This is a genomic window from Roseovarius carneus, assembly GCF_020141465.1.
Classification (GTDB): Bacteria; Pseudomonadota; Alphaproteobacteria; order Rhodobacterales; family Rhodobacteraceae; genus Roseovarius; species Roseovarius carneus.
Genome location: NZ_JAHSPD010000001.1, coordinates 2,852,473 through 2,910,143 on the forward strand (window position 1 = coordinate 2,852,473; position 57,671 = coordinate 2,910,143).

Below are 57,671 nucleotides of genomic sequence, written 5' to 3' on the forward strand. Positions count from 1 at the left end.
CCACACAAGCGCGAAGGCAGGGAGTGACAAGACAACCATACCAAAGCCCAGAAGGACCGGCATCAGGTCCTCGCGCACCTCCTCGCGGCCGCCATTGGCCAGAACGTAGACCTCGTTGATGACCCGCTGAAAGATCAACAGCGCGGCCAGAAGCAGCAGCGACAGGACCGAAGGCAAAAGCAGCGACTCGGCAGCCGTGAAATAGCCGACCCCGCCAAGGAACGGCGCGACCAACGCCAGCAGGAAGAGGGCCTTGGCCAAGAGCCGCGTGAGGCGGTTGCGGTATGTGTCGAACGCCTCATCCTCAGAGGCCGCGCGCGCGTGTTTGGTCAAAAGACGCGACAGCCGGATCAGAATCAGCCCAGCCAACACCATGACCGGGAAGAGGACAACAACATCGGCCTCATTGGACCACGCCATCTCCTGGCTGGTTTCGCGCACGAAATAGAAGATCGAGATCACAAGCCCTAATGCGCCGCCATAAAGCCGCCCAGAGCGCCTGTCCTCAGGGCCTAGAACCAGTGGTGGGTGGGCTATCTCTCCGCGTGGAAAACAGCGCAGCGCAAGCCAGCGCGCGACGAGGAAAATCAGCACCGCAGGTGTCAGCGCCGTCAGGATCAGATCGCCCCGGATACCCACAAGACCTGTATTGTAGACTGCACCATTGATCAGCAGATATCCGATGAAGGGCACCACGATTTCGCCCATGGACATGATCCAGCCCAGCACCCATTGCACCGATGCCGTGCTTTTGGGCATGACGAGCCGCAAAGCCAGCGTGGCCCAGAAACGCCCGCGCAAAAGCAAGACAAACCCAATCAGGGTGAGGACGATACTGAGCGGCAGTGCGCCATAGAATTCGGCGCGCCGTACTTCACCGCGCAGGGATTTACTTACTTCGGCACGTATATCCGCGATGGTTTCGCGGAACGCACTCACAGCATCGGGCCAGTTCTGCGGGTTTACAGGTGAAGGACCCAGTTCCATCAGCTTTTCGGTCTGGCGCTCGCGGATGATCCGGTCGATGGATTTGATCAGCCCGTCCGCGCGGCTATAGGCAACCTGCGCGCGCTGGATCGGCTCGCGCAAATTTATCAGCTCGGAGTTAAGCGCGACACGCTGCGCCGCGATCTGTGACCCTTCTGCGGCGGCTTCGGCGGGGGCCGGACCCAGCGCGCGAAGCTGTGCTTCGGCGGTGGCAATTGCATTTGCGTTGACATTTTGCGCGGCGTTGAAGCGATCGCGCCACTCAAACAGAAGGGTCCGCAGATCCTCCAGCGCGCCGGTAGAAGCGCGTGCAGCCTCCACCGCCTCGGAGGCGCGGCTCGCAATCAGGGCCCATCGGTCGTAATCGGGGGCCTCGTCGGTTTGCTGCGCGTGAACAGACCCTGCATTAAACCCCGGCGCAAACCCGCTTCCCATAGGCAACGATAGCAGCGCAAGGGCGAGCATCAAAGTCTTGAAAACCCTTATCATTCTTCGAAAACTCCCGGAATGGATCGTGGGGCCGCGCCCATCCAATCCGGCACAGGCAGGCCTTTTTCACGCAAAAACTCAGGGTTAAACAGTTTGGACTGATATCTGGTTCCATAATCACAAAGAATGGTCACGATCGTATGCCCCGGCCCCATCTCGCGCGCCATGCGAATAGCCCCCGCGATGTTCACCCCCGAAGATGCGCCCATGCACAGCCCCTCATCGCGCAGAAGGTCGAAAACGATTGGCAGCGCTTCCTCATCGGGAATCTGGCAGGCAAAATCGGGTTTTAGCCCTTCAAGGTTGCGGGTGATGCGCACCTGCCCGATGCCTTCGGCGATGGAGCCGCCCTCGGATGCCAGTTCCCCGGTTGTGTAATAGGAATAGAGCTTCGCGCCCATCGGGTCCGCGAGACCGATCTTCACGCCCTTGGATTGCAGCGCCATGCCAACGCCCGTCAGCGTGCCGCCCGACCCACACGCACAGATGAAGCCATCGACCCTGCCCCCGGTCTGTTCCCATATCTCGGGGCCTGTGCCCTCCACATGGGCCTGCCGGTTGGCCGTGTTGTCGAACTGATTGGCCCAGATGGCGCCGTTGGGCTCGGTCTGCGCAAGCTGGGCGGCCAGACGTTCGGAATAGCGCACGAAATTGTTGGGGTTGGAATAGGGTGCTGCGGGAACCTGCACGAGGTCCGCCCCGGCGAGCCGCAGCATGTCTTTTTTCTCTTCGCTTTGCGTCTCGGGGATGACGATCACGGTCTTGAACCCCATCGACGCCCCAACAAGTGCGAGGCCAATGCCCGTGTTTCCCGCCGTACCTTCGACAATCGTACCGCCGGGCTTCAGCGCGCCGCGCGACACTGCATCGCGGATGATGTAGAGCGCCGCGCGGTCCTTGACCGACTGGCCGGGGTTCATGAACTCGGCCTTGCCAAGGATTGTGCAGCCGGTCTCTTCGCTCGCACGGCGCAGCTTGATAAGGGGTGTGTTCCCGACCGCCTCGGCCAGATCCTGAGCTATTCGCATGTCGGTGGTCCTCCGCGCCTGATTTAGACTTGGTGTAGGCCCCAAAGGGGCGAAACTCAAGCGACTGCGCGCAGGCGGGCGCGTTCGCGCGCGAGCCACATCAGCGCGAGGATCAACGGGCCGTTATCAGCCTCGCCTGTCTCGATCAGAGCGTGCGCACGCTCAAACGGCATAAGATGCAGCCGGATGTCCTCAGCCTCGGTCTCCAGCCCGCCCAAGCGCGGCAGATCGTCGGGGATATCGGCAAGACCGAGATAGGTGTGGAAATACTCGGTCACTGCGCCGGGCGAGGGGTAGTAGGATGCAATCTGCTCCAGCCCCGTGAGGGTCAGCCCGGCTTCCTCGGCACATTCGCGGTAGGCGGCCGCCTCAGGCGTCTCACCGGGGTCAACACGGCCTGCAACAGGCTCCAGCATCCAAGGGTGCGGATCGCCTCGCCCAAAAGGCCCCATGCGGAACTGCTCGATCAACAGCACCCGGTCACGCACCGGATCATAGGGCAGCACGATGGCCGCATCGGTGGAGACAAATACCTCACGTCGCAGAGGCTCCGTCAGCGTGCCGTCGAATTTGGGGTGACGCAGGGTGAGCGCCTTGGTCACGAAAAACCCGGCATGGGGGCTTTCCTCCGCGATCACCTCGACGGCGCTGGCGGGGGTGCTGCTGCGGATCGCGTGTGAGACGCCACCCGCCAAAAGCTGGGCCGCGGCACGGGCGCGGATCATCGGCATCTTCACGGCCAACTCCGCCCCGCTGAAACGGCCAAAATATCCCATCGCCTCGCGCGCGGCATGACGGCTGAGCGGGCCATATGTGGCCTGCCAATCGCCCAGCACAAAGGGCGCGCCCGCAGTCCAGAGTCCGGGCCGGGGAAAATATACCTCGGCTGGCCGCATACCGCCCGCCAAGACCTCAACCGCGCGCAGGTCATAGCCAAACCCACCCTCAAAGAAATCAAGCCGCGTAATATCCGTGGCGGTCAGCCCGCTGAGCAAAAGCCCCTCGGCAGAGACGCCCGGCGCGCCTTCGATATAGGGGAAAACCTGCCCCTCGGCCCAGCTGACCCGGTGATCCGGCAAGGTGCCTGCGCAAACCTGCGCGCCGGCATGGCCCAACACGATCTCCAGAAGCGCCCGGTCGCGCAGCGAGCCATAGACAAAGAGCGCGGACAAAGCTCGTCAGCTCCAGCGACGCGCAGCGATTTCGGTGATAAGCCCGCAGGCTATCGCGCCAACCGTGAGCGTCGCAATCAGCATCGGATCGACCAGATATTCGGCATATTCGGCGGCATTCCTAAACATCCCCAGAATCGCCTCCATCGGCCCATCATAGCGATTTTCCAGAGATTGCTTGAGCATGAGATTAAAGCTCTGGGCAAAGAAGCCCCAGAAAACCAGTGCGAAGAGCCCCGTCAGCCCGTTGCTGATCGCCTCGCCCCAACCGCGCCCCGCGCGACTGCCCATGACAAACCAGCCGCACAGGATGCCCAGCACCAGATTAACATAGTTGAACCAGCCAAAGGCGGTGTGATCGGGCATCAAAGGCCGCACCATGTCCGAGCCAAGCCAGCCCAGCGCGCCAAGCGACACCGCCCCCACAAGGCGTGCTGCGGTGGGCATGTAGCGCGTCTTGATCATGGGCCCTCGTCTTTTTTGCGGCCAGCCGGGCTATTTGACCGGGCGGGCAATGGTGATTTGTATCACGTCGCAGTTTCCTCCCTCAAACGCGCCCGCGCAAGAGGTGAGGTAGAAATTCCACATCCGACGAAACCGGTCGTCAAACCCGAGGGCTGCCACCTCATCCCATTTGTCGTTGAACGTATCGTGCCAGCGGCGCAGCGTTTGGCTATAGCTTTTGCCAAACTCCAGAGACCGCTCGATGGTGAGCCCGGCCTTCTCCACCTCGCCATGAAGCGCGGAGGGGCTGGGCAGCATCCCACCGGGAAAAATGTATTTCTGAATGAAATCAATTCCCTTGCGGTAGGCCTCAAAGCGATGATCCTCAACGGTGATGATTTGAAGCGTGGCCTGCGCGCCGGGGCGGAGCCGTTCGCGGACCGTCTCGAAATAGACAGGCCAATATTGCTCGCCCACGGCCTCGAACATCTCAATGGAGGCGATGCCGTCATATGTGCCGCGCTCATCGCGGTAATCTTGCAACTTAAGCTCGACCATATCAGACAGGCCCGCGCGCTCCATCCGGGCCTGCGCATAGGCCAATTGCTCGCGGCTGATCGTGAGGCCGGTGACTTTCAGCCCCCGCTCCTTGGCCGCATATTCCGCGAAACCGCCCCACCCGCAACCGATCTCCAGCACGTGATCGCCGGGTTTCACGCCCATCTGATCCACCATGGAGGCATATTTGGCGGTCTGCGCCTTCTCCAGATCCTCTTGGCCTGAGGTGAAAAGCGCGGAGGAATAGGTCATCGTCTCGTCAAGCCAGAGCCCATAGAACTGATTGCCCAGATCATAGTGATAGCTGATATTCTTCAGGGCTTGCGTGCGCGAGTTGCGGCGCAGCCAGTGGCGCAGCCGCTCATAGGCGCGCAAAAGGCCCATGGCGGGAAACCCGTCATAGACTTCCCAATTATCCGCGTGGGCGAAATCCATCAGCGCCATCAGGTCCGGCGTGCTCCACCAGCCATCAAGATAGGCCTCGGAAAATCCCATATCGCCTTCGCGTACCAGCCGCGCAAAACAGTCGTCATTATGCACCTCGACCACGCCCACCGGCCCTGCCCCCGGACCCTCGGCGCGGAAGATGCGCCCGTCGGGCATGACGAAATCCACCTTCCCGTTGCGCACAGAGGTTTTGAGCTTTGAGAACACCGAAGAAAAGTATCGCGGCAGGCCGGGCTGGCCATGCGTGTCAGTGAGGATCATGAAAGGGTATTTCCTGTCTTTTTCGCCAAGGTATTGGCCCGGCCCAGAGGCGGCAAGAGGATAATGTGCACCACACCGCGCCTCTTCAAAAGCTGCGGCTTTCATAAGCGGCCAGAGCGCGGTTTCGCCCCTCCGACAGGCTCACGCGCGGGTCGGGATAGGGCGCATCGGGCGCAAGGCCCCAACTGCGCGGGATGGCGTCGAAATAGCTCAGCGCCGTCTCCGAGGGCTGGTGCGCCGTCTCCGCGATCCAGCGGGCGGGGTAGTGGCCTTTGGGATCGAACTTCTCCAGCTGCGTCTCGGGGTTGAAGATGCGGAAATAAGGTGCCGCGTCCGGGCCCGAGCCTGCGGCCCATTGCCAACCCATCGCGTTGCTCGCGGGGTCCCAATCGGTGAGGCACTCATCGAACCACTCCATCCCGATGCGCCAATGGGTCATCAGATGCTTGGTCAGGTATGAGGCCACGATCATCCGGCCCCGGTTGTGCATCCGACCTGTCACATACATCTCGCGCATGGCCGCATCCACGAAGGGCACGCCCGTGCGCCCCTGTTTCCAGCGCAGCACGGCCTCAGAGCCTGCATCCTCAGACCAAGGGAAGGCGTCCCAATCCTCGCGCCAGTTGCGGTGGGTGATCTGCGGTGTGTGGTAGATGAGATGATAGGCAAACTCGCGCCACACAACCTCCTTAACCCAATGCTCGGCACCATTCGCACCCTCTTCACGGGCGCGCATCCCCGCATGCCAGCATTGCGCGGGGCTGATCTCGCCCACGGCAAGGTTTTCCGACAGGTTGGAGGTGCCATCGCGACCCGGCAGATTGCGGTCATCCTTGTAGGGATCAATCGGCCCGTCCAGAAACCACGCCAATCGGTCCTGTGCAGCGGCCTCGCCCACACATTGATAGGGGCGGCAGATCGCGGCCCCCCGATTCATCGCCGCATCCATGCGCCAATCGCTGAGAGTGTCCGAGGCGGGCCACGCGTCTGGTGCGGGGATCTTGGCGGGCGCTTTGAGGGGCTGCGGCACATCGCGGTCTTTCACGGCGCGCCACATGGGTGAATAGACCCGGTAAAAGCCGCCGGTCTTGGTCTCCACCGTCCATGGCTCAAAGAGCAGATGCCCCCGATGGCTTTCCGCCGCGATGCCGTCCTCTTTCAGCCCGGCCTTCACGGCCTTGTCGCGGGCAATGGCGCAGGGATCATAGAGCCGCGACCAATGCACCGCCCGCGCGCCTGTCTCTTTGATCAGCGCGCGCAGCACCTCCAGCGGATCGCCCTGCCGCAGGATCAGGCGACTGCCCATCACCTCAAGGGTTTCGCTGAACTTCTCCACCGCGAGGCCAAGCCGCCATTTGGGAGCCGCGCCCAGCCGCTCCACCTCCGTGTCATGGATAAAGACGGGGATCACCGGCCCACCCGCCTCGATGGCGGTGGCTAAAGCAGGGTGATCGGTCAGCCGGAAATCACGGCGCAACCAAAGGATTGTCGGGGAAATATCAGTCATATCGGGCCTTTTATCTTCTTTGGCCCTGACATAGCGCGCTTAGAGCTGCGTCAAAGACATATATCCAGCGCCGCGCGCAGGCGGTCCACCTCATCGCGGCTGGTATAATGCACAAAGCTGAGCCGAAGCACGCCCTTATTAGTATCCACCCCCAGTGCACCCAAGGCCCGGACCGCGTAGAAATCACCGCCCCCCGCCATGATGCCATGCCCTGCCAGTTCGCGGGCGACATCCTCGCCCGGGCGCGCCAGAGCCACGGCCACGGTAGGCGCGCGGTTTGCAGCCTCCGCTGGGCCGATCAGGCGGACGGAATTGCGCGCGCCCAGATCATCGAGAAGCGGCTGCAAGAGCGCCTCCTCATGGGCGCGCATCAGGTCATGCACGCCGCTCGCCCGCGCGGCCGGATCGCCCGTGATCCCATGATGCGCGGCGAGCGCGTCCATGTAATCGGCCATACCCGCACAGGCCGCGACCTGCGCGTGATCAGGGCCTGCGGGGGTAAAGCGTTTGTCGAGATGGCCCGCGTTGAAATAATGCCCCTGATTGGGCAGCTGCATCCCCAGGGCGCGCCGGATCACCATGATCCCCTGATGCGGGCCATATGTCTTGTAGGCCGAAAAGAGGTAAATATCCGCGCCCAGCAGGTCCACATTCACAAAACCATGCGGCGCATAGCTCACCCCATCAACGCAGACGAAGGCACCAGCGGCATGGGCAAGTGCTGTGATCTCGGCCACCGGATTGACCGCCCCCACCACGTTCGAGCAATGCGGGAAACACACAAGGCGCACACGCTCATCCAGCAGGTCCACGAGGTGTTCTGGATTCAAAAGGCCGGTCTCGGGGTCGATCTTCCACTCGCGCACCTCAAAGCCCTCATCGGCGAGGCGGCGCCATGGGCCGGTATTGGCCTCATGATCTTGATTGGTGACGACGATGGCATCACCAGGTGACATAAACTGCGCAAAGGCGCGGGCGAGGATATAGGTGTTCTGCGTGGTCGAGGGGCCAAAGCTCAGCTCATCTGTCTGCACGCCCATCATGGCGGCAAGGCGGGTCTGGGCCTCGTCCATCTCCTCGCCGCCCAAGCGGCTGGCGGCATAGGGCGCATAGGGCTGCACCTTGCGCTGGCGATGGAAGCGCTCCAGCCGCTCGATCACCGGGCGGCACATGTAGCTGCCACCAGCATTTTCAAAGAAGGCCTGACCTTGGAGGGTGGGCTCTTCAAAGGCGGGAAACTGGGCGCGGACGAAGTCTATATCTAAGGTCATGGCGCGCAGAAAAGCCGCCTTTCTCGCCATGGTCAAGCGCGGGTTTGAAACATAGGCCGGGAAGTCCCCGAAAAACCCGAAGCAACCAGCGCTCCGGGCGCTACAAAAATGCGCCCATGCCCGACACCCCGCCACAGGACAAAATCCACGCCGCATTCAAGCAACGTCCGCCCCAAACACACCCGTGGTGGTTGCGGACGCGGTTGAAGCCAACACCGTCGCTGCCGTTGAAGCCGGGTATCGCTAGACATTCCTGCATTACAGGTTTCACGCATGGGCCATCTATGTGGTTATAGGGCTGAGCCTTGCCTACCACGCCCAGACCCACAACATGCCCCTCACGATCCGCTCGGCGCTAACACCACTTTTCGGGCGCTGTGTGATCGGCACGCTGATCCTTGCAGCGGGTGGGAACAATCCGATGGATGCGCTGCGCAATGCGATGATCATCGGGGCTTTGCCGTTCACCATGGTCATGGGCCTGATGTGTATCGCGCTGATCAAGGCGCTTTACCGTGACGGGCTGCGCGAGAAGCGCGGCCTGCTTGAGCAGCCCGCCGAATTGGTTGGTCCCGCCCTGGGCCCACGGCCCTTGGCGCTATGACTGAGCGGTGCCCCTTGAGAGGGGCGCCGTTTTTTGTCATCCCATGTAAAAAGCCCCGCCCGGTATGACACCGGACGGGGCTTTTTCGTCTTTGCGGGAGCGCGGCGTGGCTTATTCAGCCGCCTCCTCGACAGACAGAGCCACAAAGCGTGGCTCCCCTGCCCGCCGCACCAAAAGCAGAACCGACTTGCGGCCCGCCTCCTCTGCGGTGGCGATGCTGTCCTCAAACTCTGAGATTGAGGTCAGCACTTCCTGACCGGCCTCCACGATCACATCGCCCGCGCGCAGGCCCTTCTCATGGGCGTCAGACAGCGGATCAACATCCGTGACAGCGAGGCCTTGCGCCGACGCCTCCACCTCAAGCTGCTCGCGCAGCTCATCTGTGAGCGGGCTGACCGTGAGGCCAAGGATCAACTTCTCTGCGGGCTCGTCCGCTTCGTCCTGATCGCCCGGCTGGGCTACGGGTACAACGCCTTCGGCCTCTTCGCGGCGGCCAAGTGTGATACTCAAGGTCTGCGTGCCACCATCGCGGAAGACCACGACGCGGACTTCCTTGCCCACAGCCGTGTTGCCAACCGTGCGCACCAGACCGCGCGTGTCGTCCACTTCGGTACCATCAAAGCTGAGGATCACATCGCCCGCCTGCATCCCGCTGTCGGCGGCGGGGCCTTCGGGCACGTCGGTCACAAGAGCGCCTGATGCAACGTCCAGACCCATGGCCTCGGCCACATCATCAGTGACGTCCTGAATACGCACGCCGAGCCATCCACGGCGGGTCTCGCCGAACTCCTGAAGCTGATCCACCACTTGCGTGACCACGTTCGATGCCATCGAGAACCCGATGCCGATGGAGCCGCCATTGGGGCTGAGGATCGCGGTGTTCACGCCGACAACCATGCCGTCCATGTTGAAGAGCGGCCCGCCCGAGTTGCCCCGGTTGATGGCGGCGTCGGTCTGGATGTAATCGTCATAGGTGCCGCTCAGAGCGCGGTTGCGGGCCGAGACGATCCCGGCGCTGACCGAGAAGCCCTGACCGAGCGGGTTGCCCATCGCCATGACCCAATCGCCCACGCGGGCGGTGTCGCTGTCGCCGAAGCTGACGAAGGGCAGCGGCACATCGGTCTCGACTTTCAGAAGGGCGATGTCGGTCTTGGGGTCGGTGCCGATCACGGTCGCCTCAAGCTCTCCACCCTCGAAAAACTCGATGATGATCTCGTCGGCGCTTTCGATCACGTGGTTGTTGGTGACGATATAGCCATCCTCGGAAATCACGAAGCCCGAGCCAAGCGCGGAGCTGCGCCGGGGGCGATCGCCGTTGCCGCTCCGATCGCGGAATTCGCGGAAGAAATCCTCGAACGGGCTGCCTTCGGGGACCACGGGGGAAGGCCCCGTGCCTGTGGCGACCACCGTGGATGTTGTGATGTTGACCACCGAGGGGCTGATCTTTTCCGCAAGATCGGCAAAACTGTCGGGGCGGGCGTTTGCAAACGTGGCTTGTGCGACCACCAGAAGGGTGGTCAGCGCGCCCAGCACGAAGATGCGCAGCGCGCTGCGCGGCTCAGGGGCTGATGTGGCTTTGATTTGGGTTGCGAGTGTCAACTCCAAGACTCCTTTGTTGAAAAAAGGCACGGCACAGCTGAAACCCTCTGCACCGCAATATGAATGTAATGTAGGCGGGTTTTACCCATTCGCAAAGAATGCAACATCTCGTCACGCTATGGTGATCTGATCCAGGCGCGTATTATACGCCAAGAAGTATGGCAATCCAGACAAGGCAGAGCCCTGAAACGATAGACAAAAAGCCCAAGATACGGCGCGCTTCAGGCGGCATGGCACGCAACGCAAAAAGCATCTTTTCAACAAGCGAAGGGGCCAGCGCATAGACCAGCCCCTCCACAATAAGCACAAGCCCGAGGGCGAGCGCGACAATGCCAAGCATTAGTCAACCGTTGGCGAGTTGAAATAATCGAAGAAATCGCTGTCAGGCGACATCACGATGGTCGAGGTATCACCGCGCAGCGCAATCCGGTAGGCATTAAGCGAGCGGTAGAACGCGAAGAACTCCTCATTCGCGCCAAACGCTTCGTTAAAGACCGCGTTGCGGCGCGCATCCGCCTCGCCTCGGGTGATCTCCGCCTGACGGCGCGCATCCGAGACAAGCTCAACCTGTGTCCGGTCGGCTTGGGCCCGCACACGCTGAGCTGCCTCGTTACCGCGTGCGATCTCGTCCGCCGCCTCGCGCTCACGCTCGGCCCGCATACGGGCGAAGGTGGCGTCAAGGTTTTGGGGCGGCAGATCTGTGCGCTTGAGACGCACATCGACGATCTCGATCCCCAATTCGACCCCCTCAGGGATCGCACTGTTGCGGATGCGCAGCATAAGCGCCGCACGGTCCGAGCTCAGGATATCATTCGAGCTTACCGAGCCGAGAATTTCCCGTGTCCGCGAGCGCAGGATCGAATCGAGCCGGTTTTCAGCCGCCGGGATGCCCCCGGTGCCGACCGCTTGGCGGAACCGCTCCACATCGGTGATGCGGTAGCGCGCAAAGGCGTCGACCACGAGGCGGCGGTCATCCAAGGGCGTGACTTCCAAAGGCTCGATATCGCGGCTCAAGATGCGGTTGTCATAACGGACAACTTCCTGAACCAACGGCAGCTTGAAGCCGAGACCTGGCTCATCAACAACCTTGACGACCTTACCGAATTGCAAAACGAGCACGTTCTCACGTTCGTCCACAATAAAGACCGACGACAGGGCCGTGATGGCCGCAACGGCAATGACGGGCAGAATAAGAGCTGTTTTCCGCATGTTACTGGACTCCTGTGTTACGGCGCAGGTCATTGAGTGGCAGGTATGGCACGATGCCAGAGCCGCCGCCCGTTTGGTTCTCGTCGAGGATGATCTTATCCATCCCGCCCAGAACCTCTTCCATCGCCTCAAGATAGAGGCGCTGACGCGTCACTGTGGGGGCCTTGGTGTATTCCTCAAGAACGGCGGTGAAGCGGCTTGCCTCACCCTCGGCCTCGTTGACCACACGGGCGCGATACCCTTCGGCCTCTTCCAACGTCTGAGCGGCCTGACCACGAGCCTCGGCGAGGATACGCGCGGCATAGGCGTCGGCCTCTTTCTCAAGACGGTCACGCTGCTGCTCGGCGGCCTGCACTTCGCGGAAGGCGTCGATCACCTGTTGGGGTGGGTCAGCCTTGTCGAAGTTGACACGGATAACATTGACGCCGCTGTCATAGCTGTCGAGCGTGCTTTGGATCAGCTCCTCAAGGTTCGCGGCAATGATGCCCCGGTCCCGGTTGAGCACGGGCGCGAGCAGAGATTGCGCGATGATCTCACGCATAGCCGATTCTGACACAGCGCGGATCGTGGCCTGCGGATCACGCAGGTTGAAGAGGAACATGTCCGGATCGCTGATATTCCAAACCACCTGAAAGTCGATATCGACCACGTTTTCGTCCGCCGTCAGCATGAGGCCAGCCTCGCTGCCGCGTGCGCCGACGCCGATATCTTCGTTTTGCTCGCGGGTCGTGACGAGCTTTTCATACGTGATGAGCGGCCATGGCGCGAGATGCGGACCCGGTGAGGTCGTCCGGTAATACTCGCCGAGGAAAAGCTCCACGGCGCGTTCTTCGGGCTTCACGGTGTAGAAGCTCGCGAACAGCCACAGACCGATCAGTGCGACAATGCCGAGACCAACTGTGCCTTTGGTCAAGACCGGGCCGCCATCGCCGCCGCCTGCACCATTGCTGCCACTGCCACCCCCACGCCCGCCCATGAGCACGCGCAACTGGTCTTGGCCCTTTTTCATCAGCTCGTCGATTTCGGGCATTGGGGGCTTGCCCCCTCCCTCATTCGGGCGGCGTCCGCCGCGGTCGCGGCCATCGCCACCGCTTCCGCCATTCCCCGAGTTGCCGCCGCCGCCCCACGGGCCGCCAGATGGTCCTGCCATGAACGTCTTTCCCTTCTTGAAGTCCTCCGCGACAGCCTGTGCGCCGCAGTTCTGCTTAAACTGTATAGTCCGCGGCAAAAATCAAGCCGTGCGCACCGGGGTTTTCATCGTAACAATTTCTTCGGAGATCGTCGGGTGCACTGCGCAGGTCCGGTCAAAATCCTCTTTGGTTGCGCCCATTTTGACCGCCACGCCTGCCAATTGGATGATCTCACCCGCGTTTGGCGCGACAATATGACAGCCCAAAACCTTGCGGGTGGCTTGGCTGACCACGAGTTTCATCAACACCCGGCTAGAGCGGCCGGCAAAGGCGCCCTGCATCGGCTTGAAAGACGTGCAATAGACCTCGATGGGCTCTTGGTCGCGGGCGTCTTCCTCGCTCAGGCCGACCGTGCCAACCTCAGGTTGGGTGAAAATCGCGGTCGGGATCAACTCATGATCGACAGGTGTGGGGTTGCCTTTGAACACGGTCTCCACAAACGCCATGCCCTCACGGATCGCAACAGGCGTAAGGTTCACCCGGTCGGTCACATCACCAATCGCATAGACGGACGGCACGGAGGTCTGGCTGTAGTTATCAACCTCGATCTGCCCATGACGGCCCAGCGAGACGCCAGCCTCCTCCAGCCCCATGTCGGCAGTGTTGGGGTTCCGGCCCGTCGCAAAGAACACCTGCCCAAACACCTTCTCGGTGCCATTGGTGGATTTGACCCGGTAGCCGCCCTCGGCGGGACCCATATCAATGATATTGGTGCCCAGATGTAGATCAACGCCGGAGGCTTTCATTTCCTCGGCCACCAGCCCGCGTGCCTCGTCGTCAAAGCCGCGCAGGATTTGCGCGCCACGATAATACTGCGTAACTTCAACCCCCAGGCCGTTGAGAATGCAGGCAAACTCACAAGCGATATAGCCGCCGCCAATGATCAGGATCGACTTTGGCATCTCGTCGAGCAGGAAAATATCATCGCTGACCAAGGCCCCTTCCGCCCCCGGAATATCGGGCTTTACCGGACGCCCGCCCGTCGCAACCAGGATATGCTTGGCCGTGAAGCTCTCGCCGGTGCTGAGGGCGACCGTGTGCGCATCGCTCAGCCGTGCGCGGGCGTCATAGCTCACCACGCCGCTGTTTTTCAGCATGCTGCGGTAGATCTCTTCAAGCCGGTCCAGTTCAGTGTGCATCTTGCTGCGGAACCTTGGCCAGTCAAAGCCGCCCGCATGAACGGTCCAGCCATATTCCTGCGCGTCTTTCATTGCCTCGGGATAGCCGCTGGCGAAGACCATGAACTTCTTCGGCACGCAACCCCGGATCACGCAGGTCCCGCCATAGCGATCCCCCTCGGCCAGTGCCACGCGCACGCCCTCAGCGGCGGCCACGCGCGCCGCGCGCACGCCGCCCGATCCGCCCCCAATTACGAAAAGATCATAGTCAAATTCCATCTCTGCCTTCGTGCCTCGCCTTATCTTGCAATTGTTTTTTAAGGCCCGTTTCGGCGGACCTGCATCCGGTGTCCGTGTCTTAGTCCATCATGTCGGTAAAGAGGTTGTCGGAGTCCACGAAATCGAGCCGGTCCGTTTGCACCGTGCCCTCGTTAATGTCGCGCAGTTCCACCTTGCCATCGCCGTGGCCGATCACGACAATATCGCAAATATCTATGAAAAGGCCATTTTCCACCACGCCCGGCAGCTGGTTGAGCACCATGGCAAGCTGGCGTGCATTGCCGATCCGCCCCAGATGCAGGTCGAGGATATGATTGCCCTCATCCGTAACATAAGCGTGATCGCCGTTCATCCGAAGCGTCACATCCCGGCCCAGCACATCGACGGAAATCAGCATTTCCTCGATCAGCGCGCGGGTGGTTTGCCAGCCAAACGGGATCACTTCGACCGGCAGGGGGAACGCGCCGAGATGGCCCACTTCCTTGCCCGCATCGGTGATGACGATCATCTGGTCGCTGGCCGTGGCCACGATCTTTTCTTGCAAAAGCGCGCCACCGCCGCCCTTGATCAGGTTCAGCTCATGGTCAAATTCATCCGCACCATCGATCGTCAGATCAAGCCATTTGGCCTCATCAAGGCTGATCACGTCGATGCCGACTTCGCGCGCCAGCTCCGCCGTTCGGGTGGAGGTCGGCACGCCCTTGATCTTGAGCCCATCATTGCGGACCATCTCTCCCAGACAGCGGACCATCCACGCAGCGGTGCTGCCGGTCCCGAGCCCCACGCGCATACCATCCTCGACATAATCCACCGCCCGCTTGGCGGCGACAAATTTGGCCTTATCGATGGGCGACAATTCTCCGGTCATGGCAGCGACTCCTCAGCTTTCTTGCCCGAAGGTATAGGGCTATTGCCGCCGGGGTGCGAGGGCGAAATCCGCCTTAGGGCAGCGCGCTGAGCGGCAGAGCAAAGAGCAGCCCCGTACACAGGAGCGCGATGATAGCAAAGCGCTTCACGGAATGGCTGATCCGGGGTCTGATGGGGTGTTTCATAAGATACCTGCGCAACGTGGCCGAATGTCGGGTTAGACTGTCTTGGCACCACCCTCGCACCACGTTGGTTAATTTTGCGTAAAACACGGATCAAATGTCGCAAATCTCAGGCTGGTGGGCGCGGCGGCGGCATAACATAGGTCATGACATATCTATTGCATTACGCCCCCGATAACGCCTCTTTGATCATCCGCCTCGCGCTGGAGGAGATTGGCCAGCCTTACCGCACAATTCTGGTGGATCGCCGCATGCAGGCGCAGCGCAGCCCAGCCTATCTCAAGCTCAACCCCAACGGGCTGATCCCGGTGCTGGAAACGCCGGCAGGGCCTATCTTCGAGACCGGGGCGATCCTTTTGTGGCTGAGCGAGGCGCATCCCGGCACGATTGCCCCCCTGCCCGGCGCGACCGCGCGCGCGCCGTTTCTCAAATGGTTGTTTTTCCTATCGAACACCTTGCACCCCGCGCTGCGGATGCTCTTCTACACTGCCAAATATGCAGGCCCCGAGGCCGCGCATCAGGCGGCTTTGCAAGCGCAAATGCAAGCCGAGGTGCAGCGGATTCTGGCGCTTTTGGAGGGTGCGGCGGCGGGACCATTCCTGCTGGGGGCGGAGCCGTCTGCTGCGGATATGTATCTGTGCTGCATGTTGCGCTGGCTCAGCATCTATCCAAAGGGCCAGACCGCATGGTTTGATCTGGGCGCTTTCCCAAAACTGACGGCCCTTGCCGCCGCTATGGAGGCTCGCGCGGCCACCCATGCGGCGCAAAAGGCCGAAGGGCTCGGCCCCACGCCCTTCACAGCGCCGTCCTATCCAAACCCGCCAGAAGGTTCGGCCACCTGACGATTGCACACGCCGTGCGTCATCCGCGCAGGGATATGTGATTTGCCTTCATTCTTCACATGATGGAAAAAGGACACACCCACGCCGCCTGAGGAGAGCCTTACATGCCAGATCGCCCTACCTCCAAGCGTCCCAAACCATCCCGGCCGATCTCACCGCGCCCCGTGCGCCCCCTGCGCCCTGTGCCTGCGCATCTGCTTGACCAAGCCGTCCACGCCAAGCAGGACCCGATCAGCCGCCGGGAGTTTCTGGCCCAAGCCAGCAGCTTCGGGGCCTCCACAGCCGCCGCCTACGCAGCCCTCGGCCTGCCCGCCCCAGCGCAAGCGGATGAGCCTAGCGTGACGCAGGCCGATATGGCCATTGTGCGTATTCAGATGACTGTCCGCGCCCTGCGTGATCCGCGCCGGTATGACTGGTTTCAGGCTGCCAATGTTTCGCGCGGGTGGTTGGAATACCTTGTAAGCTATGAGAATGACGGCACATTTCGCGGCCAGCTTCTAGAAAGTTGGGAGATCAGCGATGACGCCACCCGCTATGTGCTGAACCTGCGCCCCGGCGTGCGTTGGAATGATGGCAACGCCTTTACCGCTGAGGATGTGATCCGCAACATTGCCCGCTGGTGCGAGCGGGATGTGCCGGGCAATTCGATGGCCGGGCGGTTTGCAGTTCTTGTGGACCCGGCCACCGGACAGCTACGCGCGGGCGCTGTGATGCAAAGCGGCCCGGATCAGGTCACGCTCCGCCTGCCCCGGCCTGATATCTCGCTGATCGCGGGCATGGCTGATTATCCGGCGGCTATTGTGCCGGAAGGGTTCGATCCGGCCACCATGCTCGACGCCCCCATCGGCACGGGGCCGTACCTGCCGGAAATCGTGGAGCCGGGTGTGCGTGCCATCTTGGTGCGTAATGAGGACCATACGTGGTGGAACGCCGGGAAGGGCGCGTGGATGCAAAGGATCGAGTTCATCGACACCGGCACCGATCCCTCCGCCGCCCTCACCGCTGCCAGGGCTGGCGAAATCGACATGACCCATTCCATCCAAGACCCTTTCATCGACGCGTTCGGCGCGCTGGACGGCTGGGATCAAAACGAGATCGACACCGCCGCCACAATCGTGATCCGGCCCAACCAACTGGCCGAGGTGGACGGAGAGCGGCCCTATAGCGACCTGCGTGTGCGCCGCGCCCTGCAACTTGCCGTGAGCAATGAGGTGGTTCTGGAGCTTGGATACGGCAATCGCGGTGCTGTGGCCGAGAACCATCATATCGCACCTTTGCATCCCGAATATGCCCCCCTGCCCGCGCCACAATATGACCCTGCCGCCGCCCGCGCCCTGATGGCGGAGGCCGGGATGGCGGAGTTTGAGCATAATCTCATCTCGCTCGACGATGGCTGGCGGCGCGACACCTGCGACGCGGTGGCGGCCTTTTTGACCGATGCGGGCATCAAGGTGCGCCGGACCATCCTGCCCGGACCGGAATATTGGGCCGGGTGGGCGCGGTTTGCTTATAGCTCCACCGATTGGGGCCACCGGCCCTTGGGCGTGCAGACCTATGCGCTGGCCTATCGCACGAATGAGGCGTGGAACGAGTTTGGCTGGTCGGATGCCGCGTTTGACGCCATGTTGGAGCAGGCTTTGGCCACGCTGGATATCGAAGTGCGGCGCAGGCTTATGGCGCAGCTACAGACCATGGTGCAGGATGCGGGCGTGACGGTGCAGCCCTATTGGCGCAGGCTCTACAACCACACCCGCAAGGGGCTTGCGGGCGGCGCACATCACATCGGCTTCGAGATCCGCCCGGCCGAGCTGCGCTGGACCTGAGCACCTGTGCAGGGCAGCTGTGCAAAAGCCCCTCTTGCAGCCCTGCGGCAATCGGCATAGCCACGCGGCCATGAGCACACCCAAGCCCCTCTCGATCGGTGAATTCGTCGTCCTTCTCGCCTTCATGATCTCCATCGTGGCGCTGGCCACGGATATCATGCTGCCCGCGCTTGATCTGATCGGCGCAGAGCTTGGCGTCTCCAATCCCAATGATGTGCAATTCATCGTCTCCGCGCTGTTCCTCGGCTTTGCCGTGGGTCAGGCCTTGGCAGGGCCGCTCTCGGACAGTTTTGGGCGCAAGCCAGTGATTTATGGTGGCTATGCGATCTTCCTTCTGGGCTGTGCCATGTCGCTGTGGGCCAGCACGTGGGAGATGATGATCGCGGGGCGGATCCTGCAAGGGGTCGGTGCGGCCAGCCCTCGGATCGTGAGCCTTGCTCTGGTGCGCGATGGCTATGCGGGCCGCGAAATGGCACGGATCATGTCGGTGGTGATGGCGGTTTTCATTCTCGTTCCGTGCATAGCGCCCGCGCTGGGCGAAGGCGTTATCGCGCTGAGCGGGTGGCGCGCGACCTTTGGTGTGCTCATCGCACTTGCGGTGATTGCGGCCATCTGGTTCGCCGCGCGCCAGCCCGAGACGCTTTTGCCCAGCCTGCGCCGCCCGTTTCGCGCGGCAACCCTTGGCGCGGGTCTGCGCGAGGTGCTGCGCTCGCGCATCGCGATGGGCTACACTTTGGCCACGGGGCTGATCTTTGGCGCGTTTCTGGCCTATCTCAGCACGGCGCAGCAGATCTTTTCGATCACCTTTGATCGCGGTTCGCTCTTCGCGCTCTATTTCGCCATTGCGGCACTGGCAGTCGGGGCCGCGTCCTTGGTCAACTCTCTCTTGGTGATGCGCTTTGGAATGCGCCGCCTGTCAGTGTTGGCTGTGCTTGGGCTGAGCGCGCTATCGCTGGCCTTCTTGGGGCCGGTCTGGGCGGCAGATGGCCTGCCAGAGTTCTGGCTCTTCATGGGTTGGCTTTTGGCGTCATTCTTCTGCATCGGCATCCTCTTCGGCAATCTCAACGCCATAGCGCTTGAGCCTTTGGGTCATATCGCAGGGCTCGGCGCGGCGATGATCGGCAGCCTGTCAAATGTCATCTCCCTGCCCATAGCCTGGCTCATCGGGCAGCAATTCTCGGGCAGTGCGACGCCTTTGGTTGTGGGTTTTGCCGCCATGGGGATCGCGGCCTTCGGCGCGATGTGCTGGGCCGAGCGCGGCATCCCGAGATACGGTTAATCCCGCGTTAGGGCGCGCGGTCTACCCTGCGCGTGCAATCTGGTGCATAACCCGGCCCGAACGCTTCCGACTCGCCCCAGCCAAGGACCTCAGACCATGCATGATATCCGTGCGATCCGCGAAAACCCCGCCGCCTTCGACGCAGCCCTCACGCGCCGCCCTGGTGTGGCCCCCGTCTCGGGTGATATCCTCGCGCTGGACAGCGCCCGGCGCGGCAAGATCGCGGCCGCCGAGGCCGCTCAGGCCGAGCAGAACAAGGCCTCCAAGGAGGTGGGCGCGGCCAAAGCCAAGGGTGACGAGGCGGAATTCGAGCGACTTCGCGCCCTTGTCGGCGCGAAAAAGGCCGAGGTGGCCGAGATGCAGGCCAAGGCCAAAGCGCTGGATGTGCAGCTTGAAGAGATGCTGCTAAGCCTGCCCAACCTGCCTTTTGAGGACACGCCCGAGGGCGCGGATGAGGCCGACAATGTCGAGATGCGCCGCTGGGGCACGCCGGCAACCTTTGATTTCGCCCCCAAGGAGCATTTTGAGCTGCCCGGCGTCATGCCGGGCATGAATTTTGAATTGGCAGCCAAGCTGAGCGGCACGCGGTTCGTGGTCCTGCAAGGCGCCGTGGCGCGCATCCACAGGGCGCTCGCGCAATTCATGATCGACACGCATGTGGACGAGAACGGGCTGGAGGAGACTTGGACGCCGGTTCTGGTGCGAGATGAGATGATGCTGGGCACCGGGCAATTGCCAAAATTCGGCGAGGACAGCTACCGCACCACAAATGGCTGGTGGCTCGTGCCCACGGCGGAGGTGACGCTGACCAACATCGCCAATGGCGAGACATGGGAGGAGGCCGCGCTGCCGCGCCGCTATGTGGCGCACACGCAATGCTTCCGCTCCGAGGCCGGAAGCGCCGGGCGCGACACCGCCGGGATGCTGCGCCAGCACCAGTTCGAGAAGGTGGAGATGGTCAGCCTGACCACCCCTGAGGCAAGCCGCGACGAGCTGGACCGCATGACCGGCTGCGCGGAAGGTATCTTGGAAAAGCTCGGCCTGCCCTATCGCACCATCGCGCTTTGCACCGGCGACATGGGCTTCGGCGCGCGGCGCACCCATGACATTGAGGTCTGGCTGCCGGGGCAGAACGCCTTCCGCGAGATAAGCTCCGTCTCCGTCTGCGGCGATTTCCAAGCCCGCCGGATGAATGCCCGCTTCAAGCCCGAGGCGGGGGGCAAGCCGCAATTCATGCACACGCTCAACGGCTCGGGGCTGGCGGTGGGGCGCTGCTTGATCGCAGTGCTGGAGAACGGGCAAAGCGCCGATGGGGGCGTGCGCCTGCCAGTGGTGCTGCACCCCTATCTGGGCGGCAAGACGATGCTGCGCGCGGACGGTATGCTCGCTTAACGATCCGGCTGCTGCGGCCCCGGCCGCGGCGCGGGCGCCCCTGTAAAGAGGCTTCCGGGGCGATACTCGGGCCGCGCCTCGATCGGACCCTCTATCAGCGCACGTTTGCGGATCATCCCAGCAACCGACCGCGCGGTAAACGCGCCGCGTGAGAACCCGAAAAGGTAAATAGGGTCACCAGGCCGACAGGCGAGGCACAAGAACTGATAGGCTTGCTTCACCTTGGTATCGAGCCCCCAGCCAAACGCCCCGCCCGCCCCAACGGTTCACGAACCGCGCAAACGGGTCTTCAAACCGCCGATCCGTGCCGCTCCCCGCGAAATCGGCCACCACCTGCCCCGCCCTAGGATCATTTACCAAGGTGCGGCTCAACGCGACAACATGGGTCGGCTCGACATTATCAGCCGCATTCCAGGTGCCATCGCAAAACACGGCAATACAGGTCATCGCGCAATCCTCCTTGCTGACCCTCCTTGGCAGTCCATCTTGACGGCGCGCCCAAAGCGCTAGAGTAAGGCTACGCCTAACGCCCCCTTCCCGTAAACGGTGGAAACCCATGCCATACCTTTTGCTCGCGATTACGCTTATCTTTGCCGCCTCGCCGTGGTTCGTCCCCGATTTTGGCGGGTTTGACGCGGGTCAGTTCCCAATTCCCCAAGACAACCCACCCGTACAGCCCGCAGGCTATGCCTTTGCGATCTGGGGCGTCATCTATCTGTGGCTGATCGTCGGAGCTGCCTTCGGCGCGCGGCGTCGCTTTAATGCGCCCGAATGGGCCGCCCTGCGCGCGCCGCTTCTGGTATCCGTGGGCATCGGTGCAGCATGGCTGCCCGTGGCGGTGATGAGCCCGGTCTGGGCCTCGGCGCTGATCTGGCTCATGTGGGCGGGGGCTGTCATGGCACTCTTGCGCACACCGGTGACGGACCGGATGTGGGCGCGCGGGCCGATCGGCCTCTACGCAGGCTGGTTGACGGCCGCGTCTTGTGTGTCAATCGGGCTCATGACCGCGGGCTACGGCGTCTTGCCACAAGTGCCAGCAGCCCTTTTGTCGATCACAATCGCGCTGATCCTCGCCCTCTTGATCCAACGGCAGCGCCCCGATGCGCCCACCTTTCCGGCGGCGGTGATCTGGGCGCTGATCGGCGTCTGCGTCGCCAATATCGGCGGCTCAGTCGCGGTGCTGGCCCTCGCGGCGACCGGTGCCGCGACGCTCATGTTCACCATGGTTCAAAACATCAAGAATGGCCACTAAGGCCCTTCTTCTTAGCAAAAACACTCGAAATCCCGCCCCTCAGTCGCGGGGCGGTCGGCCCAGATGTTTGCGCAGCCGTGAGGGCGTCGTTTTCTTCTTGGCCTTGTAGGGGTTCTTGTCCGCCTGACTGCGCATATGCAGACGGATCGGCGTGCCAGGCATATCGAAATCCACGCGCAGCCCGTTCACGAGATAGCGTGAATAGCTCTCGGGCAGTTTATCGGGGTGCGAGCACATCACGACAAATCCCGGTGGCCGCGTTTTGGCCTGCGTCATGTACCGCATCTTGATCCGCCGTCCGCCCGGTGCGGGGGGCGGGTGCGCCTCCAGCATGCCCGTGAGCCAGCGGTTGAGATGCGCCGTGGTCACGCGGCGGTTCCACACATCATAGGCTTTCTCCACCGCCGCGCGCAGCCGATCGAGCCCCTTGCCCGTCTTGGCCGAGACCGTGACCAAAGGCGCGCCGCGCAGCTGTGGCAGGAGCCGCTCGAAGCTTTCGCGCAGATCGCGCAGCTTCTCCTGTTTTTCTTGCTCCAGATCCCATTTGTTGACCGCGACGACCACCGCGCGCCCCTCGCGCTCGGCAAGGTCTGCGATACGCAGGTCTTGCTGCTCAAACGGGATATCGGCATCCAGCAGCACAATCACCACTTCTGCAAATTTTACCGCACGCAGACCATCGCCCACACTCAGCTTTTCCAGCTTTTCCTGCACGCGCGCCTTTTTGCGCATGCCCGCCGTGTCAAAGACACGCATCGGCAAACCGTCCCAGTCAATCTGGAGCGAGATCGCATCGCGGGTGATCCCCGGCTCTGGCCCGGTCAGAAGGCGATCTTCGCCCAGTATCTTGTTGATCAGCGTTGATTTTCCGGCATTGGGCCGACCCACCACAGCCACCTGAAGGGGTTTTGATTTCGTGGGCACGCGCGGCCCTTCGGGGTCATCCTCGTCGATGGCCACATCCACATCGGGGGCCTCGGTCTTGGCCCGCTCGGCGAACGCATCGGACAGCGGCATGAGATGGCTGTAGAGATCATTGAGCCCTTCGCCATGCTCTGCCGAGAGGCGAATAGGCTCACCAAGGCCCAGCGCATAGGCCTCAATCACGCCCGCATCCGCGGCACTCCCCTCGCCCTTATTGGCGGCAAGGATCACGTGTTTTGCGCGCTTACGAAGGATTTCGGCAAATATCTCATCGGTGGGCGTGACGCCCGCCCGCGCATCAATCATGAAAAGGCAGATATCAGCCATATCCACAGCCCGCTCGGTCAGCTTTCGCATCCGGCCCTGAAGGCTTTCATCCGTGGCCTCTTCCAGCCCCGCCGTGTCAATGACGGTAAAGCGCAGATCGCCCAGACGCGCCGCGCCCTCGCGCAGATCGCGTGTCACACCCGGCTGGTCATCGACCAGTGCAAGGCGTTTGCCAACAAGGCGGTTGAACAGCGTGGATTTGCCCACATTCGGGCGGCCCACGATGGCGAGGGAGAAACTCATGTCTTGGCTCCGGGCGCATTTGGTCCGCCAGGGTCAGGCGGACAGATCACGCCGCCTGATACAGCAAGCAGCGCCTAACGGAAAGCGTGAAGCGTGCCTTTGGTCGACACCACGTAGAGCGTGCCACCCGCCACAACAGGGTTGGTTGTCGCACCGCCGGGCACTTCGATCTGGCGGCGCAGCGTGCCCGAGACCGGATCAAAGAAGCGCAAGAAGCCGTCATTGGAGGCGACGACAAGCTGCCCCCCCGCAAGAACCGGCCCGTGATGGGCGAAGACTTCGGCCTGACGGCGCGGGCGATCCTTGGTGAAGAAAGGCAGCTTCGCCCCCCAGACACGGCTGCCATCCTCGGCGCGCAGGCGCACAAGCTCGTTGCGGTCCGACACGAGGAACACAGCCTCATCCGTGGCCCATACGGGGCTCAGAGGCCCCTCATTGGCGGTCCAGATGCGCGCGCCATTGGCAAGGCGAAGGGCCACCATTCGGCCCGAGTGGTTGCCGACATAGAGCCTGTCACCCCGGATCACGGGATCGCCCGTGATATCCGCGATCGACGATTGCGCAAGCCCCTCACGGCGCCCGGCAATCTGTGCGTCCCAAAGACGCAAGCCACCTTGACGGAACGCACCCTGAACCTCGCCCGAGCCAAAAGCGAAGACGGCATATTTATCCGATACCGCCGGGGCCGGGCCGCCGTGGATGTTGTTCACATCCGGCGTGGCCGTCAGCCGCCAGGCGATGCGCCCAGTATCGGTGTCGAGGGCCCAGGCCGCTTCAGACCCAGCCACAATATAAACCAGCTTGCCATTGACGGCAGGGCTAGCCGCGCCCGTCGCGCGCAGCTCTTGCATCCAAATCTCAGCGCCCGTGGCGGGATCAAGCGCGTGGATACGGCCAAAACCGGAGGATACGAAAAGCTTTCCGTCGCCAAAGGCAATACCGCCGCCGCTGCCATCCTTGGGCGAGTCGTTGGCAGGCACGAGGCTGCGTGTCCAAAGCGTTGCCCCTGACGTGCTGACGGCTGTGACCTGTGCATTGGCGTCCATCGCAAAGACACGCCCGCCCGCCACGACCGGATCGGCCGTAATGCGGCTGCGTGCGCCATCACCTTCACCTATGGAGGCCGACCAGATGAGACCGGGTGCCGACGACAGAGCGGGATGCGCCGGACGCGTGCCGGGTGAGCCGATACGCTGCGGCCAGTCTGCGTTGGTGGCAACAGCGGGCAGCCGCAGCTCTTCGGCAACGTTTGGCGCGCCCGATCCGGGCACTTGGCTTACCTCTGGCGCCGCAAGGTCAGAACTCAGCACTTCGCGGATGCCTTCACGCTCGCCCGTCAGCAGAGGATCGTCAGCCGCACATCCAGAGAGAACCGTCACGGCCGCAAGGCCCCAGATCATCGTATTCAGTTTCACCGGTCGATCCTCACTTTTCCCAAATCGCCTCTGCTTTGCGCGAGGCATGGCGGTTTATTCACCGCTCTGCGTGTCTGCACCGTTCAATTCCGTTGCGTCCAGCCCCTCGGGCAGGATCAATTCCCCGCCCAGAGCCACAATCACTTGTGTCGCCCGGCGGCGCAAGCCCGGCGTTGCTTCTGCATCAGCGGAGACTTGCTGCAAACGCGCAATCGCGCCCGCTATGTCGCCCGCGCCAATATCTATATAGGCAATCTGCTCTTCGGCCATCAACCGGACAACTCCGGTGCCGAGCGCCAGCCCGTCCAGCCGCTCGCGCCGCTCAGCGTCGCTCAGACCGCTGCCGTCGATCATTGCGGCCTTGAGCGTGGCGATCTGACGATAGATGGTCTGCACCTCCGCATCATCGGCCACTGTCAAAAGACGAGTGGCCGCGCCGGACGGGTCGCTTTCGAGCATCTCGGAGGCAGCCATCATGTCGATAATCGCGCGGCTTGCCGGCCCTTGCGCGTCAATCTCGCTTAGAGCAGCGCCGCGCTCTGCACGATCCTCAATCGTGATGGCGGCCAAAATCGTATCGCCCAGATCTTCGGCTGTCGCCCGCTCGCGCGCCTTGGTCCATTCGTTATAAGATGCACCGCCCACAATCAAAAAAACTGCCAGAACCGGGATCCAGCCATAGCGCTTTGCGTAGGAGAAAAGCCGCTCGCGGCGAACCTCGTCGGTCACCTCATTGATGAAACTGTCGCTATCGCTCACACGCCTGCCTCGCCTCACGTTGGCCACTTTTTCCCCTCATAACGCGCTGCGGCTCTGGTGCCAAGGGCTGTGCTACGCCTCAGCGCATGTGCGACTTGAACTTTGGCCGCAAAAAGTTTAATCTAAACTGGATAGTTTAGCGTATGCCGCTGTAGAGAATTTCAGGCGTTTGGTATCAAAATGCCCGAGTGCAGCGCGAAAGGTGCTTGATGCGAATTCTTCCAATAGTAACAGCGGTTATCGTCTCCGTGGCGATTTACGCCTTCGTGTTTGAGCGCGACAGCGCCGCCACCCTCCTCGGCGGCCCCGACGAGCCCCCCGAGGCGGCGCAGCAAACAAACGAGGCTGGCCCCGACATTGCCGCGCAAGCGCCCATCGGTGTGGTTGCCATGCACTCGGTCGCGCAAACCATCGACAGTGCAGTCATCGTGCGCGGCCAGACCGAGGCGTTGCGGCAGGTGGATGTGCGCGCCGAGACCTCGGGCAAGATCGTGTCCGACCCCCTGCGCAAAGGGGCATTTGTCGATGAAGGCGCGCTTTTGTGCCGCCTCAACCCCGCGACCCGCCTCACAAGCCTCGCAGAGGCCAAGGCGCGCCGCGATGAGGCCGAAGCCCGCGTGCCAGAGGCCGCCGCCCGCCTTGCAGAGGCGCGCTCGCGGCTTGAGGAGGCACAGATCAACGACAATGCCGCGCAGCAGCTCAGCGAGGGTGGCTTTGCCTCCGCCGTGCGCGTGGCAGGCACCAAGGCATCGGTCAGCGCGGCCGAGGCCGCTGTGCAGGGCGCCAAATCAGGGCTGGACGCGGCCCGCACCGGAATTTCCTCGGCGGATGCGTCTATTGCGGTGTGGGAAGAAGAGATAGACCGCCTTGAGATCCGCGCGCCCTTTGCCGGGATGTTGGAGACCGATACAGCCGAGCTTGGTAGCCTTCTTCAGGATGGCGCGCTCTGCGGGACGGTGATCCAGCTTGACCCGATCAAGCTTGTGGGGTTCGTGCCAGAAACCGAAGTGGACCGCATCGCACCCGGTGCGCGCGCAGGTGCGACGACGGTATCGGGGCGACAGGTCGAGGGCCGTGTGACGTTCCTGTCGCGCTCCGCCGATCCTGAGACCCGCACGTTTCGTGTGGAAATCGAAGTCTCCAACGCCGATCTGAGCCTGCGCGACGGGCAAACCGCCGAAATCCTCATCTCCTCCGATGGCACGCCTGCGCATCTTTTGCCGCAATCGGCGCTGACGCTGAATGACGAGGGCACACTGGGCCTGAGGGTGCTGGCAGAGGGCGCGCGCGCAGAATTCATGCCAGTGCGCTTGCTGCGCGACACGGTGGATGGGGTCTGGCTTGCGGACCTGCCCGATACGCTTGATGTGATCATCATCGGGCAGGAATACGTGACCGACGGCGTGGCCATCGCCCCCAGCTTTGAGGGCATCGCGCAATGACCGGGATCGTCGATTGGGCCGCCAGCCGGGCGCGCATGGTGGTGGCCTTCATCATCCTGTCGATCCTTGCGGGCACAATCGCCTATATCTCTCTGCCCAAAGAGGGCGAGCCGGACATCGAAATCCCAGCCCTCTTCGTCACCGTCCCCTTCCCCGGCATTTCCGCAGAAGATGCAGAGAAACTGCTGGTCAAGGTCATGGAGACCGAGCTTGCGGATCTGGACGGGCTGAAGGAAATGGGCGGCACGGCGGCCGAGAATTTCGCAGGCGTGGCGCTTGAGTTCGAGTTCGGCTGGGACAAGACCCAGATCATGGCCGATGTGCGCGATGCGATGGACAAGGCTGAGGCCGATTTTCCCGACGGGGCCGAGAAATACACGATCAACGAGATCAATTTCAGCGAATTCCCCATCATCATCGTCAACCTCACCGGCGATGTGCCCGAGCGCACGATGACGCGCTATGCCAAGCAGTTGCAGGACCGTCTTGAGGGGCTGGAGCCGGTGCTGGAGGCGGGTATCGCAGGCAGCCGCGATGAGATGGTCGAAGTGGTAATCGACCCGTTGCGACTGGAGGCCTACAACGTCACGGCGGGCGAGCTGATCAATGTGGTGCAAAACAACAACCTTCTGATCGCTGCCGGTGAAGTGCGCAATTCAAGCGGCACATTCTCGGTCAAGATTCCGTCCTCTTTTGATGAGACGCGCGATATCTACACCCTGCCGATCAAGACCAATGGCGACCGTCAGGTCACGTTGGGGGATCTGGCCGAGATCAACCTGACGTTTGAGGATCGCATCGGCACGGCGCGGTTTAATGGCGAAAACACCGTGGCGCTTCAGGTGGTCAAGCGCAAAGGCTTCAACATCATCGACATGGCCGATCTGGTGCGCGCCACCGTGGCCGATGAGGCCGCGCGCTGGCCCGAGCGGCTTCAGGCCTCGGTCGAGGTGGGCACGTCGAATGACCAATCCCGCATCGTGGGCTCCATGGTCAGCCAGCTTGAGGGCTCGGTCCTCACGGCGATTGCGCTGGTGATGATTGTGGTGCTGGCCACGCTGGGCATCCGCCCCGCCCTTCTGGTCGGGTTTGCTATCCCGACATCGTTTCTTTTGTGCTTTGCACTTCTGGCGGTGATGGGGATCACGATTTCCAACATCGTGATGTTTGGTCTTATTCTGGCCGTGGGGATGCTGGTGGACGGGGCCATCGTGGTGGTCGAATACGCAGACAAACGCATCGACGAGGGCGCGGGCCCGATGACCGCCTATGTGGACGCGGCCAAGCGGATGTTCTGGCCCGTGGTCAGCTCCACCGCCACCACGCTGTGCGCCTTCCTGCCCATGCTGTTCTGGCCGGGCGTGCCGGGGCAATTCATGGGGATGCTGCCTGTCACGCTGATTTTCGTGCTCTCGGCGTCGCTTCTTGTGGCGCTTGTCTACCTACCCGTGATGGGCGGCGTGACCGGGCGACTGGAGCAATGGTTCGAGAAACGCATCGGGCAGATCGCGGGCGGCTATTGGCTCTGGCATGTGGTGCTCTTCCCTGTGGCTCTCGGCGTGGTCATGGCCGCCGCGACCTTTGCGCCGCGCCTTTTGGAAACCGTCATGGCCGTCTTTGGCGCAATGGATATGGGGGCGATCCTCGGCTCGGTCATCCCGGCGCTTATCACGGCCTTCGTGCTACTTTTGGGTGTGGCCATCTTGGCGGGGCTTGGACTGGCGGGGGTGGTTGCGGGCCTTCTGGGCCTCATGGCCATCTTCCGGCGGCTCTCCAATGGCGCATCCTGGGCACGCGGCAGGTTGCGCCCCCGCGCGACGCCGGTGGTCAAGGGCGGCTATCGGCGCAGCGCCTTTGGCTGGGTGATCCATTCCATCGCAGGCAATCCGGTGATGCCGCTGGTGGCCTGCTGCGCCGTGTTCGTGATCGTCGGCAGCACGCTCGTTTACTACACGCAGAACAATAACGGCACCGAGTTTTTCGTGGAATCCGAGCCCGAGCAGGCCATCGTCTATGTCCGTGCACGCGGCAATCTCTCGATTGAGCAAAAGGACGATCTGGTCGCCCAAGTGGAGCGGGTCGTGCTGGCCCAGCGCGGGGTGCAGACGGCCTTTGCCTTTGCAGGCGATGGCGGGCTCAACAACAATACCGGCGGCGTGCAGCCCCCGCTCGACACGATCGGGCAGGTGCAGTTTGAAACCACCCCGTGGGACGACCGCCCGAATGTGGCCGAGCCTTGGCTCTTTGGCCTCATTGAGCGGCAGGTGAAGGACGCCTCTGTCGATGGCGACACTATTATTGCCGAATTGTCGGCCAAGCTCGCGGGTATTCCCGGCATCAAGACCGAGATCCTCGGGCAGACGGGCGGCCCCGCCTCAGCCAAGCCTGTGCATCTGCGCCTCAAGAGCGATGATTGGGAGGCGCTTCAGGAGGCCACACGGCTGGCGCGCGCCAAGTTTGACGAGACCGAAGGGCTGGAGCTGATTGAGGACACGCTGCCCCTGCCCGGCATTGATTGGCAGATCGACGTGGACGTGCAGCGCGCGGGCCGGTTCGGCGCGGATGTGGCCACCGTGGGCGCGATGGTGCAGCTGGTCACGCGTGGGATCTTCCTTGATACGATGCGCGTGCCCTCGTCGGATGAGGAGATCGACATCCGCGTGCGCCTGCCCGAGCAGTACCGCGTCCTCTCGACCCTCGACACCCTCAAGGTCCGCACCAATGACGGGCTGGTCCCGTTGAGCAATTTCATCACCCGGCAGCCCACGCCCAAGCTCGCCCAGATCGACCGGGTGAACCAACAACGCTATTTCGACGTCAAAGCAGGCGTCATCGACGGCCTCACCGCCACCCGCACCGATCCAGAGACGGGCGAGGTCAGCACTCAGCCCCTTACCCCGAATGAGCGGATCGCCTATCTCACAGAATGGCTCGACAGTGGCGTGTTGCCTGCGGGTGTCGATACTGAATGGACCGGCGATGCGGAGGATCAGGAGGAATCCGGCGCCTTCCTACAACAGGCCTTTATCGGCGCGCTCGGGCTGATGTTCATTATCCTTCTGGCGCAGTTCAACAGCGTCTATAACGCAGCGTTGGTGCTGGTCGCCGTGGTTCTCAGCACCACGGGCGTTCTCATCGGGATGCTTGTGATGGGGCAGACCTTCTCGATCATCATGACGGGCACGGGGATCGTGGCCTTGGCCGGGATTGTGGTAAACAACAACATCGTACTGATCGACACCTATCAGGAATATAGCCGCTACATGCCCAAAACCGAGGCGATCACCCGCACCGCCGAGGCGCGCATCCGCCCCGTTCTGTTGACCACGATCACGACGATGGCGGGCCTCGCGCCAATGATGTTCGGCCTCAGTTTGGATTTCGTGAATGGCGGCTACAGCTTCAACAGCCCCACAGCCCTTTGGTGGAAGCAACTGGCCACGGCGGTGGTCTTTGGCCTCGGGATCGCGACGGTGCTCACGCTGGTCTTCACCCCCTCGATGCTGGCGCTGCGGGTCTGGGCCACGACCTATGTGGCGTGGCTGGCCCGCGCGCTCTCGGCGCTCTCGATGGGCCGCTCCAGCCGGGCGGCGCAGGATTGGGCGCTCGCACGCGCCGCACGGGCAGCACGCGCACCGGAAATCCTGTGGGAAACCGGGGCGGCAACCGTTGCGGTTCCTCAAGAGACCCACATGGAGGCCGAGGAAGACAAGCTTGGCTTTGACGATTTCGCCCGCGTGCTCGCCGAGCGGCAAACACAGGCCGAAGACAGCGCGCAAGCGGTGCAAAAGGATGCAGGCGAAGACGAAGGTAGCGACGGCAAGACAAAGCCCGACGGGCCGTTGCGCGCGGCGGAGTAACGCTCAGGCCGCCTCATCCGCCTGCTGGCGTTGCCACAGACTCGCATAGCGGCCCTCGCGCGCCAAAAGCTCCGCATGGGTGCCTGTCTCGACGATGCGCCCCTCTTCCAGAACCACGATTCTGTCGGCCTCTGCCACGGTGCTCAGGCGGTGCGCGATCATCAGCACCGTGCGCCCCTGCCCTGCGGCGGCCAGAGCGCCCTGAATGCCACGCTCGGTCTCGGTATCAAGCGCCGATGTCGCCTCGTCCAGCAGCAAGATTGCGGGGTCTTTGAGCAAGGTGCGCGCAATGCCTACGCGCTGCTTCTCACCCCCCGACAGCTTCAGACCACGCTCACCCACAGTGGTGTCATAGCCATCCGGCAGGCTCTCGATGAAATCATGGATTTGCGCGGCGCGGGCCGCTTTGACCACATCATCATGCGTGGCACCCTCGCGCCCATAGGCGATGTTATAGCCCACCGTATCGTTGAACAGCACCGTGTCCTGCGGGACCACACCAATGGCCGCGTGCAGGCTGGTTTGGCTCACATCGCGCACATCCTGCCCGTCGATCAACAGCGCGCCCTGCTGCACGTCATAAAACCGAAAGAGCAGCCGACCGATGGTGGATTTGCCCGAACCCGTTGGCCCGACAATGGCGACAGTCTCGCCCGGTTTAGCCTTGATGGACACCCCCTTCAGGATCACCCGCTCCGGGTCATACCCAAAATAAACATCGCGCAATTCCACCTCGCCGCCCTTGATTTGCAACTCCACCGCGTCCTTGGCATCCGTCACATCGGGTGGCCTATCCAGAAGGCCAAACATCTCTCCCATATCCACCAGCGCCTGACGAATCTCGCGGTAGACCGTGCCAAGGAAATTAAGCGGCATAGTGATCTGGATCATGTAGGCGTTGACCATGACGAAATCGCCCACCGTCATCTCGCCGTTTTGCACGCCGATGGCCGCCATGACCATGACGGCGATCAGCCCCCCGGTGATGATGAAGCTCTGGCCGAAATTCAGGAAGGCCAGCGAATAGGAGGTGGAGAGCGCCGCGCGCTCATATTGCTCCATCGCGCTGTCATAGCGGGCGGCCTCACGCTCTTCCGCGCCGAAATATTTGACTGTCTCGTAATTCAAAAGGCTGTCGATCGCCTTTTGGTTGGCGTCGGTGTCTTGATTATTCATCTCGCGGCGCAGCTTCACGCGCCATTCCGTCACCCGGAAGGTGAACGCGATGTAGAGCGCGATAACCCCAGTCACCACGACCAGATACCAGACATCAAACAGCACAGCGAGCACGGCGCCGATCATCATCAGCTCCAAAAGCAGCGGCCCGATGGAGAAAATCAAAAACCGCAAGAGGAAGTCGACGCCCTTCACGCCCCGCTCAATGATGCGGCTGAGGCCGCCCGTCTTGCGCGTGATGTGATAGCGCATCGACATAGCGTGGATATGCCCGAACGTGCGCAGCGCAAGCGACCGCAACGCCCTTTGCCCCACGCGGGCAAAGATCGCATCGCGCAATTGCTGAAAGCCCACATTCATCAGACGCGCCACGCCGTAAGCCACGGTCAGGCCAACGGCCCCCGCACCCAGCATCCACGCCGCGTCCTGCCCCTCACCGGCCAGCGCATCCACGGCAGCTTTGTAGAAAAACGGTGTGCCGACCGCGATCAGCTTGGCGACAAACAGCACCACCAGCGCCATCACCACGCGTCGTTTGACCCACGGTGCCTCGGGCGGCCAGAGATAGGGCGCGACACGCGCAATGGTCCGCCAGCCGCTGGCGGGCATTTCAGCATCAGTGGGATCGGGTCCGGGGCGCATGGTTTGGTCTTTGTATTACAAGGGCTTCTACATAGCCCGGCGTGCAGGAGATATCCAGCGCAGCAGGGGTATACGGAGCGGAAATTCCAGCGGTAAGACGCAGGCGCAGGCCATCATTCCGGCAGGGTGAAAACCTGACCGGGATAGATCAGATCCGGGTCGCGGATCCGGTCGCGATTGGCCTCAAACACACGCACAAAGGCAAGGCCCTCGCCATAGGCCTCGCGCGAGATGGCCCAAAGCGTGCTTCCCGGCTGCACCGTCACGGCGCGGACGGTCTGGCCATCAGCCCCCACCGCCGTCTGAGCGGTTTGCGCGGTGGCAAGCACAGCCTCATCCTCGCGTTGAAACGGGGTCTCAATCCGGCTGGTCACGGTGCCATCGGCGGCAATCTCGTCGATGCGCAGGGTATAGACCCCGGTATCCACCTGCGGCAGATCGGTGCGCCACGCGCCAGCGTCCGAGATCCGCGACGTGATCACCGGGCGGTTGTCGAGATAGACGCGGATTTCGCCCGTGCCGGCGGCGCGCCCCGAAAGCTGCACCTCGCCCACATCAGAATAGGTGATCGCATCAAGCGCCACAGAAGACATGACATCCGGCCCCGGCCCTGCGACTTGGGTCGGAGTTTGCAGGACGCTGATGCCTTCAGGCGCGGAGAGGAGGACGGTTTGGGCGGTGCCGTCTGCACCATCAACTGCCTCTGCAGTCGATGGTGGCATCGGTGCCGTATTCGGTGCGATGATGATCTGCGCCTCCGACTGGATTTCTCGCCCCGTCTCCGGTGCGCGCATGACGAGGGTCAGCACGCGGGGTGCATCGCTCGGCTCCAACGTCAAAAACTGCACAAATTGCCCCGCAGCATCGGTTGCGGCGGCGGCGATTTCCGCCCCGTCGATCAGGATTGTGGTGGACCAACCCGGTGCGGCACTGCCAGCGATTAGGGCGTTGCCGCCAGGCTCAAGGCGGAAAACATCAACGCTGGGCGGTGCGGGCTCAGATGCGTCTGGCGTTGCAGGCTCGGTCGTGGCGGGCTCAGGTGCCGCAATCTGGGCGACCTCGTCCGGGGCCTGCACCGCGGCAGGTGTCCAGACGCCAGCCGCATAGAGTACCACGAACACCACTGCTATCAGCGCCGCACCGCCCGCTGCGATCTGTCCACCCGTCATCCCTGCCGCTTTGCTCATATGCCTCAATCCTATCCCGACCCCGCTACCTTGCGCGCGGTTGATGCACCCTAGCAACAAGGCTATCACCGGTCAAAACAACCCTTTGAGCGAGGCATGTCCCCATGCAGGAGAAATCAGTATGTGTCTTTTGCGGCGCACGCGAGGGCGCGCGTGCGGCCTATGGTGCCGCGGCCGATGCGATGGGAGCGGGTTTGGCGGAGGCAGGCTGGCGGCTGGTGTATGGCGCGGGCGATGTGGGTCTGATGGGGCGCACAGCGCGGGCGGCACAAGCCGCAGGCGGGGCCACATTCGGCGTGATCCCCGAGCATCTGGTGCGCTGGGAAGTCGGCAAGACGGATCTGAACCGCTATATCGTCACCGAAACGATGCATGAGCGCAAGAAGGTCATGTTCATGAATTGCGACGCCATCGTGGTTCTGCCCGGCGGTGCGGGATCGTTGGACGAGTTTTTCGAGCTGCTGACATGGCGTCAGCTTAACCTGCACGCGAAGCCGATTTTCCTTTTGGATATAGACGGCTACTGGCAACCGCTCATTCACTTGATCGACCATGTGATCGCCGAGGGGTTCGCTGAAGGGTCGGTGCGGGATTTCTACACTGTGGTGCCGGATGTGCCCGCCGCCCTCGCTGCTTTGCGCGCCGCCCTGCCCTGACCGAGCGACACCGCACTATAGAGAGCAAGCGCCGCCCAGATCATCGGGAAGGCAATGGCGTGCCAGAGGGTAAACGGCTCCAGAAACACAAACGTGGCCACAGCGAATTGCAGCGTCGGGTTGAGGTATTGCACAAGCCCGATAGCCGCCAGTGAGACGCGTTTCGTGGCCGCGCTGAACAAGATCAGAGGGATCGCTGTGAGCACGCCCGACAGGACCAGAAGGACGCTGTCTTGGAAGTTTGAGCCGAAACTGCCGCCACCCAGAGACCACAGCACGATAAGCGCAATCGGCACGAGCAACAAAACTTCCAGCGTGACCGAGACCACGGGCCCCACGCCAAGCGATTTCTTGACCACACTATAAAACCCAAACGACCCCGCCAGCAGGAGCGCAATCCAAGGCGCGACGCCAAGCCCCACAGTGAGCACCACGATGGCAAGCGCGGCAAGGCCCACGGCCACCTTTTGTCCGGTAGCCAAACGCTCGGCAAAAAAGAACGTACCAAAAATCACGGCCACCAGCGGGAAGAGGAAATAGCCCATTGAGGCTTCCATCGCCCTGTCGTTGTGAATGGACCAGATGAAGACAAACCAGTTGATGGAGATCATCACAGTACCAAGGGTTATGATCACGGCCTGACGCGGCGCGCGCATCGCGGCGGGAAGCGCGCGCAGACGCCCCTGAAGCGCCAGAACCCCAGTAAAGAGCACCGCCGACCACAGCGTGCGGTGGCACAGAACCTCAATCGGCGGGATATGATCGAGCAGTTTGTAATACATTCCCGACAGGCCCCAGACCGTGCAGGCCAACACCATAAGGACAACCCCGCTGAGCGGGCTGCCGGGGCTTTCGGTCGTGTCGGACCCATGAGGGGTGGAGGGGCGTGGCATCGTCATGCCTCGAGCCTTGAGCCTTTTGGCCGCCCTTGGCAAGGGGTGAGAAACGCAAAACGCCCCCGCCGATTCCAGCAGGGGCGCTTGCAATCATACGGCGTAGATCACATGCGGCTGGCGACGTTTTCCCAGTTCACAAGGCTGCCGAGGAAGTTGTCGATATAGGCCGGACGTTTGTTGCGGAAATCGATGTAGTAGGAATGCTCCCATACATCGCAGCCCAGCAAAGCGGTCTGGCCGAAGCAGACAGGGTTCACCCCATTCTCGGTCTTGGTGACTTTGAGGCTCCCATCGGTGTCTTTCACAAGCCATGCCCAGCCCGAGCCGAACTGACCCGCGCCTGCGGCGGCGAACTGGCTTTTGAACTCATCATAGCTGCCGAAGCTGTCTTTGATGGCCGCTTCCAGCTCAGACGGCATGTCGGATTTGCCGGGGCTCATCATTTCCCAAAACTGGTTGTGGTTCCAGAGCTGGCTGATGTTGTTGAAGATACCCGACTGCGCTACGGCAGAGGCGTCATAAGTACCGGTGATGATCTCTTCGAGGGACTTGCCCTCCCATTCGGTTCCGGCAATTAGCTTGTTGCCGTTGTCAACATAGGCCTTGTGGTGGATGTCGTGGTGGTATTCCAGCGTCTCCTGGCTCATGCCATTGCCGGCCAGCGCGTCATGCGCATAGGGAAGATCGGGAAGTTCAAAGCTCATGGGTCAGCCCCCTCGTCAGGATTCAAATATATGTGGCCCTAAATGGAGGGCCTGCGGGGCAAACGTCAAGAGCGATCGGTTTGTTCCGCTCAAAGCGCCACCTCAGACGAGGTAACCAACCTCACTGCCCGGCGCGGCAGCACCTTTGAGGATATCGAACATATATTGCGCGACCGAGCGGAAGCAGACGATGCGCACAGCGCTATCATCAGGCATCCAGAGCGCGGCCGGCACCTGCGCCATACGGGTGCGGCGGAACATGCCGGGCGCAAAGGCGGCCATATCGACGGGGGCCAGTTTCGCGATCACCTCGCGCACCTGCGCACCGCCCGACACCTCGAAAAGCGCCCGCGCGTCCGACACATTGACCGCCAGCGAAGGCTCGCCCGTCAGCGATTTTTCAATCGCCACCAGATGGGTGTCGACCTCACTGTAAGGCACCAGCAGCAAAAGCTCATCGGGCGACATCCATGCGATTGCACTGCGTCCCTTGGCGCTGATCCGGTTCTGCTCGGGCATTTTGCAGCCCGTGGCCTTCTCGGCGGCGCGGCGCAGCTTGGCCTCGGCCAGATCGCCGCGCAGGGTAATCATCCCTTGCAGGCCCATTTCCTGAACCTGAGCGAAGCCGTCATAATTGGCACCTTGCAGCGCACTGAGTGTATTAGACATTTTGCTTCTCCCCATCTTTGTCGAAGAATACCGCATCAACAATCTTGGCCTTGACGCTGCTCCCGTCTGTCTTCGGGAAGGTCAGAACCTCGCCCATCCGGTCCGGCCCGCGCAGCACAAGGCCCATTGCGATACCATGCCCCAGCGTGGGCGAATGGTAGGTCGAGGTCACCCGGCCCTGCACGTTGCGCTGGCCATTGGCGTTCTTGCCATCGGCCACAGCATAAGCGCCATCAGGAAGGACAGAGCCATCGACAGTTTCCAGCCCCACAAGCTTCCAGCGGGTCGGATCGGTCATGTGGCTGCGGGCCTGCGCGCGCTTGCCGAGATAGTCTTCTTTCTTCTTGGAGATCGCCCAGCCCATGCCGAGATCCTGCGGGATAACAGTCCCGTCCGTCTCGTCCCCGATCATGATAAAGCCCTTCTCGGCGCGCATGATATGCAGCGCCTCGGTGCCATAGGCGGTCACGTCATGCGGCGCGCCAGCAGCCATGAGCGCATCCCAGAGCGCCCGGCCTTGGCCCGCACGCACGGCAATCTCATAGCTCAGCTCGCCAGAAAACGAGATCCGGAAGATGCGCACGGGAATACCCGCGAGCGTGGCATCGGCCCAACCCATGAAGCTGAGCGCCTCAGCCGACAGATCATCAGAACTGAGCGCCTGAAGCGTCTCGCGCGATTTCGGCCCGACCACAGCAATCTGGGCAAACTGCTCGGTCACATTGGCGACATAGACGTCCCAATCCCACCATTCGGTTTGCAGCCATTCTTCCATATGGCCATGGACCGTATCGGCCCCGCCCGAGGTGGTATGACACAGGAACGTATTCTCATCGAGGCGGGCGACAACGCCATCATCGGTGAGAAACCCGTTCTCCGAACACATCAGACCATAGCGGCAGCGGCCCGGCTTCAGCGTGCTCATCATATTGGTGTAGAGCATGTCGAGGAAGCGGCCCGCATCCGCGCCCTTCACGATCAGCTTGCCCAGCGTCGAGGCGTCGAGCATCCCGAGGCTGTTACGGGTGGCCAGAACCTCGCGACTGACGGCATCGTGCAGGCTCTCGCCCGCGCGCGGATAGCTATAGGGGCGACGCCAGTGGCCGACCGGCTCCCATTCCACGCCGTTCTCCTCGTGCCACGCGTGGATGGGCGTGCGGCGCAGGGGCTGAAACCGCTCGTCGCGCGCCTCTCCCGCGATGGAGGCCATGGAGATGGGCGTGTAGGGCGGGCGGAACGTGGTGGTGCCCGTCTGCGGAATAGGCTGGTTCAGCGCATCAGACAGAATGGCCAGCCCGTTGATATTGCTGAGCTTCCCTTGATCCGTGGCCATGCCGAGCGTGGTGTAGCGTTTGGCGTGCTCGACACTCTCGAACCCTTCTTGGGCCGCGAGTTGCACGTCGGAGACTTTTACGTCGTTCTGGTAATCCAACCACGCTTTGGAGCGTTTGGCATAGCCCGCGCCCTGCGGCATCATCCAGACGGGGGTGAGCGGTGCCTCGTCGGGCGCTACGGTCTTCGGTGCGGCACTCGCCTTCGCGGCGTGGCCTGCCGCCGCGGCGGCGTCATGGCCCGCTTGATGCGCATCGGCCACGGTCTGGGAAAGGTGCAAAGCGCCATTTGCGGCCCCCGCGGGTGTGACGAAGCCCGTACCCTCCGCGCCCAACGGTGGGCGTGCGGGATCGGGGCGGAAGAACGCGCCCGCCTCGTCCCATGTGAGCTTGCCACCGCAATGGGACCACAGATGCACGACAGGCGACCAGCCACCGGACATGGCGACCGCATCGCAGGCCAGCTCTTCCAGCGTCGCACCCTCGCCCGCTTGCGAGCAGATGCTGACCCCGGTCACACGCTTGCCGCCTTTGACGGAGGCCACGGCGTGACCCATCATGACGCGAATGCCCAGCGCCTTGGCCTCGGCCATCAGCGGGCTGTCGGCGGGCAGAACGCGCGCGTCGAGGATGACGGGGACCGAGAGGCCCATCTGCACGAGCGTGATCGCGGTGCGGTAGGCATCATCATTGTTGGTCACAACGACCGTGCGGTCGCCACAGGACACGCCGAAATCAACCGCATAATCACGGATGGCCGAGGCCAGCATGACGCCGGGAATGTCGTTGCCCGCAAAGCTCAGGGGGCGCTCAATCGCGCCGGTGGCGGTGATCACGTGGCCCGCGCGGATGCGCCAGAGGCGGTGACGGGGGCCAGCGGCCTCGGGTTGGTGATCGCCTGTGCGCTCGTATCCGAGGACATAGCCGTGATCATAGACGCCGGAGCCTTGGGTGCGGGTACGCAGGGTGACGTTTTCCATCGCGCGCAGCTCAGCTGTCAGAACGTCGATATAGTCTGCCGCCGGTTGACCCTCAATCGTGCCGCCATCCACGGGGGTGCGTCCGCCGAGATGCGCGGTTTGCTCCAGCAACAACACTTTCGCGCCAGTCTGTGCGGCGGATTTTGCGGCCTGAAGCCCCGCAATGCCGCCACCGATCACCAAAACATCCGTGAACGCGTAGAAATGCTCATAGCTATCATTATCACGGCTCTCGGGCGCTTTACCCAAGCCTGCGGATTTGCGAATAATCGGCTCGTAGACATGCTTCCAGAAGGGGCGCGGATAGATAAACATCTTGTAATAGAAACCCGCAGGCAGGAAGCGCGAGAGCTTGGAATTCACCACGCCGATATCGAATTCAAGGCTGGGCCAATGGTTCTGGCTGGAGGCTTTGAGCCCGTCATAAAGCTCGGTCGTGGTGACGCGTTGGTTGGGCTCGAACTGATCCCCCTCGCCCATATGGACAAGGCCATTGGGCTCTTCCGCGCCGGAAGCCACGACACCGCGCGGGCGGTGATATTTGAACGAGCGCCCCATCAGCATCTGGTCATTCGCCAAAAGGGCCGAGGCGATCGTGTCGCCCTCGAAGCCGCGCAAGCGCTTGCCGTTGAACGAAAAATCAAGCGCGCGCGCCTTGTTGAGAAGGCGGCCGCCTTTTGCCAGACGTGTGCTCATGCTGTGGCCCTCTCGGTTATGGTTGGTGTTGCGGTTTGAGTATTTTTGCTAAGAAGAAAGCTCATGAGAATTCCCGCCATGTCCAGCCGGGGCGCTTGGCGGTGATCTTGTCCTTGATATCCTGAGGCGGCTCGTAGGTTTGGGCCGCGTAGGTGCCGAAGACCTCAAGCGTCATGGTGCAGCGGGCGGCGTGGAACCACTTGCCGCAGCCGTTATTGTGTCGCCAGCGCTCAAAGTGGACGCCTTTGGGGTTTTCCTTGGAGAAGAGATAGGAGTGGAACTCTTCTTCGGACGCCGTGGGGCCATGGCGCGTGATATGCGCCTCGCCGCCGCCGTGGAATTCGGTTTCCTCGCCGGTGATGCCGCAGCAGGGGCAGGTCAGGATGAGCATGTCAAAGCCCTTTCGGTGGTGCTGGAATACGGATGAAGTGGGTAGGGGCAACTTCGGAACCATTCGCGCTCCAGTTTCCGAAAGAAGATGCACGTGAACCTACAAAAACGTCTGAACCATCGTAGAGGAAAGCGACAAATATATAAGCCGGGCATTCCAAGATCGGTTTCCAGAAGTCCTCCAGATCGCCGCGATAGATTTCTTTCAATTGGCGCTCCTGCTCTGACAGGCGCACACGTTCTTGTTCTTCCCATTCCAGTGCTCTCTTGGATTTCCGGTTGGAAACGTCAGAGATTATCTCACCAACTTCCTGTTCAGTCAGTCCGTAGGAAGAAGCTAGCTCTTCAAGCGCAACTTCGTTAGCCGAGGCTAGTCGCTCAATGCGTTCACGTTCCTCGCGCGCTATATCCACAATTCGCCCATACGAAACACTGTCAAAATCATGAGAAATGTTCTTTAACGACTCTCCACGTATCCGACGCTTGAGGATTTCAGCGTTTCGCTCAGTTTTGAGTGCCTCCACCATAATCAATGCGCCACCCCCGCCGCCACGCTTTCATCAATAAACCGGCCTTCATAAAACCTGTTCAGCCCGAAGGCGTCCGTCAGGGGCGAGTGGCCTTTGGCCATCAGTTCCGCAAAGCCCCAGCCGGAGCCGGGGATGGCTTTGAAGCCGCCTGTGCCCCAGCCGCAATTGATGAAGCAGCCTTCCAGTGGGGTGGTGCTGAGGATCGGCGAGCGGTCGCCTGTGACGTCCACGATGCCGCCCCATTGGCGCAGCATTTTGAGGCGGGCGACCATCGGGAAGGTCTCAACGAGTGCGCGCACGGTTTCTTCGATATGATGGAAGCTGCCACGCTGCGTGAAGTTGTTGTGCCCGTCCGTGCCGCCGCCGATGACCATTTCGCCCTTGTCCGACTGGCTCATGTAGCCGTGCACGGTGTTCGCCATGACGACCACGTCCATGCAGGGTTTGATCGGCTCGGAGACGAGCGCTTGCAAGGCCACGCTCTCAATCGGCAGGCGGAAGCCCGCCATGTCCGCCAGATGCCCCGAGTGGCCCGCGACGACCATGCCGAGTTTCTTGCAGCCGATATCGCCGCGCGAGGTGCTGACCCCGGTGACCTTGCCACCCTCGGAGCGGACGCCGGTGACCTCGCATTGCTGGATCACGTGCATGCCCATATCCGAGCAGGCCCGCGCGTAGCCCCACGCCACCGCATCGTGGCGGGCGGTGCCTGCGCGCGATTGCCAGAGCCCGCCCAGAACCGGATAGCGCGGCCCCGAAAGGTTGATGATCGGGACGAGTTCCTTGACGCGCTCGGGCGTAATGAATTCGGTCGGCACGCCTTGCAGCGCGTTGGCGTGAGCGGTGCGTTTGTAGCCGCGCACCTCGTGCTCGGTCTGGGCCAGCATGATGCAGCCACGAGGGCTGAACATGACGTTGTAGTTGAGGTCCTGTGACATCGTCTCGTAGAGGCTGCGTGCTTTTTCATAGATCGCCGCCGAAGGGTCTTGCAGATAATTGGAGCGGATGATGGTCGTGTTGCGCCCCGTGTTGCCGCCGCCGAGCCAACCTTTCTCCAAGATCGCCACATTGGTGATGCCGAAATTCTTGCCAAGATAATAGGCGGTGGCCAGACCATGCCCGCCCGCGCCGATGATGATCACGTCATATTGCTTGCGCGGCTCGGGCGCGCCCCATGCACGGCCCCATCCGGTGTGGTTGCGGAGTGCCTCTCGGGCGATGGCAAAGGCGGAATAACGTTTCATGCGCGGCCTCGGGTCAGCTCGGGTCAAAGGGGATTCGCGGTTCAAGCGGGTGGCGTCGTTCTAAGCTGTGGTATGCTCTCATGCCGGACCCTACAAGATACGCAGTGCGGCATCCAGGGCGCACAATGCGACAATGCGCACAGCCCGCGACTTTGCGCCCCTTTTTTTGGCGCGCCGGGGCGTCTATGTGGGGGCAAAGAGGTGGGAGAAGTCATGGTTTTCTGGAGTGTCGCTGGTATTTTGACCTTGGCCGTTTGTGCAGTCTTCGCGCAGGCGGCGCTGAGGGGTCGCGTGGGGGAAAAAGCCCCTGCGGCCTATGATCTCGAGGTTTACCGCGTGCAACTGCGCGATGTTGACAAGGATGTCGCGCGCAACGTGCTGACCGAGGAAGAGGGCGCGCGCCTGCGCACCGAAGTCTCCCGGCGGATATTGGCGGCGGACGCGGCGCTACAGACATTTGGCGCGCAAGGCGCGCAACCCAAACCCGCAGGCTGGGCCTTGGCCACGGCTGGATCATTGGTGATCGCGGGGGCGGCGTTCGGGCTCTACTGGGTTGAGGGCGCGCCGGGGTATCGCGACATGCCGCGCGACCTGCGCCTCGCTGTATCAGAGGAGTTGCGCGACAACAGGCTGTCGCAGGCCGAGGTCGAGGAACGTCTGCCGGTGGAGCTGTTGCCCGGTCCGGCGGAGGAGCCAAGTGCAGAGTTTCTTGAGTTGATCGAGCGGTTGCGCGCCGTGGTGGCGGACCGTCCCAATGATATCCAAGGGCTCGGGTTTTTGGCCCGTAACGAAGCGCAGCTGGGCAATCACAGCGCCGCCCATGTGGCGCAAACCCGGCTAATCGCGGCCAAGGGCGAAGATGCCACGGCGGATGATTTCGCCTTTCTGGCGGACCTGATGGTTCTGGCGGCGCGGGGCTATGTGTCCTCCGATGCGGTGACGGCGCTGCGCGAGGCGCTCGCGCGCAACCCCGAGCAGGAGGAGGCGCGCTTCTACCTTGGGCTTTACTATGCGCAAGTCGACAGGCCCGATGCGGCCTTCCGCACATGGGAGAAGCTTTTGCGCGACAGCCCTGCCGATGCCTCATGGGTGCCGCCGATCCGCGCCCAGATTGAGCAATTGGCTGACCGCGCGGGCGTACGCTATTCCCTGCCGCCCGAAGAGGGCTGGATTCAACCCTCGCGTGAGCAGATCGAGGCGGCAGAAAACATGAGCCCCGAGGACCGCGAAGAGATGATCCGCGGCATGGTCTCAAACCTTCTGGAGCGGCTGGCGAGCGAGGGCGGGCCGCCCGAGGATTGGGCGCGCGCGATATCGGCGCTGGCAGTCATTGGCGAGACGAACCAAGCGGACGCGATCTGGGATGAAGCGCGCAGCGTTTTTGAGGGCAACACGGCCGCGATGCGTATCATCGCCGATGCGGCGCAGGAATCAGGGATCATCAATTGATCGTGCCCACTATTGAGGATCTCGCGAGCGCCCTGCCCCCTGCCGGGGCGCTCATGGGGCTCGACCTTGGGGAAAAGACCCTCGGCGTGGCTGTATCTGACGGGATGCGCAGCGTGGCCACCCCTTTGGAGACGGTGAAGCGGCGCAAATTTGGTCTTGATGCCGCGCGGCTTCTGGAGATCATCGAGGGGCGCGCGCTGGAAGGTATCATTCTCGGGCTGCCGCGCAATATGGACGGCTCGGAAGGGCCGCGTTGTCAATCCACGCGATCCTTTGCGCGCAATCTCTCGGCGCTCACCCCCCTGCCCATCAGCTTTTGGGACGAGCGTTTGTCGACTGTGGCCGCCGAACGGGCGCTGCTTGAGGCGGATACGACACGAAAGCGTCGCGCAGAGGTGATCGACCATATCGCCGCCTCGTATATTCTCCAAGGCGTGCTAGACAGGTTGCACCATCTCAAGACCGCGCAATGAGGGACGATCCATGAAAGACGACATGAGCGACCAAATCCCGGTCTGGACCCGTGAAGAGGTGCAATCGCCCTGCGTGCGGGTTTGCGTGGTGCATCCCGAGGCGCGGCTTTGCACCGGCTGTTTGCGCTCCATCGACGAGATCACACGCTGGTCCAAGATGAGCAATGCCGAGCGGGCCGAGATCATGGAGGCTTTGCCTGGGCGCGCGGGCCAGTTGCGCAAGCGGCGCGGCGGCCGCGAGGCGCGGTTGAAGCGCGGCGGCTGAAGCATTTCGCCAGCCGCCTCAGGGCGCGGTCATCCACTCGGGCCCAAGCCCTCGGAATTCCGGCCTGAAATAGGCGATCATCCGGCCCTCTTCGGGGGCTGAGGCCGCATCGCCCCACGGCGCCACGCCGTGCAGGGCCAGGCGGTGAACGAGCACGGCCTCGCCTTTGACAGTGGGCAATTCCACGCGCGGGCAGCGCTCAAACACCTCGCGGCGGGTCGCTTGGTAAATCTCGGTCAGATCCACCTCCCCCCACTCCTCGCTTGGCACATCCTTGAGCACGCCATGAAGCGCGGCGCGCATGATCTCGTGGCTGCCCTCCCAGATCACCAGTGGGGCCGCATCCGCGCTTGCATCATTGAGCGGCAGGCCAAGGATATAGGCGTGCCGTTCCTTCAACATCCGCGTGCGCGCCGCGCCCACGGGCAAAAGGCCATCCACATGCGCCGCATCGCGGTTCAAACGATAGCGAAAGGCACCCTCGCACTCTCCCTCGCGCGGTTTGGGATAGCCCGGATAGACCACAGAAACCTGCGCCGCATGGAGCGGCAGATCGCCATAATCCGCACAGGCCGCCGAAAAGCCGGGGCCAGAGAGCGGCACGCCCCCCACCGACCCATCGGGCGCATTGGTCAACGTGTCGACCCCCACGAACCACGTGCCCTGACATTGCAGCCACTCATCCCGATGCGCAGGCTCCGCCATCCGCACGAGTGCTGCCGCGCGGGCCGCGTCCGCCCAGCGCGCAAGCCCCGCATCATAGGCAAACTGTATCCAGCCCTTGGTTTTGAGCCCTACCATCCCAGAGCCTTTCGCAGCATGTTGAGCGCGATCAGTGTGAGGAATACCGCAAACACACGCTTGAGCGGTTTAGGGTCCATCGCATGGGCCAGCCGCGCACCGATAGGGGCGGTGATCAACGTCATGGCAATGACAATCCCAAAGGCCACGAGGTTCACCGCGCCGATTGTAAAGGGCGGGCGGCTGTCCTCGGCAATATCCAAGAGCAAAAAGCCCGCCACCGATGGCACCGCAATGAGCATCCCAAAGCCCGCAGCCGTGGCCACCGCCCGGTGGATCGTGACACCATGAAGCGCCATAACGGGCACGCCAAAGCTGCCTCCGCCAATCCCCATGAGAACCGACATGAACCCCAAGACCGGGCTCATCACAGCGCGGCGCACGCCCTTGGGCATGGCGTCCGCCAGCCGCCATTCGCTACGGCTGAGGCCCATATAGAGGCCCACACAAACGCCAAGGATGCCAAAAATCGCCTGAAGCGCGCCCGAGCGCAGGTTCGCCGCGACAGCCACGCCTATCAGTGCCCCGAGCGCGATCCCCGGCGCCCATGTACGCAGGATTTCCCAATCGACTGCACCCTTCTTGTTATGACTGAGGACCGAGCGCAGAGAGGTCACGACAATCGTGGCAAGCGATGTGGCAAGACACACCTGCATAAGCTGCGCACCGCCAAAGCCCAGAGTCTGAAACGCGTAGAAAAACGCAGGCACAAGGATGATGCCGCCGCCCACACCTAAAAGGCCCGCAAGCACGCCTGCAAACGCGCCAATGGCCAGCAACATGGCCCCAAGGCTCAGCAATAGTACCGGGTCATCCATATCCCACGCCCTTCGATATACCGTGCAGGTTAGAGCGGTTTTCACCCCTCATCACAACGCCAAATCCGCGTCCGCCCCCTCGCGCATTACGGACCGCAGCGCGGCCTCGACAAGCTCCGGCTCAGCGCCGGGCAGATGAGCACCCTCCGACAGGGTGCGCCGCCAGCCGCGCGCACCGGGCCGCCCGGCAAACAGGCCCAGCATATGGCGCGTTACTTGGCCCAGCCGCCCACCCGCGCTCAGATGCGCCTCGATATAGGGCAGCATCGCGCGCGCCGCGTCCTCGCCCGTGCGGTCGGGGGTGCTTGCACCAAAAATCCGGCGGTCGGCAGCGCCCAGAATATCCACGGGCCGGTGATAGGCCGCGCGCCCGATCATCACACCGTCAAGGCCCGCGTCCAGAAAGGCCTCCACCTCGTCCAGCGTCTCCACCCCCCCATTCACCGAGAGATGCATATGCGGGAAGAGCCCGCGCATCTGCTGCACCAGCGCATAGTTCAGCGGCGGAATATCGCGGTTTTCCTTGGGGCTCAGCCCCTGAAGCCACGCCATGCGCGCGTGAATGGCAAAGCGGGTGACCCCTGCCCCCGCCACGCGGGCCAGAAACTCGGGCAGCACCTCTTCGGGGATCTGGTCATCCACGCCAATCCGGCATTTCACGGTCACGGGGATATCCACCGCCGCGATCATCGCAGCACAGCATTCCGCCACAAGGCGCGGGCTGCGCATGAGCACGGCACCGAATGTGCCCGATTGCACCCGATCCGACGGGCAGCCCACGTTGAGATTGATCTCCGAATAACCCGCCGCCGCCCCCAACCGCGCCGCCGCCGCCAGCTCGGCAGGGTCTGAACCGCCAAGCTGAAGGGCTAGAGGCTGCTCCACGGGCGCGAAGTCCAGCAGATGCAGGGCCCCACCCCGCACCAACGCAGGTGAGGTGACCATTTCGGTGTAAAGAAGAGCATTCTGGCTCAGCTGCCGATGAAGATACCGGCAATGGCGGTCGGTCCAGTCCATCATCGGAGCCACGGATAATCTGCTACTTACGCCAATCTGCGATTTTACCGCCTTTTCCAATACTTAGCTCCGAGTTTCCAAGTTCGTCTATGCTCGATATCTTGCCATTTAAGCCCATTACCTGCTACATTTACAACACGTGTTGTAAAATGAAAGGCCATGTTGTAAATCATGGGAACCATCATAAAGCGTCGTCGCAAGAATGGCACCATAGCTTGGCTCGCTCAAATCTCAGTGATGCGGCAAGGTAAAGTCTTACTTCGCGAAAGTCAGACATTCGAGCGCAGATCAACCGCTGCGGCGTGGATCGAAAACCGCGAAGAAAGTCTTGCGCGACCCGGTGCCCTTGATGCGCTCAAATCTCAACCGAAAAGCAAGAAGGCACCGACCTTGGCCGATGCCATCGACAAGTATGTCCAAGAAAGTAACAAACAGATCGGTCGGACCAAAACTCAGGTTCTGAAAAGCATCAAGACGTTTGATATCGCGGACAAACACTGTGACGCGATAACCAGCGCTGACATCGTCGAATTTGCGCAAGAAAAGCTCAATAGTGGCGTTCAGCCTCAAACAGTCTCCAACTACCTCTCGCATCTCGGCGCGGTGTTCTCCATCGCCAGACCCGCATGGGGCTTTCCACTAAACGCGCAGGCTATGGAGGACGCCCGGAAAGTGGCGGACAAACTGGGTATCACTGGCAAGAGCCGCGAACGAGATCGGCGTCCCACGCTCGATGAGCTAGACCAACTGATGCAACACTTCCTCGACCGCTCGCGACGTCGCCCCACGTCAATCCCCATGCACCGGATCATCGCCTTTGCCATCTTTTCCACTCGACGGCAGGAAGAAATCGTCCGCATTCGCTGGAAAGATCTCGACGTGGAAGGCAAACGCGTATTGGTCCGGGACATGAAGAACCCCGGCGAAAAGATCGGCAACGATGTCTGGTGTGATCTGCAGGAACAGGCTCTGGCGATCATCGAAGCCATGCCATTGATAGAAGACGAGATATTCCCTTACTCAACGGATGCCATCAGCGCAGCGTTCACGCGCGCCTGCAAACTTCTGGAAATAGAGGGGCTGCACTTTCACGATCTGCGGCATGACGGAGTTTCACGGCTGTTCGAGCTCGGCCTCAATATTCCGTACGTTGCCGCCAATTCAGGCCATCGGTCTTGGACGTCACTAAAGCGCTATACGCACCTACGTCAAACTGGCGACAAGTACGCTGATTGGACTTGGCTGGCTGAAGTCACGAAGCGTGACAACACGCTCAAGTTGGTTCGAAATGGACAGTTTCCACGGAAACGTCGCTCGGACAGAGGCGTTTAGTCGACGTGACGTCGTTCGGCGCAAAACCCAAATTGAGAAGCGCCCCTTTGCGCTTGGGCATGCTTACACGCCACTATCTCGAAAAACTGCACCGTTGATGGCCACCGTTCGGCATGAACGGCCCATTCCGGACATTGGTCTTTACGACCGATGCCGCATTGCAGCTTCTGCAAAGCTGACCTTGGCCTGCAAATCTCGGATGGGTCAGTCATTCCAACCAAACTCTTCGACAATGCGAGTTCTGTATGCGGTTGCAATCTGGTTTGGTGCTCTACGAACGTACTCTTCGGCCCGACTTGCTGAATTTCCCCCAAGTCCGCCTAGGTGCGAGATGACATCCTCAATTGAAGGATGATCGTTATTCTGATCGGTGACTGGTGATTTTGGCGGAAGACCAGTCCATACGACGCCCGCGAAACCAAATTCATTCGCCCAAGCCTCAACTAGCTCCGTACCAAGGTGATCAGAAGCGCCAGAACTAGTCCAAAATGCTGCATTCTTCTGTGTTGGGAGGCCTTCACGCTTAGCAAGTGCCTCGCGCGCTTCCTCTAACGAAGTAGACGTAAGAGTGTTCCAAAGTGTTGGACACACAGTACCCTGCTTACACACGACAAGAGTCATGCGGCCATCATTTGATTTCCGGGCGAATTCAAGCGGTAACTTTGGCCCGTCTTCCCGCCATTCATGCGCAATGGGCAGATCGCCAGGTTCCCAAATCAACGACCCCCAACCAAGGCAAGCAAATCTGGTCAAATTCTCGTTTCTATTCATTTTCGTGCCATTCGCGGATGGTTCTGGTCAGGTTTGACAATGCAAACCCGCGGCTGTTCCGGACATCGAGCATCGCAAAATCCTCCGCGAACTTCACATCATTTTCGCCGTTCAAGACAAACTCAAATCTCCCACTCGAATAATCATCGTTGTGATTGTAGCCGACAACCCGCCAACATCCGAGAACTTCACCGTCGCGAGTGATGACGTCGCCATGCGCCAATTTGGGTTCGTATCCACTGTCCATCCACTCATCGTGGCCAACGAAGTTTATTGGGTAAATCAGTTCCATGCACCGGAGATGGGTGCAAATCATCGAAATCGCAAGAACCGCTATGGTTTAGCTACATTCGAGACGACCCAGATCAGCGGCAAACCGACCGCTAAAGGCGCTGGCTCCGCAGCCCGCATTCGCCAGAACGGCCACTCGTATAACTTGGAAGGCGGCCAGCTGTTTGATACATGCACAAACATCGACATAGATTCAGTGATGGGACCTTATTGTGCATGAACTGCCCACGAACTTTCCGGATCCAGAGGTTGTACTTGCGTTTGAACCTGAAGAGTTGGCGGGTAAATTGCTTTTCTTCCTTCGCGAGAGATGTGAACGCGGCGATCGCACCTTCAGCATTCACAACTTGATGTTGGAGACAAAGAATTCGGCCGGGCACAATGACCGGACTCCTAGTTATCCAAGAGAATATATAGAGCGAGTTAGCCTGGCTGTTTCAGAAGCTCTGGCATGGCTACAATCTCAGGGCTTTCTTGTGCCGGAACCCGGAAACGAGAGTTGGAAGCTTCTCAGCAGGCGTGCAAAATCCTTCCAAGCGGAGACAGACTTCGATCAATATGTAACAGCACGTCGGTTGCAACGCGATCTACTTCACCCTGAGATCGCCACAAACGTCTGGATCGCGTTTGTTCGGGGCGACTATGCTGAAGCCGTCTTTAAAGCGATGCGGGCGGTCGAAATTGGGGTTCGTAGTGCCGCAGGTTTTCCTGAAGGAGATCATGGTGTCCCAATGATACGCCGCGCCTTCAATCTCAAGGATGGGCCACTACGTGACCATACGCAACAGGACGCCGAGGCTGAAGCATTGATGCACCTATTTGCGGGGGCCATCGGGTCTTACAAGAACCCGCACTCTCACCGAAATGTATCTATGGACGATGCTCAAGAAGCGATTGAGATTGTTTTGCTCGCTAGCCATCTTTTGCGTATTGTTGATGCACGCCGGACGGTGGACGGCAAATAGTTCACGAGACATCTGAGGAAATCGGCCCCTAGCTGCAAATCAATTTGTTTTGGCCACGCCAAGCTGCAACCCTTCGAACCAGAGAATTGCTGTAAGCACGCGCCCTACTTGTGAGAGTATTCTGAGCAATAAAGTTAGGGACCTGGGGTTCTTTCAAGTTTAGCGACCGCCGCGATCGCTTCGCTCTTCGCCAAGCTCATCCCACCACGGCAGGAGCTTTCCAAGCTCATCGGCAAACGGATAGTCTCGATTTGGATGCGCTGTCCCCGCAACCAGATCGTCGTGTACCCCATCCAATCGCCATCCCCGATACTTTTCCGTGTTGGACGATTTCAATGCCTGCAAAAAGGTCACTTCCGTTGACTTCGAGAGCATACGCTCAAGTTCCGGCACTGCTACAAAGACGATTGGTTTCCTATCGGTTTCAGAAATACCGGCGTCCTTTTCAGCCGCCATTTTTTCCGCATCTACCAAGACCTGTTTTCTCAGGGTGTCGGCCAGCACAAGCCAGTTGTCCAAGGTGAGCACAACTCCAACTGCGTCGTCATTGGCAATTTTGCCTGTGTAGCCCCGGCGGCAGTGGGAAAAGAACCGCCACAGTTGGAATATTGCCTTTGTTATGTCCTGATAGCCTCTCGCCTCAATCGGATTTAATCCAAACATTGCTTCTTGTGACATTCGCGTTGCTTTGCACTCGAATGCGACAGAAATCCGGTCACTCTGCTTGCAAAGCATATCTGGGGTATCAAGGTTGTTCGGTTTCTTCCGGTAGCTGAATTCTCTTTCCCATTCGAAACCGGGCAACGTTTCAGCAAGGTACCGTGCACAGTAGTCCTCGAACCTTCTTCCGTAGTCGTCTCGGATCGGCCCGCCGCCGCCCACCACATCATAGAAGACTCCAGATGTGACCCGCTCAAGAATGAGTTCCGGCAAAGGCGCGCGAATACGTTCGCCGTTTTCGCCGAAGCGCAAGCAAGGAGCTTGCCGAAGAATGCTAGGTTTGTCTGCCGTGTGGATTGTTTTGCGTCGCCTGTCTCTTGCCAGAGCCGCAGCCTTCGGAAACGGCATTGCTATCAGAGCCAAGACCCTTTCGACCTCCTCCCAATCGACTGCCATCTTCATCCATGACTTGTCGTTTCGCACGATCGGGAAGTTGGTCAGAGATACGAAGAGCATGAATCCGATTTGCGAAAAGCGGTTCAGCGTGATTCCGTGTGCTTTCTCGAATTGCGCAGCACATGGCCCTTGACCGTAAACAAAGGCGTTGCGGAAAAACTGTGGAATGTTCACAAACCCACGCTGCCAGTCAAACTGACGCGCAGCTATACGCCCCATTTCGACGAATATGTCCTCACGCTTCTTCTGGACGCGATATTCGACGTTTTCCAACTTACGTAGCCAGTTCACGCAATCCCTCGCAGCGCCAAAGTGGTCCCAGCGCAATGTCCTTGTCGGGCCATTCTTCTTCGGCTTGGCCTTTGGAACTGTCATCAGCTCGTTTGCCAGCGTCTCGATCTCCCACTTATGTATCGAATGCTCGCTTGGCATCTTTGCGCTCATTGCGCCGTTAGGAATGGTTTCCGGAAGAAAAAACTTTCGCGCAGGGCCAGGGTTCTCTGTCTGCAGAATATGAGTGGCCCACAAGAGTTGGATAAACTCTTCATCACCTGCGCACGATAAATGCTTGTTCAGCTTGTTCCGGTAATAGTCACGCATTGGCAGAGGTCAGCGAACTTGCTTAACGGAATCCCGGACCGACTTGGCGAACCAGACGTCTAGGCCAACATCAAGTGCGAGCCGAAAAAACTCTTCGTCTTGATCCTTCAATCCATGTCTTCGGACGATGTCCCGAGTTCCCTTGGTAATATCGGTGATATCGCCTGACGACACCCATTCCGGGTTTCCAATCACCCTCTCGAATTCGGAGATTGCACCTTCAGGAAGATTTGCCCCGTAGAGAAAGTACCGAAGATATTTAAGAAAATGTGGATGTGTGTAGATTTCGTCGCCCTGCCGTCCGTTCCTCTCAAACAGTCCTTTGTGCGATGCCTTTGAGCGCCCGATCTGGTACTCTGGGTCCGACCAATAGCGCAAACGGGCTTCGGGTATAGCGCTTCGTTCAACAAGCGACTTCAACAACCTCAGGACCAATAGCCCTTGACGCTTGTATTGCTCATGATCCAGCGCTGGTTGATCGAATTCAATGCCGCTGAGGATTTCTGACTCATCTTCGGTAAGCTCAATTGCATAACCCATAGCACCACCTCAGATGTTCTTTTTTCGCTCCGACGAGCCTAGGGGGAAGCCGAGAGCTTTTCAATCGAAAGTAGTGCTGCTTGGTAGCCCAAAGCCGCCCATTAATCCTCCGCATATAAGCGGCCGGTTGGCGCATAGTAATGTCGATAACTCAACCTGTGAGTGCTACGCTGACAAAAGGAGGCAGTATCATGCGGATCAAATTTATCGAGATCTCGAACTTTCGGAAGCTGAAAAATACACATCTGGATTTCGACCAAAGGACATCAATTTTGGTCGGCGCTAACAATAGCGGCAAGACTTCTGCGATGGTCGCTCTGCGCATCTTTCTCCTCTCGCCGAACCGCCTTGGGCTGCGCGACGTGACGATCGCCAACTGGACCAAGATCGACCTCTTGGGTGAGGAGTGGGAGACGGATGCTGTATCCACGGTCGATTTTGATGCGCTCCTTCCCTCGATGGACGTCTGGCTCGACGTGCCACTCTGCGAGATTCAGCACGTCGTACATATATTGCCGACGCTGGATTGGTCCGGCGGATCGCTGGGCGTACGACTAAATTACCATGCCAAAGACCTGGAAAAGCTAAAGGCAGAGTATCTCGCGCAGCGCAATGCAGCACGAGATGCGTCAACTACCGACCCGAAGGGAAAAGTGACCAAGATAGCGGTGTGGCCTCGCAGCCTCACCGACTTCCTCGAACGGCGACTGCGAGCGCATGTCGAACTTTCGGCCTACCCGCTTGATCCGACTGCGGCCACGCCACCAGGCAAGAATGGTCTGGCGATACCTCAAACCTTACCCGCCAGTGCTCTTGCATTCGAACAGCCGCCTTTCAAAAATCTCATTAAGATCGACGAGATCGCGGCACAGCGTGACTTCGCCGATGCCGGCGGCAACGACGGTGGAGAAGAAAAGGGCGAGATGACAAACCGCCGTTTCAAGCGCCGTCTATCCGACCAGCTGCGCTCCTATTATGATCGCCATCTCGACCCGTCCAAAACTCCATCTGACAAGGACTACGAGGCGCTCGGGGCGATCCAAGCTGCCGAACGCAGCTTTGACGCGCGACTTGAGGCCGGATTCGCAACTGCCTTTGAAGAACTGGAAGACCTTGGATATCCGGGGATGAGCAATCCGAAACTCAAAATCTCAACACTTCTTCGGGCGACGGATGGGCTGAAACATGGATCCTCGGTACAGTATCAAGTAGCCGATCCCTCTGGGGACGGCACCAAGACCCTCAAGCTACCCGAAGACTATTCAGGCCTCGGTTATCAGAACCTGATCGCAATGGTGTTCATGCTGATGGGTTTTCGTGACGAATGGATGCGCGTCGAAAAGGCGGGGCTCCTCGAAGGAGTGGATGTCTCACACGAGATTCAGCCTCTCCACTTGGTGCTTGTCGAGGAGCCGGAAGCCCATTTACATGCGCAGGTGCAGCAGGTCTTCATCAACAAGGCTTACAACCTGCTCAGAAAGCATCCCGATCTTGGAGCCGCAGACAGCTACGCCACTCAGCTAGTCGTCAGCACCCATTCCAGCCATGTTGCGCATGAGGCCGACTTCGCAAGCTTGCGATATTTTCGGCGCCGACCAGCCGTGAGTAAAGGGGAAACTCCCACCACAACGGTCGCGAATCTCTCACATATTTTTGGTGACGGCGACGAAACCAAGAGATTTGTGAAGCGTTATCTCAAGGCGACGCATTGTGACCTGTTCTTTGCGGACGGGGTCATCTTCGTGGAAGGCCAGGCCGAGCGAATCCTAGTACCACACTTCATTCGTCATCACTTTCCGGAGCTTTCACGTCGCTATGTCTCATTGCTCGAACTCGGTGGCAGCCATGTGCACAGTTTCCGTGATCTGATCGATGCACTTGGGATCGCAACCCTGATTATCGGTGATCTCGATGCGACTGCGGCGGTCAAAATTATCGACAAGAACGAAAATGAAACGACCCGCTGGAAATCGGCGCGCCCCGAAAAAGGAAAAGGGCAACAGACAGCCAACTCTGTTCTCAAGGAATGGCATCCCAAGAAAAAGCTGATCGACGATTTGGTGTCCCTTCCGCCCGAAGGGCATGTATCGGACGGGGATGAGGATTACGAGCTCTATGTTGCCTATCAGAAGCCGGTGAAGATCGCTTCCAGCAGTAAGGACGACGCCATCGCCATTCCTCGAACATTCGAAGACGCTCTAGTCTTAGAGAACCTCGATGTTGTCGAAAAAATTCAAGGCTCTGTGACATCGGGCAAGATCCGCACGATCGTTGCACAAGGTCTTTCTGGAGATGATCTCGAAGACGGGCTCTTCGAGCTATTGAAGACTGCGGAAAAAGCGGCATTCGCACTCGATTGTCTGATGCTTGAAGATCCCAAGATCTTGATGCCTCCGAGCTATATCGCGGCTGGGCTCGAATGGTTCGAACGGGCCGTCAGCAAAGATATTGCAAGAAGCGAACTCAAGACAGGGGAAAGCTGATGACGGACGTTGAGACTGCGCCGTCGGACTTCGATGATGGCGCCGACGCCCAGATACGAGACTGCTTGAACCCCCTCAATCCACGGAGCTTCTTCCTGTATGCAGGCGCGGGCTCGGGAAAGACCCGCTCCCTTAAGAACGCGCTGGATACTTTCCGCGAAGAACATGGCGAAGCCTTCAGGCGTAGCGGCAAGAAGATTGCGGTAATCACCTATACAAATGCGGCCGCCGACGAGATCGCGGAACGCGTTGGTGAGGATTCCTTGTTTCCGATTTCAACGATTCACAGCTTTTGCTGGAAGCATATTGGAACCTACCATAGCGATATCCAAGCATGGCTGCTCGCGACACTCCCTGACGACCTAGCCGAACTGCACGAGAAGCAAGCAAAGGGGCGCGCTGGTACGAAGGCGGCGCTGGACCGCGAACGCGCAATCGCCTCGGTCGTGAGGCGTCTCGAGTGGCTTAGTACTCCTCGGCGGTTTGTTTACAATCCAAACGGAGACATTTTCGGCCAGGACTCGCTGTCCCATTCCGAGGTGCTCAAGATCACGGCGGCCTTCATCGAAACCAAACGATCAATGCAGGCAGTCCTCGTCAACAAGTATCCTTTTTTGCTCGTCGACGAGAGTCAGGACACTAACAAGGGCCTACTCGAGGCCTTCTTCGCACTTGCTGCGGCGAACAAGAACAAGTTTGCGGTGGGCTTGTTCGGGGATATGATGCAGCGGATCTTTCTTGACGGCCATCCAGAACTGGAGCGCCTCGTTCCGGAAGATTGGGCGCGTCCCGTGAAGAGAATGAATCACCGATCGCCTCAACGCGTGATCGAGCTTGGCAATGTACTTCGCGCCCCAATTGATCGCCAACGCCAGGTGGCCCGAGACGATAGCGATGTCGGCATCGTTCGCTTGTTTGTTGCCTCCAGCAACTCGTCCGACAAGCCAGCGTTTGAGCGGCAGGTTCAGGATCGAATGGCTGAATTTTGCAACGATCCTAATTGGCGGGATCAAGCTGGAGTTAAGGCGCTCACGCTTGAACACCATATGGCGGCTTCAAGGTACGGGTTCCTAGAGATGTTCCAGGCGCTTAACCGGGACTCGCGCCTATCTACCGGGGTTCGGACAGGTGAACTGGCGGGCCTAAGGCTTTTTACTGAACGCGTCGCTCCACTAGTCGCGGCTGCACAGGCGAACAATGCTTTCGCGGTCATGGCTCACCTACGTGCGACTTCTCCCCTTCTTAAGCGATCAGCAATTGCTGAGAGGTCAATAACCGGCGATCCGTTGCAGACAATACGTGCAGGTGTGGACGCGGTGCTGGGCCTCGACACTGAAAGCCCAGATGCAACCTTTCTCACCGTTCTCCAATGCGTGGCGCAACACGGGCTGTTCGAGATTCCTGCTGCCTTGCAGCCGTTTGTAGCTGATGAGCCGAAGGCTGAAATTGCGGAGCCTGAAAAGACAAATGAAGAAGCAGAGTCGAACGAGGAGCAAGCAGTTGCGGAGACGTCTCCTGAAAGCCTAGAGGCTTGGCGGGCATTTCTTGAGACTCCGTACAACCAAACGGTCCCTTTCGCCGAATATGTCAGTGATCGTGGTCCGTTCGGAACCCATCAGGGCGTAAAAGGGCTTGAGTTCGATCGTGTGCTGGTAATTCTTGACGACAGCGACGCGCGAGGCTTCCTATTTTCTTACGATAAGCTATTCGAAGCCAAGCCGCTGTCGGATACTGACCGCAAGCATCTTGCCGAAGGCACCGAAGGCGGCATTACGCGCACGCGCCGCCTGCTCTACGTCACCTGCACACGAGCTAAGAAAAGCTTGGCGCTGGTCGCCTATTCCGAAGATCCCGATACTCTTGCAGCTTCTGCACTTCGTAACGGCTGGTTCGAAGCTCATGAGATCGAACGACTTTGACCACGGGTTTCGCAGAATTTTGATCGATGATTTGACGATCCATGCAGCACCCCGCGAAAGTACCCTGGGCTCGCGATCGACTGCAAACCGGCCATTTGCGCTTGCCGCTGCGAATGTCAGCCTCCCTGAAGAACTTTCTAGAAAAATGACCAACCCTGGTTCGTGGGGTCGAACGTCCGCTTTCTCGATCTCCGCAAATTTTCGCTGTAGAGCAGCGAATGCACACTTTCCGCCCGATTACCTGTTCTCGAGGGCAACACGCTAACGACTGTCACCCTAAATTCAGCCTCTCCTCTAAACCAGCAATCCGCTCGATCACTGCCTCAAAAGCCGGCGCTTCCCCGAAGATCATGCCCGACATCGCGCGGTAGTCGCGGCGCAGGTCATCGACCATTTTTCCAACCGGAGTAATCGAAAAAGTCGGCGCAGCTGCGGTGGCGAGATCGAAAGCCGGACGGTTAAAAAACATGCGCGCGTGGGCGACACAGTCGGCACCAAGCGCTCGATCCGCCAAAGCCCTCTCACCAAGGTCCGATCCGAGAAGCTGATAGGCATCGTAATAATGTCGCGACACGCGCTGACCGCTTCCTTTGAGTTCTCCGCGTATGTCGAACCAGCGGCGCAGGCCGTGCAGAATGACAATCTTGTCCCAAAAAGTTCGCTCGGCATCGACGATAGTGACGTTACCGACAGTCAGATCGATATCCGGCACATCGTCTTGGAGATAGGGGCTGATGCTGCGCACAGAATTGGGATCAAGCGCCGATTTTGCACCGGACTCGATTTTCACGGCTTTGGCAATGTAGGCATCAACCGGTGTCGCGGTCGGATACCGCAGATACAACGCCTGGCTGTCTTCTGGATCTGGCTCGACAAAGAACCGGGCGATGTCGAGGCCGTTTCGTCCGGCATCGTCCGAAACAATCTTGTTCAGCCCGTCAAGGAACTCGCCTTGGATAT

General features: G+C 60.7%; 49 protein-coding genes and 1 pseudogene (2 of these 50 only partly in view). 16 read left to right on the forward strand and 34 right to left on the reverse strand.

All coding sequences use genetic code 11. From position 1 onward, the window contains the following. From KUD11_RS14125 to KUD11_RS14155, 7 genes are all read right to left on the reverse strand, one after another. Positions 1-1,422, reverse strand: partial view of a DUF3772 domain-containing protein gene (locus KUD11_RS14125; RefSeq protein WP_224380261.1) — the 5' portion only. The gene continues 999 nt to the left of window position 1, outside the view; only the first 1,422 of its 2,421 coding nucleotides appear in the window; its start codon is at positions 1,420-1,422; its stop codon lies beyond the left edge, outside the window. Between the two features lie 50 nt (positions 1,423-1,472). Then, on the reverse strand, positions 1,473-2,504 hold the full coding sequence (locus KUD11_RS14130) for a cysteine synthase A (protein ID WP_109384102.1): 1,032 nt from the start codon (positions 2,502-2,504) through the stop codon (positions 1,473-1,475). Positions 2,505-2,560: 56 nt separating this feature from the next. Then, positions 2,561-3,676 (reverse strand): NUDIX domain-containing protein, encoded by a 1,116-nt coding sequence (locus tag KUD11_RS14135; RefSeq protein ID WP_109384101.1) that lies wholly within the window; start codon positions 3,674-3,676, stop codon positions 2,561-2,563. A gap of 6 nt (positions 3,677-3,682) precedes the next feature. Further along, positions 3,683-4,141 (reverse strand): TrgA family protein, encoded by a 459-nt coding sequence (locus KUD11_RS14140; protein WP_224380262.1) that lies wholly within the window; start codon positions 4,139-4,141, stop codon positions 3,683-3,685. Between the two features lie 30 nt (positions 4,142-4,171). Next, positions 4,172-5,386 (reverse strand): SAM-dependent methyltransferase, encoded by a 1,215-nt coding sequence (locus KUD11_RS14145; RefSeq protein WP_109387751.1) that lies wholly within the window; start codon positions 5,384-5,386, stop codon positions 4,172-4,174. A gap of 85 nt (positions 5,387-5,471) precedes the next feature. Next, the gene (locus tag KUD11_RS14150) at positions 5,472-6,893 is read right to left on the reverse strand and encodes a cryptochrome/photolyase family protein (RefSeq protein ID WP_109384100.1); all 1,422 of its coding nucleotides are present in this window, start codon (positions 6,891-6,893) and stop codon (positions 5,472-5,474) included. Between the two features lie 50 nt (positions 6,894-6,943). Beyond that, entirely contained in the window at positions 6,944-8,164 is a 1,221-nt protein-coding gene (locus KUD11_RS14155) for an aminotransferase class V-fold PLP-dependent enzyme (protein WP_109387749.1), read from the reverse strand. 175 nt (positions 8,165-8,339) lie between these two features. Here KUD11_RS14155 and KUD11_RS15330 point away from each other — a divergent pair. Beyond that, a pseudogene (locus KUD11_RS15330) lies at positions 8,340-8,768 on the forward strand (BCCT family transporter); the annotation flags it as partial. A 111-nt stretch (positions 8,769-8,879) separates the two neighbouring features. Here KUD11_RS15330 and KUD11_RS14165 read toward each other — a convergent pair. The 6 genes from KUD11_RS14165 to rpiA all read right to left on the reverse strand — a co-directional run bounded on the left by KUD11_RS14165 (position 8,880) and on the right by rpiA (position 15,031). Further along, positions 8,880-10,313, reverse strand: a complete 1,434-nt coding sequence (locus tag KUD11_RS14165) for a Do family serine endopeptidase (RefSeq protein ID WP_263478916.1) — start codon at positions 10,311-10,313, stop codon at positions 8,880-8,882. Between the two features lie 196 nt (positions 10,314-10,509). Next, positions 10,510-10,707, reverse strand: a complete 198-nt coding sequence (locus tag KUD11_RS14170) for a DUF2065 domain-containing protein (protein WP_109384099.1) — start codon at positions 10,705-10,707, stop codon at positions 10,510-10,512. Further along, a complete protein-coding gene (gene hflC, locus KUD11_RS14175; RefSeq protein WP_109384098.1) occupies positions 10,707-11,576 on the reverse strand; it encodes a protease modulator HflC in 870 nt (289 codons plus the stop codon). The genes KUD11_RS14170 and hflC overlap by 1 nt, the downstream gene beginning before the upstream one ends. Position 11,577: 1 nt before the next feature. Further along, on the reverse strand, positions 11,578-12,726 hold the full coding sequence (gene hflK, locus KUD11_RS14180) for an FtsH protease activity modulator HflK (protein WP_109384097.1): 1,149 nt from the start codon (positions 12,724-12,726) through the stop codon (positions 11,578-11,580). 81 nt (positions 12,727-12,807) lie between these two features. Continuing rightward, positions 12,808-14,163: a glutathione-disulfide reductase gene (gor, locus tag KUD11_RS14185; RefSeq protein ID WP_109384096.1), complete on the reverse strand. Its 1,356-nt coding sequence runs from the start codon at positions 14,161-14,163 to the stop codon at positions 12,808-12,810. Positions 14,164-14,242: 79 nt separating this feature from the next. Next, positions 14,243-15,031, reverse strand: a complete 789-nt coding sequence (gene rpiA / locus KUD11_RS14190; RefSeq protein WP_109384095.1) for a ribose-5-phosphate isomerase RpiA — start codon at positions 15,029-15,031, stop codon at positions 14,243-14,245. A gap of 327 nt (positions 15,032-15,358) precedes the next feature. Between rpiA and KUD11_RS14195 the strand changes: the two genes are divergently transcribed. The 4 genes from KUD11_RS14195 (at position 15,359) to serS (ending at position 20,548) form a co-directional block, all read left to right on the forward strand. Continuing rightward, the gene (locus tag KUD11_RS14195; RefSeq protein ID WP_109384094.1) at positions 15,359-16,054 is read left to right on the forward strand and encodes a glutathione S-transferase family protein; all 696 of its coding nucleotides are present in this window, start codon (positions 15,359-15,361) and stop codon (positions 16,052-16,054) included. Between the two features lie 104 nt (positions 16,055-16,158). Continuing rightward, the gene (locus tag KUD11_RS14200) at positions 16,159-17,877 is read left to right on the forward strand and encodes an ABC transporter substrate-binding protein (protein ID WP_109384093.1); all 1,719 of its coding nucleotides are present in this window, start codon (positions 16,159-16,161) and stop codon (positions 17,875-17,877) included. A gap of 70 nt (positions 17,878-17,947) precedes the next feature. Beyond that, the gene (locus KUD11_RS14205; RefSeq protein ID WP_109384092.1) at positions 17,948-19,156 is read left to right on the forward strand and encodes a multidrug effflux MFS transporter; all 1,209 of its coding nucleotides are present in this window, start codon (positions 17,948-17,950) and stop codon (positions 19,154-19,156) included. A gap of 96 nt (positions 19,157-19,252) precedes the next feature. After that, positions 19,253-20,548, forward strand: coding sequence for a serine--tRNA ligase (serS, locus tag KUD11_RS14210; protein ID WP_109384091.1), 1,296 nt, complete (start codon positions 19,253-19,255; stop codon positions 20,546-20,548). On the opposite strand, the gene KUD11_RS15335 is transcribed toward serS, so the two are convergent. Together KUD11_RS15335 and KUD11_RS15250 are read right to left on the reverse strand one after the other, a co-directional pair. Beyond that, positions 20,545-20,769, reverse strand: coding sequence for a T6SS phospholipase effector Tle1-like catalytic domain-containing protein (locus KUD11_RS15335; RefSeq protein ID WP_109384090.1), 225 nt, complete (start codon positions 20,767-20,769; stop codon positions 20,545-20,547). The two genes, serS and KUD11_RS15335, sit on opposite strands and share 4 nt — an antisense overlap. After that, positions 20,723-20,995: a DUF2235 domain-containing protein gene (locus tag KUD11_RS15250; RefSeq protein ID WP_181375235.1), complete on the reverse strand. Its 273-nt coding sequence runs from the start codon at positions 20,993-20,995 to the stop codon at positions 20,723-20,725. The genes KUD11_RS15335 and KUD11_RS15250 overlap by 47 nt, the downstream gene beginning before the upstream one ends. 109 nt (positions 20,996-21,104) lie before the next feature. On the opposite strand from KUD11_RS15250, the gene KUD11_RS14220 reads away from it, so the two are divergent. After that, positions 21,105-21,800: a hypothetical protein gene (locus KUD11_RS14220; protein WP_109384088.1), complete on the forward strand. Its 696-nt coding sequence runs from the start codon at positions 21,105-21,107 to the stop codon at positions 21,798-21,800. Positions 21,801-21,839: 39 nt separating this feature from the next. Here KUD11_RS14220 and der read toward each other — a convergent pair whose 3' ends face one another. The 3 genes from der to KUD11_RS14235 all read right to left on the reverse strand — a co-directional run bounded on the left by der (position 21,840) and on the right by KUD11_RS14235 (position 25,468). Further along, a complete protein-coding gene (gene der / locus KUD11_RS14225; protein WP_109384087.1) occupies positions 21,840-23,294 on the reverse strand; it encodes a ribosome biogenesis GTPase Der in 1,455 nt (484 codons plus the stop codon). Between the two features lie 74 nt (positions 23,295-23,368). Then, positions 23,369-24,709, reverse strand: coding sequence for a PQQ-like beta-propeller repeat protein (locus KUD11_RS14230; RefSeq protein WP_224380263.1), 1,341 nt, complete (start codon positions 24,707-24,709; stop codon positions 23,369-23,371). A 54-nt stretch (positions 24,710-24,763) separates the two neighbouring features. Next, positions 24,764-25,468, reverse strand: coding sequence for a hypothetical protein (locus tag KUD11_RS14235; RefSeq protein ID WP_109387745.1), 705 nt, complete (start codon positions 25,466-25,468; stop codon positions 24,764-24,766). A gap of 209 nt (positions 25,469-25,677) precedes the next feature. On the opposite strand from KUD11_RS14235, the gene KUD11_RS14240 reads away from it, so the two are divergent. Beyond that, positions 25,678-26,910, forward strand: a complete 1,233-nt coding sequence (locus KUD11_RS14240) for an efflux RND transporter periplasmic adaptor subunit (protein WP_109384085.1) — start codon at positions 25,678-25,680, stop codon at positions 26,908-26,910. Next, a complete protein-coding gene (locus tag KUD11_RS14245) occupies positions 26,907-30,770 on the forward strand; it encodes an efflux RND transporter permease subunit (RefSeq protein ID WP_109384084.1) in 3,864 nt (1,287 codons plus the stop codon). The genes KUD11_RS14240 and KUD11_RS14245 overlap by 4 nt, the downstream gene beginning before the upstream one ends. Before the next feature lie 3 nt (positions 30,771-30,773). Here the strand turns inward: KUD11_RS14245 and KUD11_RS14250 are convergent, their stop codons facing one another. Continuing rightward, a complete protein-coding gene (locus KUD11_RS14250) occupies positions 30,774-32,588 on the reverse strand; it encodes an ABCB family ABC transporter ATP-binding protein/permease (RefSeq protein WP_109384083.1) in 1,815 nt (604 codons plus the stop codon). 113 nt (positions 32,589-32,701) lie between these two features. Next, a complete protein-coding gene (locus KUD11_RS14255) occupies positions 32,702-33,775 on the reverse strand; it encodes a LysM peptidoglycan-binding domain-containing protein (protein WP_224380265.1) in 1,074 nt (357 codons plus the stop codon). Positions 33,776-33,879: 104 nt separating this feature from the next. Here KUD11_RS14255 and KUD11_RS14260 point away from each other — a divergent pair, with 104 nt between their 5' ends. After that, positions 33,880-34,431: an LOG family protein gene (locus tag KUD11_RS14260; RefSeq protein WP_109384081.1), complete on the forward strand. Its 552-nt coding sequence runs from the start codon at positions 33,880-33,882 to the stop codon at positions 34,429-34,431. Here the strand turns inward: KUD11_RS14260 and rarD are convergent. The 7 genes from rarD to KUD11_RS14295 form a co-directional block, all read right to left on the reverse strand. Next, positions 34,371-35,330: an EamA family transporter RarD gene (rarD, locus tag KUD11_RS14265; RefSeq protein ID WP_318010159.1), complete on the reverse strand. Its 960-nt coding sequence runs from the start codon at positions 35,328-35,330 to the stop codon at positions 34,371-34,373. The two genes, KUD11_RS14260 and rarD, sit on opposite strands and share 61 nt — an antisense overlap. Before the next feature lie 101 nt (positions 35,331-35,431). Beyond that, the gene (locus KUD11_RS14270) at positions 35,432-36,031 is read right to left on the reverse strand and encodes a superoxide dismutase (protein ID WP_109384080.1); all 600 of its coding nucleotides are present in this window, start codon (positions 36,029-36,031) and stop codon (positions 35,432-35,434) included. Positions 36,032-36,133: 102 nt separating this feature from the next. Continuing rightward, entirely contained in the window at positions 36,134-36,700 is a 567-nt protein-coding gene (locus KUD11_RS14275) for a sarcosine oxidase subunit gamma (protein WP_109384079.1), read from the reverse strand. Then, the gene (locus KUD11_RS14280) at positions 36,693-39,707 is read right to left on the reverse strand and encodes a sarcosine oxidase subunit alpha family protein (protein WP_109384078.1); all 3,015 of its coding nucleotides are present in this window, start codon (positions 39,705-39,707) and stop codon (positions 36,693-36,695) included. Before KUD11_RS14280 ends, KUD11_RS14275 begins: the two co-directional genes overlap by 8 nt. 61 nt (positions 39,708-39,768) lie before the next feature. Further along, positions 39,769-40,098 (reverse strand): sarcosine oxidase subunit delta, encoded by a 330-nt coding sequence (locus KUD11_RS14285; protein WP_109384077.1) that lies wholly within the window; start codon positions 40,096-40,098, stop codon positions 39,769-39,771. A 1-nt stretch (position 40,099) separates the two neighbouring features. Then, positions 40,100-40,624, reverse strand: a complete 525-nt coding sequence (locus KUD11_RS14290; protein WP_109384076.1) for a hypothetical protein — start codon at positions 40,622-40,624, stop codon at positions 40,100-40,102. Between the two features lie 2 nt (positions 40,625-40,626). After that, positions 40,627-41,871 (reverse strand): sarcosine oxidase subunit beta family protein, encoded by a 1,245-nt coding sequence (locus KUD11_RS14295; protein ID WP_109384075.1) that lies wholly within the window; start codon positions 41,869-41,871, stop codon positions 40,627-40,629. Between the two features lie 213 nt (positions 41,872-42,084). Here KUD11_RS14295 and ccmI point away from each other — a divergent pair, with 213 nt between their 5' ends. The 3 genes from ccmI to KUD11_RS14310 are packed head-to-tail and all read left to right on the forward strand — an operon-like array spanning position 42,085 to position 44,058. Next, positions 42,085-43,320: a c-type cytochrome biogenesis protein CcmI gene (gene ccmI, locus KUD11_RS14300; protein ID WP_109384074.1), complete on the forward strand. Its 1,236-nt coding sequence runs from the start codon at positions 42,085-42,087 to the stop codon at positions 43,318-43,320. A 53-nt stretch (positions 43,321-43,373) separates the two neighbouring features. After that, positions 43,374-43,793, forward strand: a complete 420-nt coding sequence (gene ruvX / locus KUD11_RS14305) for a Holliday junction resolvase RuvX (RefSeq protein ID WP_219930186.1) — start codon at positions 43,374-43,376, stop codon at positions 43,791-43,793. Between the two features lie 22 nt (positions 43,794-43,815). After that, positions 43,816-44,058 carry a DUF1289 domain-containing protein gene (locus KUD11_RS14310; RefSeq protein WP_109387741.1) on the forward strand — a complete coding sequence of 81 codons (243 nt, stop codon included), beginning with the start codon at positions 43,816-43,818 and terminating at the stop codon, positions 44,056-44,058. An 18-nt stretch (positions 44,059-44,076) separates the two neighbouring features. On the opposite strand, the gene KUD11_RS14315 is transcribed toward KUD11_RS14310, so the two are convergent. Genes KUD11_RS14315 through dusA form a run of 3 tightly spaced genes read right to left on the reverse strand, consistent with a single transcriptional unit; the run spans position 44,077 to position 46,697 of the window. Beyond that, positions 44,077-44,859, reverse strand: a complete 783-nt coding sequence (locus tag KUD11_RS14315; RefSeq protein ID WP_109384072.1) for a hypothetical protein — start codon at positions 44,857-44,859, stop codon at positions 44,077-44,079. Further along, positions 44,853-45,677, reverse strand: a complete 825-nt coding sequence (locus tag KUD11_RS14320) for a sulfite exporter TauE/SafE family protein (protein WP_109384071.1) — start codon at positions 45,675-45,677, stop codon at positions 44,853-44,855. The genes KUD11_RS14315 and KUD11_RS14320 overlap by 7 nt, the downstream gene beginning before the upstream one ends. Positions 45,678-45,728: 51 nt before the next feature. After that, entirely contained in the window at positions 45,729-46,697 is a 969-nt protein-coding gene (gene dusA, locus KUD11_RS14325) for a tRNA dihydrouridine(20/20a) synthase DusA (RefSeq protein ID WP_397545226.1), read from the reverse strand. 168 nt (positions 46,698-46,865) lie between these two features. Between dusA and KUD11_RS14330 the strand changes: the two genes are divergently transcribed. Continuing rightward, the gene (locus tag KUD11_RS14330; RefSeq protein ID WP_109384069.1) at positions 46,866-48,026 is read left to right on the forward strand and encodes a site-specific integrase; all 1,161 of its coding nucleotides are present in this window, start codon (positions 46,866-46,868) and stop codon (positions 48,024-48,026) included. 763 nt (positions 48,027-48,789) lie between these two features. On the opposite strand, the gene KUD11_RS14335 is transcribed toward KUD11_RS14330, so the two are convergent. Continuing rightward, positions 48,790-49,089, reverse strand: coding sequence for a hypothetical protein (locus tag KUD11_RS14335; protein ID WP_109384068.1), 300 nt, complete (start codon positions 49,087-49,089; stop codon positions 48,790-48,792). A gap of 211 nt (positions 49,090-49,300) precedes the next feature. Between KUD11_RS14335 and KUD11_RS14340 the strand changes: the two genes are divergently transcribed. Next, entirely contained in the window at positions 49,301-50,053 is a 753-nt protein-coding gene (locus tag KUD11_RS14340) for a TIGR02391 family protein (RefSeq protein ID WP_109384067.1), read from the forward strand. A gap of 159 nt (positions 50,054-50,212) precedes the next feature. Here the strand turns inward: KUD11_RS14340 and KUD11_RS14345 are convergent, their stop codons facing one another. Together KUD11_RS14345 and KUD11_RS14350 are read right to left on the reverse strand one after the other, a co-directional pair. Next, positions 50,213-51,769 carry a hypothetical protein gene (locus KUD11_RS14345; protein ID WP_109384066.1) on the reverse strand — a complete coding sequence of 519 codons (1,557 nt, stop codon included), beginning with the start codon at positions 51,767-51,769 and terminating at the stop codon, positions 50,213-50,215. Positions 51,770-51,778: 9 nt separating this feature from the next. After that, the gene (locus KUD11_RS14350) at positions 51,779-52,309 is read right to left on the reverse strand and encodes a hypothetical protein (protein WP_109384065.1); all 531 of its coding nucleotides are present in this window, start codon (positions 52,307-52,309) and stop codon (positions 51,779-51,781) included. Between the two features lie 191 nt (positions 52,310-52,500). Here KUD11_RS14350 and KUD11_RS14355 point away from each other — a divergent pair, with 191 nt between their 5' ends. Together KUD11_RS14355 and KUD11_RS14360 are read left to right on the forward strand one after the other, a co-directional pair. Next, a complete protein-coding gene (locus KUD11_RS14355) occupies positions 52,501-54,792 on the forward strand; it encodes an AAA family ATPase (protein WP_109384064.1) in 2,292 nt (763 codons plus the stop codon). Beyond that, the gene (locus KUD11_RS14360) at positions 54,792-56,711 is read left to right on the forward strand and encodes a UvrD-helicase domain-containing protein (RefSeq protein ID WP_109384063.1); all 1,920 of its coding nucleotides are present in this window, start codon (positions 54,792-54,794) and stop codon (positions 56,709-56,711) included. Before KUD11_RS14355 ends, KUD11_RS14360 begins: the two co-directional genes overlap by 1 nt. 271 nt (positions 56,712-56,982) lie before the next feature. Here the strand turns inward: KUD11_RS14360 and KUD11_RS14365 are convergent, their stop codons facing one another. Next, positions 56,983-57,671, reverse strand: partial view of a nucleotidyl transferase AbiEii/AbiGii toxin family protein gene (locus tag KUD11_RS14365; protein WP_109384062.1) — the 3' portion only. It continues 355 nt past the right edge of the window; the window shows 689 of its 1,044 coding nt (coding positions 356-1,044); its start codon lies off the right edge, out of view; the stop codon is at positions 56,983-56,985.

Bases quoted from the DNA above. Each gene is read 5' to 3' on its own strand.
- KUD11_RS14260 (WP_109384081.1), top strand. From the start codon at position 33,880: ATGCAGGAGAAATCAGTATGTGTCTTTTGCGGCGCACGCGAGGGCGCG.
- KUD11_RS14345 (WP_109384066.1), bottom strand. From the start codon at position 51,769: ATGCGTGACTATTACCGGAACAAGCTGAACAAGCATTTATCGTGCGCA.
- KUD11_RS14335 (WP_109384068.1), bottom strand. From the start codon at position 49,089: ATGGAACTGATTTACCCAATAAACTTCGTTGGCCACGATGAGTGGATG.
- KUD11_RS14255 (WP_224380265.1), bottom strand. From the start codon at position 33,775: ATGAGCAAAGCGGCAGGGATGACGGGTGGACAGATCGCAGCGGGCGGT.
- hflC (WP_109384098.1), bottom strand. From the start codon at position 11,576: ATGCGGAAAACAGCTCTTATTCTGCCCGTCATTGCCGTTGCGGCCATC.
- KUD11_RS14355 (WP_109384064.1), top strand. From the start codon at position 52,501: ATGCGGATCAAATTTATCGAGATCTCGAACTTTCGGAAGCTGAAAAAT.
- dusA (WP_397545226.1), bottom strand. From the start codon at position 46,697: ATGATGGACTGGACCGACCGCCATTGCCGGTATCTTCATCGGCAGCTG.
- der (WP_109384087.1), bottom strand. From the start codon at position 23,294: ATGAGTTTCTCCCTCGCCATCGTGGGCCGCCCGAATGTGGGCAAATCC.
- hflK (WP_109384097.1), bottom strand. From the start codon at position 12,726: ATGGCAGGACCATCTGGCGGCCCGTGGGGCGGCGGCGGCAACTCGGGG.
- KUD11_RS14275 (WP_109384079.1), bottom strand. From the start codon at position 36,700: ATGTCTAATACACTCAGTGCGCTGCAAGGTGCCAATTATGACGGCTTC.
- rpiA (WP_109384095.1), bottom strand. From the start codon at position 15,031: ATGACCGGAGAATTGTCGCCCATCGATAAGGCCAAATTTGTCGCCGCC.
- KUD11_RS14200 (WP_109384093.1), top strand. From the start codon at position 16,159: ATGCCAGATCGCCCTACCTCCAAGCGTCCCAAACCATCCCGGCCGATC.
- KUD11_RS14205 (WP_109384092.1), top strand. From the start codon at position 17,948: ATGAGCACACCCAAGCCCCTCTCGATCGGTGAATTCGTCGTCCTTCTC.
- gor (WP_109384096.1), bottom strand. From the start codon at position 14,163: ATGGAATTTGACTATGATCTTTTCGTAATTGGGGGCGGATCGGGCGGC.
- KUD11_RS14195 (WP_109384094.1), top strand. From the start codon at position 15,359: ATGACATATCTATTGCATTACGCCCCCGATAACGCCTCTTTGATCATC.
- KUD11_RS14240 (WP_109384085.1), top strand. From the start codon at position 25,678: ATGCGAATTCTTCCAATAGTAACAGCGGTTATCGTCTCCGTGGCGATT.
- KUD11_RS14245 (WP_109384084.1), top strand. From the start codon at position 26,907: ATGACCGGGATCGTCGATTGGGCCGCCAGCCGGGCGCGCATGGTGGTG.
- rarD (WP_318010159.1), bottom strand. From the start codon at position 35,330: ATGACGATGCCACGCCCCTCCACCCCTCATGGGTCCGACACGACCGAA.
- KUD11_RS14140 (WP_224380262.1), bottom strand. From the start codon at position 4,141: ATGATCAAGACGCGCTACATGCCCACCGCAGCACGCCTTGTGGGGGCG.
- ruvX (WP_219930186.1), top strand. From the start codon at position 43,374: ATGGGGCTCGACCTTGGGGAAAAGACCCTCGGCGTGGCTGTATCTGAC.
- ccmI (WP_109384074.1), top strand. From the start codon at position 42,085: ATGGTTTTCTGGAGTGTCGCTGGTATTTTGACCTTGGCCGTTTGTGCA.
- KUD11_RS14250 (WP_109384083.1), bottom strand. From the start codon at position 32,588: ATGCGCCCCGGACCCGATCCCACTGATGCTGAAATGCCCGCCAGCGGC.
- KUD11_RS14290 (WP_109384076.1), bottom strand. From the start codon at position 40,624: ATGGTGGAGGCACTCAAAACTGAGCGAAACGCTGAAATCCTCAAGCGT.
- KUD11_RS14150 (WP_109384100.1), bottom strand. From the start codon at position 6,893: ATGACTGATATTTCCCCGACAATCCTTTGGTTGCGCCGTGATTTCCGG.
- KUD11_RS14170 (WP_109384099.1), bottom strand. From the start codon at position 10,707: ATGCTTGGCATTGTCGCGCTCGCCCTCGGGCTTGTGCTTATTGTGGAG.
- KUD11_RS14295 (WP_109384075.1), bottom strand. From the start codon at position 41,871: ATGAAACGTTATTCCGCCTTTGCCATCGCCCGAGAGGCACTCCGCAAC.
- KUD11_RS14220 (WP_109384088.1), top strand. From the start codon at position 21,105: ATGCCATACCTTTTGCTCGCGATTACGCTTATCTTTGCCGCCTCGCCG.
- KUD11_RS14310 (WP_109387741.1), top strand. From the start codon at position 43,816: ATGAGCGACCAAATCCCGGTCTGGACCCGTGAAGAGGTGCAATCGCCC.
- KUD11_RS14285 (WP_109384077.1), bottom strand. From the start codon at position 40,098: ATGCTCATCCTGACCTGCCCCTGCTGCGGCATCACCGGCGAGGAAACC.
- KUD11_RS15250 (WP_181375235.1), bottom strand. From the start codon at position 20,995: ATGACCTGTATTGCCGTGTTTTGCGATGGCACCTGGAATGCGGCTGAT.
- KUD11_RS14155 (WP_109387749.1), bottom strand. From the start codon at position 8,164: ATGACCTTAGATATAGACTTCGTCCGCGCCCAGTTTCCCGCCTTTGAA.
- KUD11_RS14330 (WP_109384069.1), top strand. From the start codon at position 46,866: ATGGGAACCATCATAAAGCGTCGTCGCAAGAATGGCACCATAGCTTGG.
- KUD11_RS14145 (WP_109387751.1), bottom strand. From the start codon at position 5,386: ATGATCCTCACTGACACGCATGGCCAGCCCGGCCTGCCGCGATACTTT.
- KUD11_RS14270 (WP_109384080.1), bottom strand. From the start codon at position 36,031: ATGAGCTTTGAACTTCCCGATCTTCCCTATGCGCATGACGCGCTGGCC.
- KUD11_RS14315 (WP_109384072.1), bottom strand. From the start codon at position 44,859: ATGGTAGGGCTCAAAACCAAGGGCTGGATACAGTTTGCCTATGATGCG.
- KUD11_RS14360 (WP_109384063.1), top strand. From the start codon at position 54,792: ATGACGGACGTTGAGACTGCGCCGTCGGACTTCGATGATGGCGCCGAC.
- KUD11_RS14280 (WP_109384078.1), bottom strand. From the start codon at position 39,707: ATGAGCACACGTCTGGCAAAAGGCGGCCGCCTTCTCAACAAGGCGCGC.
- KUD11_RS14130 (WP_109384102.1), bottom strand. From the start codon at position 2,504: ATGCGAATAGCTCAGGATCTGGCCGAGGCGGTCGGGAACACACCCCTT.
- KUD11_RS14320 (WP_109384071.1), bottom strand. From the start codon at position 45,677: ATGGATGACCCGGTACTATTGCTGAGCCTTGGGGCCATGTTGCTGGCC.
- serS (WP_109384091.1), top strand. From the start codon at position 19,253: ATGCATGATATCCGTGCGATCCGCGAAAACCCCGCCGCCTTCGACGCA.
- KUD11_RS14350 (WP_109384065.1), bottom strand. From the start codon at position 52,309: ATGGGTTATGCAATTGAGCTTACCGAAGATGAGTCAGAAATCCTCAGC.